Origin of the sequence: Thermorhabdus hydrogeniformans (genome assembly GCF_049310025.1) — a bacterium.
Taxonomy (GTDB): Bacteria; Bacillota; Thermosediminibacteria; order Thermosediminibacterales; family Tepidanaerobacteraceae; genus JBJYKD01.
In genome coordinates this window covers 1-57671 of sequence record NZ_JBJYKD010000005.1, presented here as the reverse complement: position 1 = coordinate 57671, position 57671 = coordinate 1, and the positions used below count along the sequence as shown (strand labels likewise).

The 57671-nt window shown below is 50.0% G+C and carries 55 protein-coding genes, 10 tRNA genes, 1 pseudogene and 1 riboswitch; of the genes and pseudogenes, 54 read left to right on the top strand and 12 right to left on the bottom strand.

From position 1 onward, the window contains the following. Nucleotides 1-64: 64 nt before the first annotated feature. The 14 genes from ACKX14_RS03720 (at nt 65) to ACKX14_RS03655 (ending at nt 14094) form a co-directional block, all read left to right on the top strand. Nucleotides 65-2074: an oxidoreductase gene (locus ACKX14_RS03720; RefSeq protein WP_422444780.1), complete on the top strand. Its 2010-nt coding sequence runs from the start codon at nt 65-67 to the stop codon at nt 2072-2074. A 287-nt stretch (nt 2075-2361) separates the two neighbouring features. Further along, nucleotides 2362-3888 (top strand): ABC transporter ATP-binding protein, encoded by a 1527-nt coding sequence (locus ACKX14_RS03715; RefSeq protein WP_422444778.1) that lies wholly within the window; start codon nt 2362-2364, stop codon nt 3886-3888. Beyond that, nucleotides 3885-4997 carry an ABC transporter permease gene (locus tag ACKX14_RS03710; RefSeq protein WP_422444776.1) on the top strand — a complete coding sequence of 371 codons (1113 nt, stop codon included), beginning with the start codon at nt 3885-3887 and terminating at the stop codon, nt 4995-4997. Before ACKX14_RS03715 ends, ACKX14_RS03710 begins: the two co-directional genes overlap by 4 nt. Further along, nucleotides 4998-5909 (top strand): ABC transporter permease, encoded by a 912-nt coding sequence (locus tag ACKX14_RS03705; RefSeq protein ID WP_422444774.1) that lies wholly within the window; start codon nt 4998-5000, stop codon nt 5907-5909. 57 nt (nt 5910-5966) lie between these two features. Beyond that, on the top strand, nt 5967-6662 hold the full coding sequence (locus ACKX14_RS03700; RefSeq protein ID WP_422444917.1) for a GntR family transcriptional regulator: 696 nt from the start codon (nt 5967-5969) through the stop codon (nt 6660-6662). Between the two features lie 199 nt (nt 6663-6861). Further along, nucleotides 6862-7251, top strand: a complete 390-nt coding sequence (locus tag ACKX14_RS03695) for a cytidine deaminase (protein ID WP_422444772.1) — start codon at nt 6862-6864, stop codon at nt 7249-7251. A 27-nt stretch (nt 7252-7278) separates the two neighbouring features. Continuing rightward, nucleotides 7279-8607 carry a pyrimidine-nucleoside phosphorylase gene (locus tag ACKX14_RS03690; protein WP_422444770.1) on the top strand — a complete coding sequence of 443 codons (1329 nt, stop codon included), beginning with the start codon at nt 7279-7281 and terminating at the stop codon, nt 8605-8607. Nucleotides 8608-8624: 17 nt separating this feature from the next. After that, nucleotides 8625-9797, top strand: coding sequence for a phosphopentomutase (locus tag ACKX14_RS03685; RefSeq protein ID WP_422444768.1), 1173 nt, complete (start codon nt 8625-8627; stop codon nt 9795-9797). Between the two features lie 19 nt (nt 9798-9816). Continuing rightward, nucleotides 9817-10632 (top strand): purine-nucleoside phosphorylase, encoded by an 816-nt coding sequence (locus ACKX14_RS03680; RefSeq protein WP_422444766.1) that lies wholly within the window; start codon nt 9817-9819, stop codon nt 10630-10632. A 421-nt stretch (nt 10633-11053) separates the two neighbouring features. Then, nucleotides 11054-11461 (top strand): methylglyoxal synthase, encoded by a 408-nt coding sequence (locus ACKX14_RS03675; RefSeq protein ID WP_422444764.1) that lies wholly within the window; start codon nt 11054-11056, stop codon nt 11459-11461. Nucleotides 11462-11556: 95 nt separating this feature from the next. Continuing rightward, entirely contained in the window at nt 11557-12492 is a 936-nt protein-coding gene (locus ACKX14_RS03670; RefSeq protein ID WP_422444762.1) for a Cof-type HAD-IIB family hydrolase, read from the top strand. Between the two features lie 129 nt (nt 12493-12621). Then, a riboswitch (Fluoride riboswitch) is annotated at nt 12622-12679 on the top strand. A 62-nt stretch (nt 12680-12741) separates the two neighbouring features. Further along, nucleotides 12742-13122, top strand: coding sequence for a fluoride efflux transporter CrcB (gene crcB, locus ACKX14_RS03665; RefSeq protein WP_422444760.1), 381 nt, complete (start codon nt 12742-12744; stop codon nt 13120-13122). Between the two features lie 12 nt (nt 13123-13134). Next, entirely contained in the window at nt 13135-13473 is a 339-nt protein-coding gene (locus ACKX14_RS03660) for a DUF190 domain-containing protein (RefSeq protein ID WP_422444758.1), read from the top strand. An 18-nt stretch (nt 13474-13491) separates the two neighbouring features. Beyond that, nucleotides 13492-14094 (top strand): tetratricopeptide repeat protein, encoded by a 603-nt coding sequence (locus ACKX14_RS03655; protein ID WP_422444756.1) that lies wholly within the window; start codon nt 13492-13494, stop codon nt 14092-14094. Between the two features lie 78 nt (nt 14095-14172). On the opposite strand, the gene ACKX14_RS03650 is transcribed toward ACKX14_RS03655, so the two are convergent. Together ACKX14_RS03650 and ACKX14_RS03645 are read right to left on the bottom strand one after the other, a co-directional pair. Further along, nucleotides 14173-14922, bottom strand: a complete 750-nt coding sequence (locus ACKX14_RS03650) for a 2-phosphosulfolactate phosphatase (RefSeq protein ID WP_422444754.1) — start codon at nt 14920-14922, stop codon at nt 14173-14175. Nucleotides 14923-14991: 69 nt separating this feature from the next. Further along, entirely contained in the window at nt 14992-15273 is a 282-nt protein-coding gene (locus ACKX14_RS03645; RefSeq protein ID WP_422444753.1) for a HEPN domain-containing protein, read from the bottom strand. Between the two features lie 718 nt (nt 15274-15991). Here ACKX14_RS03645 and ACKX14_RS03640 point away from each other — a divergent pair. Beyond that, a complete protein-coding gene (locus tag ACKX14_RS03640; RefSeq protein ID WP_422444752.1) occupies nt 15992-16288 on the top strand; it encodes a P-loop NTPase family protein in 297 nt (98 codons plus the stop codon). Nucleotides 16289-16518: 230 nt separating this feature from the next. Here the strand turns inward: ACKX14_RS03640 and ACKX14_RS03635 are convergent, their stop codons facing one another. Together ACKX14_RS03635 and ACKX14_RS03630 are read right to left on the bottom strand one after the other, a co-directional pair. Then, nucleotides 16519-16644: a hypothetical protein gene (locus ACKX14_RS03635; RefSeq protein WP_422444751.1), complete on the bottom strand. Its 126-nt coding sequence runs from the start codon at nt 16642-16644 to the stop codon at nt 16519-16521. Beyond that, the gene (locus tag ACKX14_RS03630; protein ID WP_422444749.1) at nt 16632-17198 is read right to left on the bottom strand and encodes a hypothetical protein; all 567 of its coding nucleotides are present in this window, start codon (nt 17196-17198) and stop codon (nt 16632-16634) included. Before ACKX14_RS03630 ends, ACKX14_RS03635 begins: the two co-directional genes overlap by 13 nt. A 300-nt stretch (nt 17199-17498) precedes the next feature. Between ACKX14_RS03630 and ACKX14_RS03625 the strand changes: the two genes are divergently transcribed. Then, on the top strand, nt 17499-17945 hold the full coding sequence (locus tag ACKX14_RS03625; protein WP_422444747.1) for an NUDIX hydrolase: 447 nt from the start codon (nt 17499-17501) through the stop codon (nt 17943-17945). Nucleotides 17946-18009: 64 nt separating this feature from the next. On the opposite strand, the gene ACKX14_RS03620 is transcribed toward ACKX14_RS03625, so the two are convergent. Next, complete coding sequence (locus tag ACKX14_RS03620; RefSeq protein WP_422444915.1) at nt 18010-19239, bottom strand: ammonium transporter; 1230 nt, start codon at nt 19237-19239, stop codon at nt 18010-18012. 346 nt (nt 19240-19585) lie between these two features. On the opposite strand from ACKX14_RS03620, the gene ACKX14_RS03615 reads away from it, so the two are divergent. The 5 genes from ACKX14_RS03615 to ACKX14_RS03595 all read left to right on the top strand — a co-directional run bounded on the left by ACKX14_RS03615 (nt 19586) and on the right by ACKX14_RS03595 (nt 21520). Further along, the gene (locus ACKX14_RS03615; protein WP_422444745.1) at nt 19586-20320 is read left to right on the top strand and encodes an N-acetylmuramoyl-L-alanine amidase family protein; all 735 of its coding nucleotides are present in this window, start codon (nt 19586-19588) and stop codon (nt 20318-20320) included. 99 nt (nt 20321-20419) lie between these two features. Beyond that, nucleotides 20420-20944 carry a signal peptidase I gene (lepB, locus tag ACKX14_RS03610; RefSeq protein WP_422444743.1) on the top strand — a complete coding sequence of 175 codons (525 nt, stop codon included), beginning with the start codon at nt 20420-20422 and terminating at the stop codon, nt 20942-20944. A 78-nt stretch (nt 20945-21022) separates the two neighbouring features. Next, nucleotides 21023-21098, top strand: a tRNA-Ala gene (locus ACKX14_RS03605). A gap of 5 nt (nt 21099-21103) precedes the next feature. After that, nucleotides 21104-21178: transfer RNA gene (locus ACKX14_RS03600), tRNA-Val, on the top strand. Nucleotides 21179-21444: 266 nt separating this feature from the next. After that, nucleotides 21445-21520: transfer RNA gene (locus ACKX14_RS03595), tRNA-Ala, on the top strand. Nucleotides 21521-21687: 167 nt separating this feature from the next. Here ACKX14_RS03595 and ACKX14_RS03590 read toward each other — a convergent pair. Continuing rightward, nucleotides 21688-22065 carry a hypothetical protein gene (locus tag ACKX14_RS03590; protein ID WP_422444741.1) on the bottom strand — a complete coding sequence of 126 codons (378 nt, stop codon included), beginning with the start codon at nt 22063-22065 and terminating at the stop codon, nt 21688-21690. Nucleotides 22066-22263: 198 nt separating this feature from the next. Here ACKX14_RS03590 and pepF point away from each other — a divergent pair, with 198 nt between their 5' ends. The 31 genes from pepF to ligA all read left to right on the top strand — a co-directional run bounded on the left by pepF (nt 22264) and on the right by ligA (nt 51303). Further along, complete coding sequence (gene pepF / locus ACKX14_RS03585) at nt 22264-24054, top strand: oligoendopeptidase F (RefSeq protein ID WP_422444739.1); 1791 nt, start codon at nt 22264-22266, stop codon at nt 24052-24054. A 303-nt stretch (nt 24055-24357) separates the two neighbouring features. Continuing rightward, nucleotides 24358-26028, top strand: a complete 1671-nt coding sequence (locus tag ACKX14_RS03580) for a Na+/H+ antiporter NhaC family protein (RefSeq protein ID WP_422444737.1) — start codon at nt 24358-24360, stop codon at nt 26026-26028. A gap of 239 nt (nt 26029-26267) precedes the next feature. Further along, nucleotides 26268-26954, top strand: coding sequence for a redox-sensing transcriptional repressor Rex (locus ACKX14_RS03575; RefSeq protein WP_422444735.1), 687 nt, complete (start codon nt 26268-26270; stop codon nt 26952-26954). A gap of 69 nt (nt 26955-27023) precedes the next feature. Further along, on the top strand, nt 27024-28049 hold the full coding sequence (locus ACKX14_RS03570; RefSeq protein ID WP_422444733.1) for a GerMN domain-containing protein: 1026 nt from the start codon (nt 27024-27026) through the stop codon (nt 28047-28049). 163 nt (nt 28050-28212) lie between these two features. After that, nucleotides 28213-30138 carry an N-acetylmuramoyl-L-alanine amidase family protein gene (locus ACKX14_RS03565; protein ID WP_422444731.1) on the top strand — a complete coding sequence of 642 codons (1926 nt, stop codon included), beginning with the start codon at nt 28213-28215 and terminating at the stop codon, nt 30136-30138. A 71-nt stretch (nt 30139-30209) separates the two neighbouring features. Continuing rightward, nucleotides 30210-30731, top strand: coding sequence for a DUF2179 domain-containing protein (locus ACKX14_RS03560; RefSeq protein WP_422444729.1), 522 nt, complete (start codon nt 30210-30212; stop codon nt 30729-30731). An 85-nt stretch (nt 30732-30816) separates the two neighbouring features. Further along, nucleotides 30817-31821: a GerMN domain-containing protein gene (locus ACKX14_RS03555; RefSeq protein ID WP_422444727.1), complete on the top strand. Its 1005-nt coding sequence runs from the start codon at nt 30817-30819 to the stop codon at nt 31819-31821. A gap of 54 nt (nt 31822-31875) precedes the next feature. Then, nucleotides 31876-32613 carry a ribonuclease PH gene (gene rph / locus ACKX14_RS03550; RefSeq protein ID WP_422444913.1) on the top strand — a complete coding sequence of 246 codons (738 nt, stop codon included), beginning with the start codon at nt 31876-31878 and terminating at the stop codon, nt 32611-32613. Further along, nucleotides 32610-33203 (top strand): XTP/dITP diphosphatase, encoded by a 594-nt coding sequence (locus ACKX14_RS03545; protein ID WP_422444725.1) that lies wholly within the window; start codon nt 32610-32612, stop codon nt 33201-33203. The genes rph and ACKX14_RS03545 overlap by 4 nt, the downstream gene beginning before the upstream one ends. Nucleotides 33204-33216: 13 nt before the next feature. Continuing rightward, nucleotides 33217-33696: a metallophosphoesterase gene (locus tag ACKX14_RS03540; protein ID WP_422444723.1), complete on the top strand. Its 480-nt coding sequence runs from the start codon at nt 33217-33219 to the stop codon at nt 33694-33696. A gap of 117 nt (nt 33697-33813) precedes the next feature. After that, nucleotides 33814-33890 (top strand) — tRNA-Pro (locus ACKX14_RS03535). Between the two features lies 1 nt (nt 33891). Beyond that, a tRNA-Gly gene (locus tag ACKX14_RS03530) sits at nt 33892-33968 on the top strand. Nucleotides 33969-34072: 104 nt separating this feature from the next. After that, nucleotides 34073-34149 (top strand) — tRNA-Arg (locus tag ACKX14_RS03525). Nucleotides 34150-34155: 6 nt separating this feature from the next. After that, a tRNA-His gene (locus ACKX14_RS03520) sits at nt 34156-34232 on the top strand. Between the two features lie 78 nt (nt 34233-34310). Beyond that, nucleotides 34311-34384 (top strand) — tRNA-Gln (locus ACKX14_RS03515). Nucleotide 34385: 1 nt separating this feature from the next. Next, nucleotides 34386-34461 (top strand) — tRNA-Lys (locus ACKX14_RS03510). A 1-nt stretch (nt 34462) separates the two neighbouring features. Further along, a tRNA-Leu gene (locus tag ACKX14_RS03505) sits at nt 34463-34546 on the top strand. Nucleotides 34547-34652: 106 nt separating this feature from the next. Beyond that, nucleotides 34653-36002 carry a trigger factor gene (gene tig / locus ACKX14_RS03500; protein ID WP_422444721.1) on the top strand — a complete coding sequence of 450 codons (1350 nt, stop codon included), beginning with the start codon at nt 34653-34655 and terminating at the stop codon, nt 36000-36002. Between the two features lie 47 nt (nt 36003-36049). Next, nucleotides 36050-36634 carry an ATP-dependent Clp endopeptidase proteolytic subunit ClpP gene (clpP, locus tag ACKX14_RS03495; protein ID WP_422444719.1) on the top strand — a complete coding sequence of 195 codons (585 nt, stop codon included), beginning with the start codon at nt 36050-36052 and terminating at the stop codon, nt 36632-36634. 22 nt (nt 36635-36656) lie between these two features. Further along, a complete protein-coding gene (gene clpX / locus ACKX14_RS03490; RefSeq protein WP_422444717.1) occupies nt 36657-37922 on the top strand; it encodes an ATP-dependent Clp protease ATP-binding subunit ClpX in 1266 nt (421 codons plus the stop codon). 101 nt (nt 37923-38023) lie between these two features. After that, entirely contained in the window at nt 38024-39682 is a 1659-nt protein-coding gene (lonB, locus tag ACKX14_RS03485; RefSeq protein ID WP_422444715.1) for an ATP-dependent protease LonB, read from the top strand. A 224-nt stretch (nt 39683-39906) separates the two neighbouring features. Further along, nucleotides 39907-42294, top strand: a complete 2388-nt coding sequence (gene lon, locus ACKX14_RS03480) for an endopeptidase La (RefSeq protein WP_422444713.1) — start codon at nt 39907-39909, stop codon at nt 42292-42294. A gap of 21 nt (nt 42295-42315) precedes the next feature. Continuing rightward, entirely contained in the window at nt 42316-42468 is a 153-nt protein-coding gene (locus ACKX14_RS03475) for a hypothetical protein (protein WP_422444711.1), read from the top strand. Beyond that, nucleotides 42455-42799, top strand: a complete 345-nt coding sequence (locus ACKX14_RS03470) for a hypothetical protein (RefSeq protein ID WP_422444709.1) — start codon at nt 42455-42457, stop codon at nt 42797-42799. The genes ACKX14_RS03475 and ACKX14_RS03470 overlap by 14 nt, the downstream gene beginning before the upstream one ends. A 334-nt stretch (nt 42800-43133) precedes the next feature. Continuing rightward, nucleotides 43134-43736, top strand: coding sequence for a BsuPI-related putative proteinase inhibitor (locus ACKX14_RS03465; RefSeq protein ID WP_422444707.1), 603 nt, complete (start codon nt 43134-43136; stop codon nt 43734-43736). A gap of 310 nt (nt 43737-44046) precedes the next feature. Beyond that, nucleotides 44047-45501 (top strand): aminotransferase class I/II-fold pyridoxal phosphate-dependent enzyme, encoded by a 1455-nt coding sequence (locus ACKX14_RS03460; protein WP_422444705.1) that lies wholly within the window; start codon nt 44047-44049, stop codon nt 45499-45501. 87 nt (nt 45502-45588) lie between these two features. Beyond that, nucleotides 45589-46002, top strand: a complete 414-nt coding sequence (locus ACKX14_RS03455; protein WP_422444703.1) for a universal stress protein — start codon at nt 45589-45591, stop codon at nt 46000-46002. Nucleotides 46003-46028: 26 nt separating this feature from the next. Next, a complete protein-coding gene (locus ACKX14_RS03450; protein ID WP_422444701.1) occupies nt 46029-46568 on the top strand; it encodes a phosphatase PAP2 family protein in 540 nt (179 codons plus the stop codon). 82 nt (nt 46569-46650) lie between these two features. Next, nucleotides 46651-46959 carry a YerC/YecD family TrpR-related protein gene (locus tag ACKX14_RS03445; protein ID WP_422444699.1) on the top strand — a complete coding sequence of 103 codons (309 nt, stop codon included), beginning with the start codon at nt 46651-46653 and terminating at the stop codon, nt 46957-46959. A 35-nt stretch (nt 46960-46994) separates the two neighbouring features. Further along, nucleotides 46995-49241, top strand: coding sequence for a DNA helicase PcrA (gene pcrA, locus ACKX14_RS03440; RefSeq protein WP_422444697.1), 2247 nt, complete (start codon nt 46995-46997; stop codon nt 49239-49241). A 37-nt stretch (nt 49242-49278) separates the two neighbouring features. Continuing rightward, nucleotides 49279-51303, top strand: a complete 2025-nt coding sequence (gene ligA, locus ACKX14_RS03435; protein ID WP_422444695.1) for an NAD-dependent DNA ligase LigA — start codon at nt 49279-49281, stop codon at nt 51301-51303. 73 nt (nt 51304-51376) lie between these two features. On the opposite strand, the gene ACKX14_RS03430 is transcribed toward ligA, so the two are convergent. Next, on the bottom strand, nt 51377-52558 hold the full coding sequence (locus tag ACKX14_RS03430; RefSeq protein WP_422444693.1) for a 6-phosphofructokinase: 1182 nt from the start codon (nt 52556-52558) through the stop codon (nt 51377-51379). Between the two features lie 233 nt (nt 52559-52791). Further along, nucleotides 52792-53604 (bottom strand): ATP-binding protein, encoded by an 813-nt coding sequence (locus tag ACKX14_RS03425; RefSeq protein WP_422444691.1) that lies wholly within the window; start codon nt 53602-53604, stop codon nt 52792-52794. 285 nt (nt 53605-53889) lie between these two features. Between ACKX14_RS03425 and ACKX14_RS03420 the strand changes: the two genes are divergently transcribed. Together ACKX14_RS03420 and ACKX14_RS03415 are read left to right on the top strand one after the other, a co-directional pair. Continuing rightward, nucleotides 53890-54483, top strand: coding sequence for a nucleoside recognition domain-containing protein (locus tag ACKX14_RS03420; RefSeq protein ID WP_422444689.1), 594 nt, complete (start codon nt 53890-53892; stop codon nt 54481-54483). 45 nt (nt 54484-54528) lie between these two features. Continuing rightward, nucleotides 54529-55065 carry a spore maturation protein gene (locus ACKX14_RS03415; RefSeq protein ID WP_422444687.1) on the top strand — a complete coding sequence of 179 codons (537 nt, stop codon included), beginning with the start codon at nt 54529-54531 and terminating at the stop codon, nt 55063-55065. Here ACKX14_RS03415 and ACKX14_RS03410 read toward each other — a convergent pair. The 4 genes and pseudogenes from ACKX14_RS03410 to ACKX14_RS03395 form a co-directional block, all read right to left on the bottom strand. Then, on the bottom strand, nt 55058-55798 hold the full coding sequence (locus tag ACKX14_RS03410; RefSeq protein ID WP_422444685.1) for a tRNA lysidine(34) synthetase: 741 nt from the start codon (nt 55796-55798) through the stop codon (nt 55058-55060). The two genes, ACKX14_RS03415 and ACKX14_RS03410, sit on opposite strands and share 8 nt — an antisense overlap. 4 nt (nt 55799-55802) lie before the next feature. Next, a complete protein-coding gene (gene ltaE, locus ACKX14_RS03405; RefSeq protein ID WP_422444683.1) occupies nt 55803-56837 on the bottom strand; it encodes a low-specificity L-threonine aldolase in 1035 nt (344 codons plus the stop codon). Between the two features lie 285 nt (nt 56838-57122). Continuing rightward, nucleotides 57123-57245 carry a hypothetical protein gene (locus ACKX14_RS03400; protein WP_422444681.1) on the bottom strand — a complete coding sequence of 41 codons (123 nt, stop codon included), beginning with the start codon at nt 57243-57245 and terminating at the stop codon, nt 57123-57125. Between the two features lie 96 nt (nt 57246-57341). Next, a pseudogene (locus ACKX14_RS03395) lies at nt 57342-57671 on the bottom strand (ISNCY family transposase); the annotation flags it as partial.

Sequence of the window (57671 nt, the reverse complement as noted above, 5' to 3'; positions counted from 1 at the left end):
TTCCAGGTACAATAAATAACAGCAATTAATGTAAAAGATAAAAAATGGGAACGGAGGTTTACCTGTGAAGAAGTCGTACGAAAGCCTTTTTCAACCTATTAAAATCGGCAAGGTGGAGATTAAAAACAAAATTGCCATGGCGCCAATGGGGATTCTTGGTTTGACCACACCGGAAGGCGGATTCACCGCGAGGGCCATCGACTACTATGTAGAAAGGGCCAAAGGTGGAGTGGGGCTTATCATCACAAGCATAGTTAAGGCCGAAAATGAAATCGAGCGGTTGAAAATGCCCAGCTTTCCCTGCGCCACATTAAATCCGCCGCATTTTATTCAGACCGCCACAGAACTGACGGAACGCGTACACGCGCACGGGGCGAAGATTTTTCTCCAGCTGACCATGGGACTGGGAAGGAGCGGGGCGCCGGGATTTATCGAGGGGCTGCCCGTTGCCCCATCCGCCATCCCGAACTACTGGGAACCGACGCAAACATGCAGGGAGCTTACTACGCAGGAAGTGGAGAGGATAGTGGAGAGGTTTGGCGAGGCGGCCCAGATAGCCGTTGAATCCGGATTTGACGGCATAGAAATACACGCGGTGCACGAAGGCTATCTGCTCGATCAATTCACGATTGCGTTCTTCAACAGGCGGATCGATAAGTATGGTGGAGATTTAAGGGGAAGGTTGACGCTGCCCATAGAGATATTGAACGTGATAAAGAAAAATGCTGGCAGAAACTTTCCAGTGGGCCTCAGGTACAGCATAAAAAGCTACATTAAGGACTGGGGTCAGGGAGGCCTTCCCGGAGAGGACTTCGTCGAGCGGGGCCGCGACGTTGAAGAAGGCCTGGAGGCGGCCAGAATACTGGAAGAAGCTGGCTATGATGAGCTCAATGCCGACTGCGGCTCATATGATGCATGGTACTGGGCTCACCCGCCGGTTTATCACGAGCACGGCTGCTACCTGCCGTTTACCGAAAAGCTGAAAAAGGTTGTAAAAATCCCGGTGATAGTTGCGGGCAGGCTGGAAATACCGGAACTTGCGGCGAGGGCCCTTGAAGAAGGCAAGGCCGATATGATAGGGATTGGCAGGGGCCTGCTGACCGACCCTCACTGGCCAAAGAAAGTTATGGAGGGCAAGACGGCGAGAATACGCCCCTGCATAGGATGCCACGACGGTTGCCTCGGACGGGTGTTCCAGTCCAAACCCCTGTCGTGTGCGGTAAACCCCGCCACGGGCCGTGAAAAGGAATACGCCATTGAACCGGCTCACAAAACAAAAAATGTCATGATTGTCGGGGGCGGGGTCGCAGGGCTTGAGGCGGCCAGGGTCGCCGCCATAAGAGGCCACAGGGTTACCCTCTACGAAAAGAGCGACAGGCTGGGCGGACACGTTGTCGAGGGCTCGGTCCCCGATTTCAAGGTGGATGACAGGAGGCTCCTGGACTGGTATATAAATGAGATAAATGAACTCAAAGTAAACGTCAAGCTCAATACGGAAGTTACCCCGGATATGGTGGAAAACGAAAAACCCGATGAGGTTGTTGTGGCCACCGGCTCGGTGCCCATAATGCTGGACATACCGGGAATAAATAGAGACAATGTGGTTACGGCCTCGGATGTGCTCCTGGGCAAAAAGAAGGCCGGGAATACGGTGGTGGTGCTGGGCGGGGGCCTTGTTGGGGCTGAGACGGCATTGTGGCTTGCAAAGCAGGGCAAGAAGGTGACCATAGTGGAGGCGCTGTCGGATATTATCCGGGCGGGCAAATATGTACCGCACATGAACAGGATTATGCTCATAGACCTCCTGAAATTTCACGGCGTGGATATAATGACATCCACATATCTCCTGGAAGTGGTAGAAGACGGCGCCGTGGTCATGAGAAAAGACTCAGGCACCAGGACCACCCTCCCGGCGGACACCGTTGTCGTCGCCGCGGGATACAGGCCGGATAATGCCCTTTACCGTTCGCTATCCGGGAAAATTGCAAATCTATATCTCATCGGCGATGCGAGAGACCCGCAAAATATCATGAACGCCATCTGGGATGCCTACGAGGTGGCGCGCAATATGTGATCGGGCCGATTTTACCGCCCCGGGCCAAAAGCCGGGGCGTTTTTTTCCGTTTTATAAAAAATAAGGTTTTTGCAGGATAAGACGACAAAAGCGAATTAATTTTTTAAATTTAATGAACAGCAATCCTTGACCGCTTGTAGAAATTATTTTAAAATTTAGATGTCAGATGTCAGACATTTAATCTAAAAGGGGGTAGAATTACATAAAACAGCGCCGGATGCTAAAAAGGATTGCCGTGGGGTGACACAGTTTCAGAAAAACGCTACGCTACGGGGGAGGAGAAAATTTTGGATTTCGCCGTAACTTTAAAACACATTACCAAGCGGTTTCCGGGAATTGTGGCCAACAGAGATGTAAACCTGGAGATACATAAGGGAGAAATCCATGCCATTGTGGGCGAAAATGGGGCGGGCAAGAGCACCCTCATGAAAATCCTGGCGGGGCTCTACCAGCCCGACGAGGGAGAGATTTACATCTTCGGGAAAAAGCAGAGGATAAATTCTCCCCACAGGGCCATAGAGCTGGGGATAGGCATGGTGCACCAGCATTTTATGCTGGTGGATCGCTTTACCGTGCTGGAGAACATCATCCTGGGAGCCGAAAAGAGGAAAAATTTTGCGGTGGACTATGACATGTGCCGCAAAACCATCCAGGAACTCATGGGCCTTTACAATTTTTCCGTGGACCTGGACGCCAGGGTGGAAGACATATCGGTGGGCCAGGCCCAGAGGGTGGAAATACTTAAGGTGCTCTACCGGGGAGCCGACATCCTGGTGCTGGACGAGCCTACGGCCGTGCTGGCGCCTCAGGAAGTGAAGGAGCTTTTTGTGAACTTGAGGCTGCTCAAAAAGGAAGGCAAGACCATAATATTTATAAGCCACAAGCTGGACGAGGTGCTGGAGATAGCCGACAGGATCACGGTACTGAGGCGGGGCCAGGTAATGGGTACCATGAAGCCCGGAGAGATGACAAAAGAGCAGCTGGCGCGGATGATGGTGGGGAAGCCGGTGTTGATGAAACTGGAAAAGAAAGCCGCCCGGCCGGGCAAACCCCTGCTTTCGGTGGAAAACCTGAAGGTGAAAGAAAAGGACGGCAAGGAAGTGGTATGCGGGGTTTCCTTCGAAGTGAGGGGCGGCGAGATATACGGCATCGCCGGAATCGAGGGCAACGGCCAGAAGGAACTGGCGGAGGCCATAATAGGGCTCAGGGAGATTTCCGGAGGGAAGGTAAGGGTTTGCGGCAGCGACACTGCGGGCCTTTCCCTAAGGCGCATAAAAGACCTGGGCATCGCTTATATCCCGGAAGACAGGCACCGGCACGGCCTGGTGCTGCCCATGAAAGTGTGGGAAAACGCCATACTGGGGTTCCAGCGGAAAGAGCGCTTTTACCGGCGCCTGTTTTTAAAGGTCAGGGATGCCATGAATTTCACCGACGAAAAGGTTAAAGAATATTCCATAAAAGTGAGTTCCATCAATCAGACTGTGGACGACCTTTCGGGGGGTAACCAGCAAAAGGTCATCCTTGGAAGAGAGCTGTCGCAGCAGCCTTCGGTCATCATAGCCTCACAGCCCACCCGGGGCCTTGACATAGGCGCCGCGGAGTTTGTCCATAAGGAACTCTTGAAAAAGAGGGATGAGGGCAGGGCGGTGCTGCTCATTTCAGCGGACCTGGAAGAGGTGATTTCCGTTTCGGACAGGGTGGGGGTCATGTACAACGGCAAAATAGTGGCGGAATTCAGACCCGAGGAGGTCACCCTCGAAGACGTGGGCGTTTACATGCTCGGAGGAGAAAAGAAAGCGGGTGAAAGCGCATGAAAAGGGATTACAGGATTCTGGCTTTAAAGATCCTGGCGCCGGTGCTGGCCATAATTCTTGCCAGCCTTTTGAGTTCGTTTGTCATCATCGCCATTAACAAAAGCCCCTGGCAGGTGTTTTACACCATGTTCAAATTCAGCTTCCGCCGGGCGGACAGCATAGCGATCATCCTCTACAACTCGACACCGCTGATATTTTCCGGGCTGGCAGTGTCCATCGGTTTTAAAATGGGGCTTTTCAACATAGGCATAGAGGGCCAGTACCTCATGGGCGCATTTCTGGCCGCCCTGACGGGATTTTCCATAAAGGGGCTGCCCGCATTTGTCCACCTGCCCCTGGTAATATTAATGGGCATCATCGGCGGGATGGCCTGGTCCTTTCTACCCATATACCTGAAGGTGAAGCGCGGTGTTCACGAGGTCATCAGCACCATAATGCTCAACTACATATCCTATTCTTTTATACACTACATGATATCCGATGTCTTCCTGGACAGAAGTCAGAAAATGATACAGGGCCTGGGGTCGTTTACCATGCGCACCCCGAAACTCGCCCCTACCGCTCTGATACCCAGGATGCACGATTTTCTGCGGATTTTCGGTATCGACCTGCCGAAGCACGTGTACCTCAACTGGTTTTTCCCCATAAGCATTGCCCTGGCGATGGCGGTGTATTACCTCATCCTCCGCACACCTTTCGGCTATGAGATAAGGGCCGTCGGCCACAATCCCGAGGCTGCCAGGGCGGCGGGCATAAACCCGGCGGGGGTTTATTTTGCGGGTTTTTTGCTGAGCGGAGCCATTGCGGGCATGGTGGGTCTTTCGGACCTTCTCGGTTATTTCAAGTACATGGATCTGGATTTTCCAAGAGGATATGGATTTGACGGCATAGCGGTGGCGCTGATAGGCCAGAACAACCCCTTCGGCATCATAGCTTCGGCCGTACTGTTCGGATTCTTGAAGCGAGGCGCGGAGGGCATCCAGACTCTGCTCAATGTGCCCATGGACACCGTGGTAATACTCCAGGCCGCCATGATTCTCACCATCGTCATCGTGGTGAAGGTGATGAACGACTTTATCAAGCGCCTGGAAAAAAAGGAGGTGGCTTAAATGTTTGCAGCCGAACTCATTGCTTCCAGCCTCAGGATGGCGATACCCATCCTGCTGGCGGCCCTGGGGGGCGTCTACACCGAGAGGGCTGGGGTTGTCAACATCGGCCTGGAAGGCATGATGATAGTGGGTTCCTTCTGGGGGGCCCTGGGATCTTATTTTTACGGGCCTTTAGGCGGTTTTGCGCTCGCCATGACAGCAGGCTTGTTTTTGGCCCTGATACACGCCGTCGCCACCGTGACCTTCAGGGTGGACCAGGTGGTGAGCGGCGTGGCCCTCAATATCCTGGCCTACGGCAGCTCGCGGTTTTTGAGTCAGGCCATATTCCAGAAGGCTTCCACCTCGCCGCATGTCCAGGGGCTTGCGCCCATTAATATTCCTCTTCCCGACGGTTCTTTCTTAAAGCCCCTTTTGACCGGTTTTTCGCCGGTTATAATTCTGGCCGTACTGCTGGTGCCGGTTTCCAACTACATCATTTACAGGACCGTCTTCGGGCTGAGGCTCAGGTCCGTGGGTGAAAAACCTCTGGCGGCGGACACCCTTGGCATTAACGTATTCAAAATGAAGTATGCAGGTGTGCTCATCAGCGGCCTCCTGGCGGGCCTTGCCGGTGCGTACCTGGCTCTGGAGCATACGGGCATGTACGTGGAAGGCATGACCCAGGGCAAGGGCTTTATAGCCCTGGCAGCCGTGATTTTCGGCAACTGGACGCCCGGCGGCGCCTTCTGGGCGTCACTGCTCTTCGGCTTTGCCGAATCCCTGAGCTTCAGGGTGGTGGAGGGGGGCGTCATACCCTATCAGTTCATTAAGATGATTCCCTACGTCCTCACACTGGTGGTGCTCACCGGAGTGGTGAGGAAATCCACCGCGCCGGCGGCCGACGGCGTGCCGTACGACAGGAGTTCCGGCTGATATGACTGTGAAAAATGCGAAGGAGTTGGGAACGTGAACCTGGCCCCCAGGTATGAAATGGTGGTAAACCAGATAAAAGACATGATTTCCAGCGGCAGGCTGAAGGAAGGAGAAAAACTGCCATCGGAAATCGCCCTGGCCGGGCAGCTCGGGGTAAGCCGCGCCACCCTGCGGGAGGCCTTCAGGATACTGGAGGATGAAGGCCTGATAAAGCGCTGCCACGGTGTGGGTACCTTTGTATCAAAACCGCCGGTGATAAAGAGCGGCATGGAGCAGCTGGCCAGCATCACAAGGCTCATCGAAAAACAGGGCATGAAACCGGGCACAAAGGATGTCTGCATCCAAAAAACCCTTCCATCGGAAAAAGAGGCCGCAATGCTCAAAATATCGAAAGATGATGAAATATACAGGATTGAGAGGGTGAGGACCGCCGACGGCGTGCCGGTGCTTTTCTGCATAGACAGGATACCGGCAAAATATATGGGGGAAGACTTTCTCCTGGAGCGTGAATCGCTTTTTGACTGTCTGCAGCAGGAACTGGGTATATACATCTCTTATGCAGTATCCGACATAATCCCGATAAAAGCAGAGACCGCCGGGGTTTACAAAAAGCTCCACATGAGTTCCAGGTCCGAAGTGTTGCTGCTACTGGACCAGCTTCACTACGATGACAGGGATGTGCCGGTGCTGTATTCTTCCAACTTTTTCTCTCCGCAGAAATTCAGGTTTTACATAGTGAGGAAGAGAGTCTAAGTCAAAAAAACACGGCAGGTCCAAATAAGCGTTGCAATATACTGTTTCAGGAGAGTGTTTACAATGCCCGCACCGGAAATCGCCGCAGCATCGTCGAACGGCGAAGCCGCAGATTCAAAGACGCATTTTGCGAAAACATTTTGGCGGAAAGAATATAGAAGGGTAACAATTTTTTGAAGGATAGATAGGGTGGTGTAAGATGAAAATTGATGAAAATAAGTTGATAGAAAAGGCCGTTTCGGCTAAGAAATTCGCCTATGCGCCCTATTCGCATTTCCCCGTGGGGGCGTGCGTTCTGTGCTCCGACGGATCGGAGATCACCGGGTGCAACATTGAAAACTCGTCTTACGGCCTTACCATGTGTGCCGAGAGAGTGACCCTCTTTAAGGCGCGTTCCGAGGGCAAAGAAGACATAGTGGCCATGGCCGTGGCGGCGGATGTGGATGAACCGGTGTCGCCCTGCGGGGCCTGCCGCCAGGTGATGCTGGAGCTCGCCCCCAAAGCCGTCATATACCTTTCCAACAGGGACGGCTCCAGGGTAAGGCGCATGACCGTGGAGGAGCTTTTGCCATACGGTTTCAGGCTGTGAAAAAACACTTACAGGCAGGTGAATTGTATGCTTTTCATGCCTGACATCATCGAAAAAAAGAAAAGGGGACATAAGCTGTCGCAAGAGGAAATACAATTCGTGGTAAGCGGGTATGTAAAGGGAGATATTCCGGATTACCAGGTATCGGCCCTGCTTATGGCCGTATATTTTCGGGGTTTGGATGAAGAGGAGACCACCCACCTTACCATGGCCATGGCAGGGTCCGGTGAGATGGTGGACCTTTCGGGTATTGATGGCATCAAGGTCGACAAGCACTCCAGCGGGGGCATAGCCGACACCACTACCCTGGTGCTTATACCCCTGGTGGCTTCGGCCGGGGTCAGGGTGGCCAAGATGTCCGGGAGAGGCCTGGGCCACACAGGGGGCACCATTGACAAGCTGGAGTCCATACCGGGATTCCGGACTGAGCTTTCGGCTGAGGAATTCACCCGCAGCGTAAACCGGGTGGGAGCCGCCATCACGGGCCAGTCCCGGAACCTGGTGCCGGCGGACAAAAAACTTTATGCTTTGAGGGACGTGACCGCCACGGTGGATTCCATACCCCTTATTGCCAGCTCCATAATGAGCAAGAAGATAGCGGGCGGCGCCGACAAAATCGTGCTGGATGTAAAATACGGCAGCGGCGCATTTATGAAAGAATATGAAGGCGCCCTGGAACTGGGCAAATTGATGGTAAAAATCGGCAATCTGGCCGGCAGGGAGACGGTGGCTTTCATCACCGACATGGACCAGCCCCTCGGCACAGCGGTGGGAAACGCCATAGAGGTGATGGAGGCGGCGGAAACTCTGAAAGGCCGGGGGCACAGAGACCTGGTTTGCCTTTGCCTTGAGCTGGGCTCGGAGATGATGTGCCTTGCGGGTGTGGAAAAGGACAGGCAGAGGGCGAAAAAGATGCTGGAAGACAACATTAAAAACGGGAAGGCCATGGAGAAATTCAGGCAAATCGTACTTAACCAGGGGGGAGACCCCGCGGCGCTGGACGACTATTCCCTGCTCCCCGGCGCTCGATTCCGGCAGGAAGTGGCGGCAGATAAAAGCGGATATGTAAAGAGAATTGATGCCATGAGGATAGGGCTTGCCGCCATGAAACTGGGCGCCGGCAGGCAGAAGAAAGACGATGTGATAAACCCGGGTGTGGGTGTATGGATATATGCCAAAGTGGGAGACAGGATTGAAAAGGGCGAACCTTTTGCCAGGGTGCTGGCCGATGATCAAGAGAGGTTGAAATGGGCTGTGGATGAAGTGGCACAGGCTTATGAGTTTTCAGAGCAGGAAGTGGAAAAAAGGAAAGTGATTCGGGCCAGGATAACCCGGGACGGCATCCGGGAGTTTTAGAAAGAAGGCTGGTGGACATGGTTAAGAGAGTAGTGTTAATCGTTCTCGACAGCGTCGGTGCAGGAGAACTGCCCGATGCCGCAAAATACGGGGATGAGGGGAGCAACACCCTGGCCAACACAGCAAGGGCGGTGGGAGGGCTGAAACTTCCTCACATGCAAAAGCTCGGCCTGGGGAACATAATCCCCATCGAAGGGGTGGCGCCGGAGGCGAATCCTCAAGCATCTTACGGCAAGGCCGCGGAAAAATCGGCGGGCAAGGACACCACCACGGGCCACTGGGAGCTGGCGGGCATTATATCCGAAAGACCGTTTCCCGTATACCCGCACGGCTTTCCGGAAGAAGTGATTCGGGAATTTGAAAAAAGGATCGGGACAAAAATCCTGGGGAACAGGGCGGCTTCAGGGACCGAGATAATAAAGGAACTGGGGGAACTTCACATGAACACCGGCTGCCCGATAGTCTACACCTCGGCCGACTCGGTGTTCCAGATTGCCGCCCACGAAGAGGTAATACCCCTGGAGCGCCTTTACGAGATGTGCCGGATTGCCCGGGAAATACTGCGGGGAGAACATGCGGTGGCCAGGGTGATTGCCAGGCCCTTCGTCGGGAAGCCGGGGAATTTTGTGAGGACGTACAACCGGGCCGATTTTTCCCTCAAGCCCCCGAAAAAGACGCTGCTGGATATGGTGCAGCAGGCAGGCATGAAGGTGCTGGCGGTGGGCAAGATATGGGATATATTTGCGGGCCAGGGCATTACAGAAGCATACCACACCGAGGGCAACATGGACGGCGTGGACAAGACCATCGCCGCCATGGGCAGGCTGGACCGGGGACTTATCTTTACCAATCTGGTGGACTACGACATGCTCTACGGCCACCGCAACGACCCTGCCGGATACGCCCGGGCCCTGGAAGACTTCGACGCGCGGCTCCCCGAGATTCTGTCAAACTTAAGGGAGGGCGACGTGCTGGTGATTACAGCCGACCACGGCTGTGACCCCACCACCGAGAGCACCGACCATTCCCGGGAATACGTGCCGGTGCTGGTAGCCGGTGAAAGTATAAAAAAGGGAGTTGACCTGGGCGTGCTTTCCTCGTTTTCCGACATCGGCCAGACTGTAGCCGACCTCCTGGGATGCGAAAGATTGGAATGCGGCGAAAGCTTCAAGCACAGGATTTTGCGGTGAATTTTGAGGAGGTGAAAGGGTGTCTTACCTTGATGATGTTTTAAAGGCCGTAGAATACATAAAAGAAAAAACAGAGACAAGGCCGTCTACAGGCATTGTCCTGGGCAGCGGCCTGGGGGAACTGGCCGAGCTGGTGGAGGACGGCATCGCCATACCCTTTTCCCGAATACCGGGTTTCCCGGTGTCCACGGTAAAGGGGCATAAGGGAAATCTCATTTTCGGAAGGCTGCGGGGCAGAGATGTGGTCGTGATGCAGGGGAGGATTCACCTTTATGAAGGCTATCCCGTATCCTCGGTGGTGTTCGGAGTGAGGGTTATGGGCCTGCTGGGCATCCGGGAACTCTTTGTCACCAACGCCGCCGGGGGCATTAACCCCGACTTAAAACCCGGCGACCTGATGGTGATAAAAGACCACATAAATCTTTCCGGTGAAAATCCGGCGGCAGGTGACGAAATCCCCGAGTTGGGCCCCCGGTTTTTCGATATGACCTTTGCCTATGACCGGGAACTAATAAACAGGGCAAGGCAGGTTTTTACAAAAAACAACACGGAGTATAAGGAAGGGGTATACGCCTATCTCAAGGGTCCGAGCTACGAGACCCCCGCCGAGATCAGGATGCTTAAGATCCTCGGAGCCGATGCCGTGGGCATGTCCACGGTTCCGGAAGTTATAGCCGCAAGACAGATGGGCATCCGGGTTTTCGGCCTTTCGTGCATCACCAACATGGCGGCGGGCATCTCCCAAAGCCCCCTGTCCCACCAGGAGGTGCTGGACATCTCCCGCCGGGCTGGCCAGAAATTCATTGAGATTATAACCGATATGGTGTCTTCATGAATATTTTTTAACTCCCGCTTTGGGGCGGGAGTATTTTAAAATCGGCTCAGATATACTTCCGGAGGTTTGCAGCAGATACCAACAGGTCGACAAATATTGACCAAACATAACAAAACAGTTACCATAAAGCTAAGGAACTATTAACCATCAGCAAAGCGGCAAAAAAATTAGGCGTGCTTTACGCCCGGCTATCCTCCAAGAAGCAGGCCGACGCGGACAACCAGGACCGGCAAATGGAACGTTTGCTAAAGTCAGCCCGGGAAAACAGATTTGCCATCTGGCGGAATTCACAGACGCAGCCAGCGGCTTGAACCATAAGCGCCGCGTGAGCTTTTTTGAACCAGGAAAACTAAAGTTGATTGTAGAATATATGTAATGGAAAATCATAATTAATTATAATTAATTGCGGGGGTCGGCAGGCATGAATATAGCCCTTATAGCACATGATGCCAAGAAAGAAAAAATGATAGAATTCGCCATTGCTTACAGGGATATCCTCAAGCAGCATAAACTATACGCGACGGGTACAACTGGAAAACTTATAATGGAGGCCACTGGGCTGGAAGTTCATCGGTGCCGGTCCGGACCGCTGGGGGGAGACCAGCAGATAGGGGGTATGGTGGCCGAAGAGGGAATAGACCTGGTCATATTTTTGAGAGATCCCCTGACGGCTCAGCCGCATGAACCGGACATAAATGCCCTTATGAGGGTTTGCGATGTTCACAATGTGCCTCTGGCGACCAACCTCGCTACAGCTGAAGTCCTTATAAAGGGATTAATGAGGGGAGACCTGGACTGGAGAAAGGCAGTCAACAAAACAATGGGATAATTAAGGAATTTTCAGCGGGAAGGATATTTTGCAATTCCCTTTTGTTGCCAGGGGGAAATTTACACCCGCGGTGACAAAAATTAAGGAGAATCTAAATGAGTCGCGATTTTAAATTGATAGCTCTTGACATTGACGGTACCCTCATCACAAGCAATTTTACCGTTACCGTCCGCACCCTGAAGGCGCTGGCGGCGGCTGTGGAGTCAGGGCTGAAGGTTACTATCGCCACCGGCAGGTTTTATCATAGTGCCAGGCGTATTGCGAGGGTTATAGGTATAAACGCACCTCTGATATGCAACGACGGGGCCCTGATAAAAGATGTATATACTGGAGAAACCACCTTTTTTAAACCTCTGCCCAAGGAGATAGCTCTGGATATTTTGTGGATTGCCTCAAAGTACAGGAGCTTGAGCGTGCAGATTTTTATGGAAGATTATAAGATATTTGCCGGAAAAGATTACCACCTGCTGCAAATTAAGCGGTTCATAAAGCTTTCCAGGAGATACTCCATCCGGGGATGTTATAATTATCTTCGGGATATGGTGTTTGTTCCCGTAAAAAATGGAGGCGACCTTTTCGGGGCCGCCAGATTGATGGACGGGCCTCCGGCCAAAATAGTCGTCTCGGCGGACCCGGAGGAACTGGATGTTTTTAAAAGGGAAATTTCCCAAAAATTTGGGGGCAGGATTTTCTTGACGACGGCCATCAAAAATACCGTGGATATATTAAACGGGGAAGTTTCAAAGGCCAGGGGCCTGGCGGTGCTGGCCGAAAGCCTGGGCATAGAGAGGGACGAGATCATAGCCATCGGCGACAATATAAACGACATACCCATGCTGGAATACGCCGGACTCGGGGTGGCCATGGGTAACGGGCCGGAGCTGGTGAAACAGAAGGCGGACCATGTTACCGCCAGCAACGATGAAGACGGTATAGCCGTTTTTATAGAAGACTTGCTGCATAGGCGGGCAGATAAAGGAAAGAGCTTATTTGCAGCAAAAAGCCTGTCTAGCAATGGGCCGTCAGTTTAAGCCATTTAAAAATTATAATAGAAAAAATAATATTTTCATGTTATAATATATTCATATATGTTTGTCGAAGCTGCAGCCGTATGTAACTTGCATTTATATTTATGCTGACAATCATTTTAAATTCAGCTTATAATTTACGGTGATGGGGCTCACCACATGGCGAAATGCTGATGGCTCCTACTTTAACTTAATTAAAAAAAGTAGGAGCTTTATTCATTTAAAAAATCACAAAAAATAAGGGTGGTGTGGTTGATAATACGAACACTGGCAGTGGGAATTGGCAGTTTCATAGGAGGAATTTTAAGATATGTTATATCGGGGTGGGCGGTGGAATCTTTTGGCCCGTTTTTCCCGTATGGAACACTTATAGTAAATGTAACAGGATGTTTTATTATGAGTTTTGTTATGACTTACGGCGCCGAAATGGGAACCCTCGACGTCAATATCAGGTTATTTGTAACCACAGGAATCATGGGTGCGCTTACAACATTTTCCACATTTTCTTATGAAACCTTTCAATTTTTGCGTGAGGGGAATCTATTCTTCGCGGGGCTTAATGTGATTTTAAATCTTTTTATCGGACTTTTTGCTGTATGGCTCGGAACAACCCTGGCCAAAATCCTTGTGTGAGGAGGTGGATTTGTGAGATCACAAAGTAAAGGGAAAATGCTCAAAATATTTATCGGCGAGTCTGACAAATGGCACGGGGAACCGCTTTTTCATGCAATTGTAAAGCTCATCAAAAAAGAAGGTATGATGGGTGTGACTGTTTACAGGGGTATTGAAGGATTTGGCGCAAACAGCCGCATCCATACCACTCAGATACTCAGGCTGTCCGAAGATTTGCCAGTAGTTCTGGAGATAGTAGATGTTCCTGAAAAAATTGAAGCCATAGTGGCCAAATTGAATGACATGATACAGGAAGGCCTTATGATAATTCTTCAGGACGTGGAAATAATAAAATATACCCATGCAAAATAAAATTAATTCAGAGAGGCGATGGGTCTCGCCATAAAATGCGAGGCTTTGCTCAACCTGGGAAAGAGCTATGAAGGGCTCAGACAATACGATAAAGCGGAGGATTCTTACCGCAAGTTCCTGGAAATAACAGAGAGCCTCTTTAAGGAAGACTCCAGCGAGAAGACCCTGGCGTTGATGCCGGCCGACAGGGCTCTCAGACGCCTGAAAGGCGTCAGGTTTTCCCCAACCTTCACCGTCATGAACGCCCGCCTTTCCACGGGCCGGAACGATGCGGCGGAGATGGGTGTAATATATGATTCCGCCACCGGCGGCAGCGGAAGTCCCGTTCCCGTATACAGGCTGCTGCGCCTGGAAGACGGCAGGTGGAAGGTCATATGGTCTTCATCCCGCCCCTCCGCCCGATGGCCTCATGTGCGCGCGGGGGTTTCCTTCGTTGGGCACAGGGCAAAAGAGCTCAAACTTATGCAAAAACCGCTGGGCCAACGGTGGCAGATAGATTTGAACGATCCGCTGGTGGAGCGCCGGGGACCCATAAAGATAATCTCGGGCCCTGCTGAAGGGGTGGAAATAAGCTTTGTGGAAAAGGACGGTCACTATCTTATTTCAAGTATATCCCGGTAGGATTTTAAACTTTTGCCTGCTTCAGATTTTATTGTTGCCGAAACTTACAACCTTCCATCAGCGAGAACCTATTCCGGTTTAGCCCGCCGATGGCTTTATAGCCAAACTTTTTTTGTCATACACCGGCACGCAGTCCAGAGCATCCTGCCGCAGACAGTAGTCTATATCCCTATCGAAGCCCAGGCTCATAAGCCTCCTGTAATGGCCTGCGTGGGATATGAAGGCTTTCAGGTCGTTCCGGTGTTGCAGATAAATGTCCCGGCAGGCGAAGGCCAGGTCCGAAAGCTCCGGGGTTTCATTTTTCTTTTCCATGTAACTGACCATCCTATCCACGATGAGACCGGCGCATGTGGCGTCATCCAGCGAAAATTCTCCCAGCGTGCCGGCGCACACCACCGCCACAGCGGGGGCTTTTAAGGAAAAAGCCAGTTCGAGGGCTTTTAGGGCCGCACCGGAGGCGTTTAAAAAACATCCTATCAGAATATGCTCCGCACTTTCGGAGGCCTTTACGGCTCTGGTGCCGTTGCTGGTGGTGAGGATAACCGTTTTTCCCGCCACCAGTTCTTTTTTGTATTCGAGCGGCGAATTTCCCAGGTCGAAACCGGGAATCTTTACCGCTTCTCTTTCTCCCCCCAGAACAGCGTTGTCCTTAAGGTTTCTCGCCAGATGAAAAGCCTCCTCCACCGAAGGCACGGGAATGACCCTTTCGGCACCGTTATTCAGAGCAGTGGTTATGACGCTGGTTGCCCTCAGCACATCTAGTACTATGGCGGTTTTACCTTTCAGATCTTTCACGCTCTGTGCGGTGGGATAAATTTCAATGCGCATTTTTTTCTCCTCACAATTTGAAATTTATTATAACCTATACACCCTTTTTAAATGCTTCCTCAACGGTTTTTAAAACAAACTCCGCATCTTCAATGGCCATTTCTGCATCTTCAGGGCCGTATTCTTCAGTGGGTACAAAATCTTCTGCACCGCAAAAACTAAGTTCTCTTTCCTTGCGCAGGCGTTTTGAAATCCTATAGCTCTCAACACAGCTTTCAATAACAGTTCTACCATTTCCCGAGCTTCCCTTACCACATCTGAATAAGCATGATTTTCTTTATAAAAGCCCAGTGCTTTAAAACGGATTCTAGCTTTTTCAAGATACGATAAAGTTAAGCCGTCAACCTTCACAGTTGAGTCCCCCCTAAAAATTCTCCTTTTTCCGTTTCCCACTCCCAGAAATTGCCGTTCGGAATTTTTCCGGTTTTCTAGACGGGCATAGGAACCGAAAATTGCCAGGCCCAAGAGTGAATTTCCATAATATTCATGTATACGCGTTAGTACACGATTAAGATATTGCCGATGGCGCGATGAGAAGGTCTTCAGTTGGGAAATGCATTCTTCAATATTTTCATTATATACCATGTAATCACCGTCATTTATATTAAATCTCGTTTTTATTATATCAATCAAAAAAATATAGGGCAACGACTTTTCCTTGAACTTGCGGAAATTTTGGGCGGAGCCGTCCGGGATGCAGATGATCCTACCCTGCAGCAATTCGTCTTATAATTCCTTCAATTGCTTGAAAGAATACAAGATATAAAAAAACTTGTATTATACAATATGTTTCATTTATAATAAAGGAAAACGATATTCGGTTGTAGCTGGACTGCATTATTTTATTTAGGCATTGCTCCGGAGATGTAAATGCAGCCGTTGCTGTGACCGTGGACGAGATGGCGGAGCTTTTTAATAATAACTGGGTGAACGTTACTTAAGGTGAAACTATGCCGGAACAAAAATCATCAGAATTTGAAAATTTAACAGACGAAAAGAGATCTTTCCGGAAAGCGGCAGGATTGTAGGCGAGGGAATTTCCGGAGGGGAAAGGGCGGCGGTTTCCCTGGTGTTTGCCCTGGCGCTGCTGAGCGATATAGAAGACAGGCCTCCCTTTTACGTGCTGGACGAGTTTGACAGCGCCCTGGACGAGGAGAGAAAACACGAGATCTTCGATTTATACCGGGAGGTGCTGGACCGCAAGCTCATCATCGTATCCCCCAACGTCCACGGCGACCAGTATCTCAACCGCTTTTCCAAATTCCTGTGCATCGTGGCCAATCCCGGCGTGCTGCCCAACCGGACCGTGAGCGAGGTGTATGAAGTCACGAGGGAAGGCTATAAAGAAGCGGAGCTTCAGGAATAACATGGTATTTAATAAATCCGAAAAACCCTGTCCCAGTCGTCGGGCCCGTCGAGAAGGCTTTCCTGCTCCCGGTTTAAGAGGTCGGGCCTTTCTTTTATTTTTTCCGTAAATTTTTCATAATCAAGACAGGAAAGGTTATGACCTTCCTAAACCATCCGGTCTTATACATCTTGATGAGCAGCGCCCGATTTTCGGTGGGGATTATCCTTCCGGCAGGGGGGATAAGCTTTTCAATTGTCCAGAAGTTTTTCCCTGTCTCTGTCAAACACCTTGGAACCGCCTATAGCCTGCTGCGCCTGTACACCCAGCTCCTTCCACTCAAAGCCTTCCGGCGACCTCCCGGCTACTTTCGGCACTGACAGCAGGAAATCCACCGCCAGGCGAAACTTGTCGTTGGTCCTGTCCCATCTAAAAGTCCAGGGCAGGGACTCGGTGAGCCGCACGCTGCTGAAGTCCTTATGGGCGGGTTTTCCTTTTCCCCGACGCTTTCATGAAGCTCTGCTATTTCAGTCAACTTGTTTTGCAAAAACCGCTTTACGGTCTTGAGCGCTTCGGCTTTTGCGTCGCCTGTCAGGGCAGGCCCCCCTCCGGCCATCCGCGCCGGCGAGCTTTCCACTGAAGGCCCGGATGATTCCGGGGTTTTGACCTCAATGTCTTTGAAGGCATTCATGATGGAGTCCAGCCATTTTCGATTTTCTCCGGCAAGTTTAAATGCGGCCTCACGCATAATCGTGCCGAGCGGCTCCATGGGGCCGTAGGAAATCGAATGAATGAATTTTTCGTCGCTTTTGAGACCGATGAACCTTCCCACCAGGCCGGAGTCCAGAGCCAGCCGGGACAGCAGGTCCGGGTCGCAGGAGAGCTTCTCCGACCATTTTTTGCAAAAATCATACCACACCTGTTCAGTCACGGCTTTTCCCTCATAGAAAAAATCGCTCAGGGCCTGGAGAAAATCGCATGGAAGGCTTTTTGCCTCCTGGAAGGAGGCTTCCCGGAACTCCAGAATGCCCGCCACGGTTATCTAAAAACATTATATCACAGCGCGGAAGAATTTTTTAAATCCGCTTATTGACAAAAAAATACTGGTTGTTATTCTTAATTACGAAAGCTTTGAATGTGTTGCGGAGAAGAAACTGTTCAAGCGCCCTTGAGTTGTTATTCTTATTACAAGAGGTTTGAATTATTATAGAAGAAAAAAGGACGATATGGTTTGAAAATAAATTTTTACAGCATCGGGACCGTTAAGACATCTGAACATGAGATTGCGGTAATATGCTGCGGCTATAAGGAAGGGTGGATTTTTGTAAAAAACAGAGACAGAAGGGCATGGGAAATGCCTGCGGGACACAGGGAAAAAGATGAAGATATAAATGAGACCGCATGCAGGGAGCTTGCGGAAGAAACGGGTGCATTGAGATTTAATATTATTCCCCTGTGCGATTATTCGGTTACAGAGAACGGCCGCACGGGTTACGGAAGGCTTTTTTATGCCCGGGCGGAGGAACTGGGACCGCTTCAGGATACTGAGGTGGAAGAGATAAAGGTATTTACGGATTTGCCGGAGCAACTTTCATATTCGGAAATTCAATCTGCTTTATTCAGAAGGGCGATGGAGTACATCCGGCGGGAGCCGAAAGTAAAAAATAATAAAAAATAGGTTTCAAGGCCGTGCAGCACTGCGGCTGTACGGCCTTTTTCTTTTACGCCGCCTGTTTTTACTTTCACGCCGCCTTTTTTACACCGTTGAGCACGAAATCGGCGTATGCCTGGGTTGCGTGTTCGCTGTGGTCAAGGCCCAAAATTTCGTCTTCTTTGCTGACCCTCAGGCCCACGGTGGCTTTAAGAGTCTTGAACAGTATAAAGGTGGTGGATAATGTCCATGCGGCAACGGCCAGGACACCTGCGGCCTGGACCAGAAGCAACCTTGTGCCGCCGCCGTAAAGAAGCCCGCCGTCCACGGCAAATATCCCTACAAGCAGAGTGCCTGTGGCACCGCAGAGAGCGTGTACAGCTATAGCCCCTACTGGATCGTCTATTTTTAATACCCTGTCTATAAACACAATCCCATACATAATTACTAAACCTGCAACTACGCCTATGGCAACAGCGCCCCATAAGCTGACCGCCGCCGTTCCCGCGGTAATTGCCACAAGCCCGCCCAAAGCGCCGTTTAGAGTCAAGCCTACATCCGGCTTGCCGTATTTGAACCAGCTTACAATCATGACGGTGGTGGCGGCTGCCGCGGCGGCTAGGTTGGTAGTAACTGCTATTCTGCCGATATCCGGAACCGCCGCGAGAGTACTGCCCGGATTAAAACCGAACCATCCGAACCACAGGATAAATACTCCAAGCGCCCCGAGAGTTATACTGTGACCGGCAATGCTGTTAACTGTGCCGTCTTCGCCGTATTTGCCTATGCGAGGCCCCACCATTGCGGCTCCCATTAATGCGGCCCATCCGCCTACGGAATGAACTACGGTAGAACCTGCAAAATCAATAAATCCCAGCCTGGAAAGCCAGCCGCCTCCCCAGGCCCAGTGACCTGCCACGGGGTATATTATTAGACTTATTACGGCGCTGTATATCACGTAAGAAATAAACTTTGTCCTCTCGGCCATTGCACCGGAAACTATTGTAGCGGCCGTTGCGGCAAACACCGTCTGGAAAATGAGGAAGGCTTCTGTCGGGATTTTTAATCCCAGGTGAGGCAAGTCTAAAGAACCGAAAAACCCTGAAGTTCCAATTAAACCTCCCCAATCTTTGCCGAACATTATTCCAAACCCGACTGCAAAAAACACAAGAGAACCGATGGCAAAATCCATGAGGTTTTTCATTATTATATTACTTGCGTTTTTTGCCCGGGTAAACCCGGTCTCCACCATAGCAAACCCTGCCTGCATAAAGAACACGAGAAAAGCTGAAATAAGTACCCAAACAGTATCGAGCAACATGTTCAAATCAGTCAATTTTATCCGCTCCTTTCAAGCATATAATTTTTTTACAACACCGCAAGAACTTTTAAACTTAACATACATTACCGCCTCCTTGTAAGGTTTTAATCAAAATATAGAAATGCATTGAGCTGCTGCTGTTGTTTTACCAAAAATAATACGCCTTTTGATTATGAATGTCAACAAAATGTAAGGTATAAAATTATAAACTTGACAAATATAGCAAAAACCTTACAAATAATTATGCGAACAGTATTTCTCATAAAATGATTTGGCGACTAAAGTAATATCTTCCCCCATAAAAAAATATTTTTAAATTATAAACTCGTTGTGGGGGGATGTTCCTGTGAACGCTTATGAAAGGCGCGGCATGTGGAAAAAACCGCCTGTCATTCTGATTTTATGCGGTATGATGATTTTGATCTTTGTGTGCAGGTTTTTAGTTTTTGGCCGTGCCGTCAATGTCTTCCGTATGATGGCGCCTTTAACCGGCAGGGTTATAGTAATAGACCCCGGCCACGGAGGAATCGACGGCGGCACATACGATGACGACGGCACCCTTGAAAAGGATATAAACCTCCAGATTTCGTTAAAGCTAAAGAGGTTGTGCGAAAAAAACGGCGCAAATGTGATAATGACCCGTACCAGCGATACCGCATTGGACCATCTCAACAGCAAGAGCGAATACCGCCATAAGCGGGATTTGATTGCAAGAGCGGATATCATTAATAAAGCGAGGCCGGACGTGTTTTTAAGCATTCACGTCAATGCCGAAAAGAGCTCCTCAAAAACCCGCGGACCTATGGTGCTTTATTTCAGGGGAAGCGAAGAAAGCAGGCGTCTGGCCTCTTTACTGCAAAAAAGGCTGGAAGAGGCGTATACGTCTTCGGGCGAGAAAATAAGGTCGAGGCTGCCTCTGCCCAATTCTTCCTTATTTTTGCTGATTAATACAAATGCCCCGGGCGTCATCTTGGAACTGGGATTTATTACAAATCCCGGGGATAAAGCCCTTCTTACTTCCCAGGATTTTCAGCACAAACTGTGCGCTTCCATTTTTGAAGGACTAAAGGATTATTTTTAATTTAATTATGAAAGCCTTTGTTATTTATTATTTTTGTTTTTATGTTATAATAGATTGTGGTATTTTTAATGCTTACAAAATTTTACTTCAGGTGATGACATGGAGAAAGACGTTAAAAAAGAGATACTGGAGTGGATCAAGGCTATCGCCTTTGCGCTTATCCTGGCTCTGGCCATAAGAGGGTATGTCTTCGAGCCGATGATAGTGCCCACAGGCTCCATGATCCACACCATCGAAATCGGCGACAGGATACTGGTGAACAAGTACGTATACAGGTTTAGAGAACCCCGGAGGGGCGACATAGTTGTATTTAAATTTCCCGACGACACGAGGCAGACATTTGTAAAGCGCCTTATAGGAGTCGGCGGCGACGTGATAGAAATCAGGAACGGCACCCTTTACAGGAACAACGTTCCGGTGAACGAACCGTATTTGAAGGAACCGATGCTGGGAAATTTCGGACCTTACAGGGTGCCCGAGGGACATTTTTTTATGATGGGCGACAACAGGAACAACTCTAAGGACAGTCGTTTCTGGGAGAACAAATTTGTCCCAAGAAGGCTTATTGTCGGGAAGGCCACGTATCGCATCTGGCCGTTAAACAGGATCGGACCGCTGAAATGATTCTGATTGATTTTATGTTCAGGGTTGCATTTTGGCGGACTTTGTATTATAATAATTTTACGTCAGAAGCAGATTTTTGGGCGTGTGGCTCAGCTGGGAGAGCATCTGGTTCGCAATCAGAGGGTCAGGGGTTCGAATCCCCTCACGTCCACCAGATACGGGCGCGTGGCTCAGTGGGAGAGCGCTTGACTCACATTCAAGAGGTCGCAGGTTCGATCCCTGCCGCGCCCACCATATCCAAAGCAAGGCACAGAGCGGTTTTGAGGCTCTGTGTTTTTTGTTTATGTTGCAATTTATGAGGGATTTACAAACGAAAATGCAAAAAAAGGCCGTTATACGGCCTGTCGTGAATACCTAAATGTTCTTTTAAAGCTGATTGAAGCAATTGAGAGAAATTAATAGAAAGCTGAAATAACCACACCCTGCTGAAATAACCACACCCCTGCTGAAATAACCACTTGACTTGCGGAGGAAAAGCAAGTATAATATATCTTGCGTGTGGGCGAGTAGCTCAGTTGGGAGAGTACCTGAATGGCATTCAGGGGGTCGTGGGTTCGAATCCCATCTCGTCCACCAATTTATTTTGTAATGCACCGTTCAGACAATAAAATCAGGTGAAATAAAAGCCACCTGTTTGATTTAATATCGGAACAGGTGGCTTTTATTATGTTTTTTATTACTTTGTGACAGGATCGATTGGAATATACACATACGGAAAGACCTTTTCAGAAAATTAAGTAAAGCTAGGATGATTTTCTAAAAATAAGACATGGTCTGTCCAGAAATGTCCCTTCCGTATAACCGAATCTTTTTAGATAACTAAACGCCCGGTGCCTCCTCTCGTCGGTCCAGTAGATGACGATAAAGTCGCCTCTTTTTATCTTCCGTTCCAGATCCTTCAACCATAGAAGGGCAAGCCTAACCCCCTCCAGACCGCAGCTGCAGTGTCTTTTTGTTACCACCTGCTCCTGATGCCTGAACCAGTATTCGCATTCCCTTTTGCTATCAAATATGCACAGGGAGACGATCCAGGCAAAATTGGGCTCGGAGCGACGCCTGATGATAAACATTGCCATGTAATGCCCGCCGGTTATCCTGGTATACCTCCTGAAAGTTTTCACTTAATCTATGCCCCCTTTATTCGGCCTACAATATTAATACATTTTTTCCTGCCGTAAGGATACAAGAAATCCTCATATTTTTTTATATTAAAACATAGAACTTATAGAAAAAGGTATTCAATTATGCCTTTGGCCTTTCTAATTCGGCGGACAAAGGGGTATAATAAAAAGCGAAATCTCGAGAAAGGATGATGTGCTTTGAGCGGGCTGCCGTCAAGAGATGAGATCGACGCCAAATACAAATGGAGACTGGAGGATATATACGAAAGCGATGAACTATGGGAAAGGGATTTCAATCGGGTAAAAAATCTGCTTTTAAAACTGGAAGGGTTCCGGGGCAGGATCAATTCACCCGGTAACCTCATGCGGGTTCTAAAGCTGAAAGACGAAATCGGGCGGTTAAACGACCGGCTTTTTACCTATGCAAGGATGCGAAGAGACGAAGACAACACACGCGCCAGGTACCAGGCGCTGGCCGACAGGGCTGTGAGACTTTCGGTGGAGGTGGCAGGCGGCCTATCCTTTATTGAACCGGAAATTCTGGCGCTGCCGGAGGAAAAACTGTTGAATTTTATCGATGGGAATATAGAGTTAAAATTGTACAGACATTACATAGAAGATCTGCTCAGGATGAAGAACCACATTCTGGATGCGAAAAGCGAAAAGATCCTGGCCGATGCCGGTGAAATGGCCCAGGCGCCCGGCGACATCTTCAGAATGCTGGACAACGCCGATATAAGGTTCCCTTCCATAAGGGATGAAAACGGCGACGAAGTAGAGTTGACCAAGGGCCGTTACATGAAGTTTATGGAAAGCCGGGACCGGGAAGTCAGAAAATCCGCCTTCAGGGCGCTCCACAACACCTACGCCGGATTTATAAACACCCTTGGCGCCGCCATGTCTGCCAATGTAAAAAGAGATATCTTTTATAAAAACCAGAGAAAGTTCGAGTCTTGTCTGGAGGCCTCGCTTTTTGCGGACAATATTCCAGTCCGGGTTTACGAAAACCTTATAAACGCCATCCATCAAAGGCTTGATCTCCTGCACAGGTACGTGAGGCTTAGAAAAAAGGTCCTCGGCCTCAGAGACCTGCACATGTACGACCTGTATGTGCCTCTGGTAAAAAACTACAATCGGGAAATATCTTATGAGGAAGCCCGGGATATGGTCATAGAGGGCCTTGCGCCCATGGGGGAAGAGTATATCGACATCTTAAAAGAGGGTTTTGCATCCGGCTGGATAGACGTCTATGAAAACCGCGGGAAAACCGGCGGCGCCTATTCCTGGGGAGCTTACGGTACACATCCCTACGTGCTTCTCAACTTTCAGGGCAGAATGGACGATGTCTTTACAATAGCCCATGAAATGGGTCACGCCATCCACACTTACTATTCCTTTAGCCGGCAACCGTACATATACGCCCAATACGCCATATTTGTGGCGGAAGTGGCGTCCACCTGCAATGAGGCGGTCCTCATAAACTCATTGCTTGAAAAAGCCGGAGAAAGAGAGGAAAAGATGTTTTTGCTGAACCATTTCATGGATCAGTTCAGAGGCACCGTATTCCGCCAGGTTATGTTTGCTGAGTTTGAAAAAATAATCCACGAACTGGCGGAAAAAGGGGAACCCCTGAACGGGGAATTGCTGAAAAAGATTTACCATGAATTAAATGCTAAATATTACGGCCCGGACATAGTCATAGACCCGGAAATAGATTACGAATGGGCGAGGATACCCCACTTTTATACAAGTTTTTACGTTTACAAATACGCCACCGGTTTTTCGGCAGCCATAGCCATATCCAGAAAGATATTGAACCAGGGTATGTCCGCCGTGGAAAAGTACAGGGAATTCCTGTCGGGCGGCAGTTCCGACTATCCCCTGGAATTGCTGAAAAAGGTCGGTGTAGATCTGACAGAACCGGAACCGGTAATGGAAGCCCTCGAGGTATTTGAGAAACTGCTGGATGAATACGAGTCCATGATATAAAATAAATTTTACCCCCGCTTCCGGCGGGGGTTTGCTGTTTTAAAAGTATATTGAAATATTTCCTGGATTTTGCTAAAATGTTTTTAACGCTAAAAAACGGGCATTATGCCAAAAAATCGGCATATTATTGTGCATGAGGGCGGCGCAATTTTGATTAAATACGCAATATTATAGTATTATCGAAACATACATAAATGGAATAATATTTGCAATATTATACTAACCAGGTGCACAAAACACCAAAGAGAGGGGGCATAGGTTAATAAAAATAATTAAAAACAATACTGTAAAGGGGGATTGACTTTGAGAATTGGAAAAGGACTGGTCTGGGGTATTATTATTTTATTAATCCTGTCATTTGCCATACCGGCATTTGGCGAAGGTGAAGCAAAAGAGGCAGAAAAACCGGCCCACTACGGTTTTCTGTCGCTGCTGCCTCCGGTTCTGGCCATCAGCCTGGCCATGATAACAAAAGAGGTCTTGAGCTCCCTTGTAATAGGCATAGGAGTTGGGGCGCTCACCCTTACCGGCGGCAACGTCCTGGAAGCCTTCAAAAAAGCTGTGGAGCTTTTGATAAACACCGCCGGAGATCCTTCGTGGAACTTCCGGGTGTTACTGTTCACGGTGCTGTTGGGGGCCATCATAGGAATGATATCCAGGGCCAACGGGCCCCAGGCTTTCGGACGCTGGGCTGAAAAACACATAAAGAGCAGAAGCCTTTCACTGTTTATAACATGGTGCCTTGGAGTTCTGATATTTATGGACGACTATTTCAACTGCATGACCGTGGGGACGGCTTTAAGGCCGGTGACCGACAGGTTCAAGGTTTCCAGGGCCAAGCTATCTTTCATAATAGATTCCACAGCCGCCCCGGTGTGCACGCTGGTTCCCGTTTCTACCTGGGTGGCTTATGTGGCCTCCCTTCTGGTACCTCTCTTTGAACAATATAAGTTGAATCTCAATCCATATACGGTTTACGTACAGATGATCCCGTACGACTTTTATCCCTGGCTGATTGTACTGATGGTGCTGATAACCTCGTTTACCAATCTGGAGTACGGCCCCATGGCGGTATCCGAGAGGAGAGCGCTGTCGGGGGAAGGCCTGTGGGATACGAATATAATGAAAAACCCTCCGGGGGATGAATTTGATAACCTCGAAAAGTCCGAAAAAGGTTCGGCCATAGATATGGTGGGCCCGCTGCTGGGGCTGATAGTTATTATGCTTCTGGCCATGGCATACAGCGGGGGATTTTTTGACGGCAAGGCCGGTTTCTTTACAGCCGTTATGAACAGCGACTCCGCCACATCGCTGGTGTGGGGCGCCACCATTACGGTCCTCCTTACCGCCATATTCTACTCCGTAAGGGGTGTAGTGAGGATTAAAGATTCTATGGAAGCGGTTATCCAGGGAGCCAAATCCATGATGGTGGCCCTGTTTATCCTGTCCCTGGCCTGGACCATAGGCAAAACCTGCCAAGAACTGGGTACCGGGGTATATGTATCCAGCATAATGTCCGGGACCTTCCCGGCCTGGGCGGTACCCTTCACAATATTTGTGCTTTCAGCGTTTATAGCCTTTTCTACCGGGACCTCATGGGGAACCTGGGCCATAATGATACCCATAGTGGTTCCGCTGGTGGTGGCCATGAAGATAAACATACTGCCGTGTATAGCCGCAGTCCTTTCCGGCGGGGTTTTCGGGGATCACTGTTCACCCATATCCGACACCACCATCATGTCATCCACCGGCGGCGCATGTCCGCACATAGAGCATGTAAACACCCAGCTGCCCTATGCCCTGACGGCCGCCGTCACTTCAGCGGTGGGATTTTTAATCCTGGGATTCTTCGACCACCCCTATGCGGTGTGGGTCATAACGATAGTGCTGTTTTTCGCCGTGGTTTACGTCATGCATAAAATCTGGACCGGAGAACCTCCTAAAAAGGCGCTTACTTCGGTTCAGGATAATTAAAAGGCGATGGCATGAAGAAATTTCAGACCGGACTGCGGTTTAAAAATTTTATTTAAGATTGAGCCGAAATGCGAATGAAGCGGCAGGTATTTTTACCTGCCTTTTTTATCCTTCCACCATCCCTTCCGCCGTCGACCTGGTTCAATATCATGAAGCGAAAAGGAGAAATGAAAAACTTTGACTGTATTGTAATGTTGTGATATATTTATGTTAAACTGGTAACAAGCCGGGTGATTTCGATGGAATCGGACGACATCAAAAAGGTCTCCATGGCGGTCATCAAGAGGTTGCCAAAATATCACCAGTGTCTCGGCAACCTGCTTAAGGACGGTGTAGAAAGGATATCATCCCAGGAATTGAGCCAGATTCTGGGGTTCACCGCTTCGCAGATAAGGCAGGACCTGAACAACTTTGGAGAATTTGGCCAGCAGGGCTACGGTTATAATGTAGAGCAGCTATACAATGAAATTGCAAAAATCCTAGGTTTGAACTACCCTCACAGGATGGTCATCATAGGGGCGGGCAATCTGGGCCAGGCGCTGGCCAATTATGAAGATTTCGAGGCCCACGGTTTTAAGATAATCGCCCTTTTTGATGTGAATCCAAGGCTTGTGGGGTTGAAGATTAGAGGTATACCCATTCTCGACGCCGCTGAAATGGACTATTACATAAATCGAAACGAAGTAGACATCGCCATTATAACCGTGCCCCAAGACAGGGCCCAGGAAGTTGCCGACATACTGGCCAGGACAGCGGTCAAAGGAATCTGGAATTTTTCCCCCGCTAAACTGGTGGTCCCCAAAAACATAGTGGTCGAAAATGTGCATTTGATAGAGAGCCTGTTCACCCTCAGTTACCGCATGAATGAAGAAAAGCTGCAGGAAAGAATTTTAAAACAAAAAATGAAAAAATTGCAAAACAGGTAGAAAAAATTCTTTTTTTATGGTAAAATTTAAATACCCAGGTATATTTTTCTTTAAAAGGAGGGCGGACCTGTGAATAGGGCAAGGCTTTTATTTGGGCTGACGCTGTGTGTGGCGGTCTTTGTACTGGCAGGCTGCGCCGAAAGCCCGGCGATAAACCAGGAGCCGCCCAAAGCCGGACCAGTCAGAAACAACTCCTCCATATATGAAGGCGAAGCCCGGGACAGGGTCCTGCTTTATTTTATTAAGGATAATTTTCTGGTTCCGGTGACCCTGGGTGTGGAACCCACAAGGGAACCGGGGAAAACGGCCTTATCGCTCCTTTTTTCGGAGGCGCCCGCAGGCTTCGAAAACAAGCTTTCCGGCGTAAAAATCAAAGGTTTCAGCATAGCCAACGATACCGCTACGATAGATGTGTCCGGGGAGTTTTTAAAGGGAGAGGAAGTCTCTTTTAGAAAAGCTCAACTGGTATTTACCTTGACTGAGTTTGACGACATCCACAAAGTCAGGATTTCGGTGGATGGGAAGCCGCTCGAGGATGTTCTGGAACGGCCGCAGTTTATAAATGTGGTGGAAAAAGATTCGGGCAAGCCGGTACCTATGGTGCCGGTGGATGAGAGCGGAGCCTATTCCTCCTATATTACCGTATATTACGCAGACAAGATGAAAGACTACATAGTCCCCGTGACGGTAAAATCTCAAAAAATTGTATCACAGGGCGGCGAAAACCACAGAGCGGCCGCACCGGCGCCCGAAGACAGGGCCAGAGCCGCTCTGGAGCTTTTAATCGAAGGGCCCGGAGGACTTACAAATCTGACCGGAATTTTTCCAAAGGATATCAAGATTAAAGATTTTTATATAAAAGACGGCATAGCGTATGTCGATGTGAGCAAGAATCTCATAACCAGGTTTGTGGATAAGGTGGACCAGGAAAAAATAGCGGTGGAATCGGTGGTACAGACTCTGACGAATATCGAAGACATAGAAAAAGTCCAGTTCCTCATCGACGGTAATGTGATGGGAACCATCACAGGACACACAAATATAAGTGCACCGATAAGCCGCATGAAGTTCTACAATTTCCAAAAAAAACAATGACAGGTGGTAAAGGATAATATGATTTTTAAGAAACCGGTTCTAAAGACCGGTTTTATTAATTTGTATTTTCAATTTCTTTACATTTATGTTACGTTTTCCAGTTTGGCAGGGATTTCACCTTTGCGGGTCGAAATAAATATTATTAATGCGGGAGGGTAATTATATGCTCAAGAGAATCGCACTCATATTTCTTGCAACATTTCTTTTCTTTATTCCGTCTCATGCAAAGGCGGCGCCAAAACCTGTTGAAATTTACATAAACGAGAAAAAAATCAATGCCGATGTGGCGCCCGTAATGGTGAACGGCCGCACTCTGGTGCCCCTGAGGGTGGTTTCCGAAAACCTTGGAGCCGAGGTTTTATGGGACAACGTCAAAAAAACGGTTACGGTAAAAGCCCCATCGAAAACGATTTTATTGAAGATAAACGATTCCAGAGCCCGCGTTGACGGGAGGGAAATAACCCTGGATGTACCTGCGAAAATAGTGAACAACAGAACCATGGTCCCCCTGAGATTTATAGGTGAAGCTCTGGGGGCGAAGGTATCCTGGGACAATGACGCCAAAAGGGTGATCATAACCAGGATAAGCGCCCGCATAGTGGATTTTTCCTATGAAGTTATCGGCGGCAGGAATTCTGTCGTAATAAGAGGGGATAGCCCCCTGGAATACGAAGCAAAGCAAGAAGAGTCGCAAAACCGCCTCGCGGTGGAGGTTAAAGCGCAACTGGCCACATCCGACGGCGCTCTTTACATATATGACGAGTTTATGGAAACGGCGGTTATTGAAAGTCTCCAGGAGGAACCGCCTCTTTCGCGGGTCGTTCTGGAAATCAAACCGGACGCGACCTTTCAAATAAGCCGGTCGGAAGATAAAAAGAGCATAATCATATCTTTTAATAATATGCTGCACAAAGTGGAGATTGACGACCGGGATGAAAAGGTGGCGGCCAAAATTTTCACCGTCAAACCTGCAGAGGTCAATTACTTTTTCCTGGCGGATCCGGACAGGTTGGTGCTCGATGTAAAAGGCGCGGTTCTCTCGGCAAAAACCCCGGAATTGCCCGAAAACGATTTTGTAAAAGATATCCGCCTCGGGCAGTTTTCGGTGAACCCTGATACGGTGAGGGTGGTCTTTGACCTGAAATCCGATGTAAACTACCAGGTATTCCAGGAAAAAAACGTTATATCTGTCGTTTTTTCCGGGCCTCAAACAGTGGAAGATCTGGACGTAAAAAGTGAAAACTACCGGACTGCTGTGGAAATTACCGCGAGCGGTGAAATCGGATATGAAATCAAAGAAGACGTGGCAAAAAAACAGCTTCGCATCGTTATACCGGGTGTGGCTGTCGACCAGAGCCTGCTGAAAAATGATAAAATAGATGTTTACGACGGTGTCATTGACTACATCGAACTTTCCAGGGTGAAGGACCTGAAAAATTACAACCTGCAGGTGGTAATAAACCTCAACCGCTTTACCGGCTACCAACTTTTGACAGCCCCCCCGTCTTCCAGGATCGAGCTTATCATCTATAAATCCCCCCTGCAAAATAAAATCATCGTCGTAGACCCGGGCCACGGGGGCAGCGATCCGGGTGCGGGAGCCGGCGGCGTTCAGGAAAAAGACCTGAACCTGGATATAGCCCTGAGGCTCAAAAAACTTCTGGAAGACGGCGGAGCAAAAGTCCTGATGACCAGGGATAAGGATATTTTTGTAAACCTCTATACCCGGGCCGGGATAGCCAACGAGGTGGGCGCCGACCTGTTCGTAAGCATCCACAATAATGCCAGTGAGAAACCGGACACTTCGGGGACTGAAACCCTTTATTATCCTGCACCGGAAAAGAAAGCCCTGGCCATGGCCATACAGAAAGCCGTTGTCCAGAGCCTGGGTCTCCCGGACAGAGGTATAGTGGAAAGGCCCGGACTGGTGGTAACGCGGGAAACCCGGATGCCGTCGGCCCTGGTGGAAGTCGCTTTTATGACCAACAAAAATGATCTTAAACTTTTAATGACAGAAGAATTCAGGCAAAAAGCCGCTGAAGGCATTGCCGGCGGGATAATAAACTATATAACCGGGCAGGGTCAATAGCCTCCGCACACATTGACACCAGTAAATGGTTTTGATATTATTACCTTGAGTCAACCGGAGGGGGGCAATATATGCTGTCACTTGTGGGGGGCTACCTGTTTATTTTTTTCGCCCGGGTTGTGGATGTCTCTCTGGCCACCATCAGGACTCTTATGATAGTAAGGGGGAACAGGCTCCAGGCGGCTCTTATAGGATTTTTCGAGGTTATAGTATACATAACCGCCTTGAACCAGGTGGTGGGAGGCTTGAACAAACCAGCCAACCTGCTGGCCTACGCCCTGGGGTTTGCCACGGGCAACTATGTGGGAAGCTATCTGGAGGAAAAACTTGCCATTGGCCTCACCACCGTGCAGATTATAACAAAGAATTCAAAATTATCCGAAGTATTACGTCAAAGAGGTTTCGGGGTTACCGTGCTGGAGGGCATGGGCAAGGAAGGTACGAGGCAGGTGCTGGTGATATCCCTTTCCAGGAAGCAACTGCCGGACCTTTTGGAACTGGTGGAGGTTCAGGACGAATCGGCTTTTATTACCATAATGGATACAAAGGCCACCAAAGGGGGATACTTTAAAGAGACCATGAAGGCCAAGTAACTTTTTTGAAGGGCTGAAAAATGGCATAAAAAACCTCTTCCTTAATATATATTTATTAGATTTATTATATAGAGGAGGTTTTTTTATGCCAAGAAGGGTAATCGTTCTGATAGCCATACTCGCCCTGATTTTAAGCATTTCGGGCTGCGGGCTTCTAAAGAGGGACCGCGGGGAAGAGGCCGTGCCACCTGCCGGGGAAGAGACTGCGGAGAAGGCTCAGGCCGGTATGAGAAAAACGGTGTTTTATTTCGCCAACGAGCATGACCTTCTGGTGCCCGTCACCAGAGAGATCCCGTGGGTGGAGGGCATCGGGAAAGCGGCCCTGGAGTGCCTGGTGAATACCCCCGAACTGGCGGCGCAGCTTCGGGATAAAGGTTTGAAACCGCCTTTGCCCGAAGGGACAAAGGTCCTGGGCATGACCATAAAGGACGGCCTGGCGAAGGTGGATTTTAGCCCTGAATTTTTAAACTCCCGGGATAAGACCGCCGAACAGAATGCCATAAACTCCGTGGTTTACACCCTTACCGAATTCCCCAGCGTGGAGAAGGTGCAGATTCTGATTGACGGCAAGCCTCTGAAAAAGTGCCCCAGGGGCACCGCCATAGCGGATGTACTTTATCGAGAAAAGATAAATCTTGAACCGGCCGGTGCCGCTGTAAAAGACGCCATGCCTGTTACGCTGTACTTTAAGGGCAGCAGCGCCGACGGCGCCTACGGTTATTTTGTACCGGTTACACGGATGGTAAAAAAAAGCGGCAATCCCATTCAAACGGCTCTGGAAGAACTCATAAAAGGACCTGCGGAAAACATGGGGCTGACGGGGCTCCTGCCGAAAGACACGAAGGTCCTAGAAGTAAGCCAGAACGGCGCCGAGGTAAACGTTAATTTTTCAAAAGAAATAGAGGGCTATGGCGGCGGCCAGGAAGTGGAACAGGATCTGGTAAATTCCATAGTGCTCACCGTATCCCAGTTCCCGGGGGTTGAGAAGGTGAGCCTGAAAGTGGAAGGCAGTGCGGGGGTTTTGCCCGAAGGTACAGTGCTTGACAACCCCATATTAAAGCCTCTTTATGTCAATCCCGAAAGTTTGTAGAAAGCCTTTACGTTCCTTGGGGAACCCCTTTTGATTCAAGAAAGGATGAGATTTTTGGCGAGAATTGACGGTAGAGCGAACGATGAAATAAGACCGGTAACCATTACCCGGAATTTTAACAAATATGCGGAGGGTTCGGTCCTCATTGAGACCGGAGATACAAAGGTGGTTTGCACCGCAACGGTGGATGAAAAAGTCCCGCCGTTTTTGAGAGGCAAGGGCCAGGGCTGGATTACCGCCGAGTATTCCATGCTGCCCAGGGCCACCGAAATCCGAAATGTGAGAGAGACTTTAAAACCCAGCGGCAGGACTATGGAAATCCAGAGGCTCATAGGCAGGGCGCTGCGGTCGGTGGTGGACCTTTCGGGCCTGGGGGAAAGGACCATATGGCTTGACTGCGACGTGCTCCAGGCCGACGGCGGCACCAGGACAGCCTCCATCACAGGGGCCTTCCTGGCCATGGTTGACGCCATGAAGTTTTTAAAAGACAACAAGGCTATAGAGACCATTCCCATAAACAGTTTTGTGGCGGCTGTAAGCGTCGGCATCGTGGACGGGGAAAAAATGCTAGACCTCAGGTTCCATGAAGACTCTAAGGCTCAGGTGGATATGAATGTGGTTATGACCGACAGGGGTCAGATAGTGGAGATACAGGGAACGGGCGAAGCGTTCCCCTTTACCCGTCAGGATCTGGACGAGATGCTGGACCTGGCCCAGAAGGGCATATACGAACTTATAGATATACAGAAAAAAATCATTCCCTACGCCGTGGGCGAGGTAGGTCAGAAATGAAAATCCTTGTCATTGCCACAAAAAACAGGGGAAAACTCGCTGAGTTTAAAGAATTGTTAGGCGAATGGCCTCTTGAAATAAAATCGCTTCTGGATTTTCCCAAAATCGAGATTTGCGAGAAAGGGTCAACCTTCGAAGAAAACGCCGCCTTGAAGGCAAGGATCGTCGCCGGGGAAACGGGTTTCGCCGCCGTGGGGGACGATTCGGGCCTTGAAGTTAAAGCCCTGGGCGGCAGGCCCGGCATTTATACCGCCCGCTATGCGGGCCCCGACGCCACCGATGAGGAAAACATACAAAAACTGCTTTTTGAAATGAAAGATCTCCCGCGGGAGCAAAGGCAGGCTCGCTTCGTGTGCAGCCTGGCTCTTGCTTTTCCGGACGGGAAAATTTTTATAGAAAGCGGCTTGCTGGAAGGGTTTATAGATTTTGAGCCCAAAGGCGCGAACGGATTCGGCTACGACCCCGTTTTTTACCTGCCCGGTTATGGCAAAACGCTCGCACAGATCCCGGAGGAGGAAAAAAACCGGATAAGCCACCGGGCGAAAGCGGTGGAAAAAATTAAAAAATACCTGTCTCTTTACACCGGTTAGGGGAGGCTTATTGTTGAAAATCGGAGTATTGAGCGACACTCACGGGCTTCTGTACATGGCGGAAAAGGCCGTTGAAAAATTGGGGGATGTGGACGCAATATTTCATGCGGGGGATCTCGCAGCCGACGCCAGGCGCCTGGAAGAAACCTATAAAATCAAGGTCTACAGCGTTTCAGGCAATTGCGACGCGAATTCACCGGAACCCGGAGAGAAGGTGCTTGAAGTTGGTGGGAAAAAGATCCTGCTCACCCACGGGCACCTTTACGGCGTGAAATTCGGATATGAAAGGCTTTATTCCAGGGCGAAAAACATTTCCGCCGACGTGGTGGTCTTCGGACACACTCACCGCCCGGAAAACGCCTGCTATCAAGACATTTTGTTTTTTAACCCCGGCAGCACCTCACTTCCCAGAGGGGGTGCTGGCACGTACGGCATTCTGGAGATTGAAAATGGGGTGGTAAGAGCGCGGATCAATGTGATTAATTCACCATAGGCTCACCTACTTGACTTTCGATTTAAACTACTTTAAAATTAAAGAGTAACGTGATATAAAAAACTCTCTTGACGCGATTTTCTATTTAATGTATACTATAGAATGTCTTTGTGGGGACGGGGCATAGCGCAGTTTGGTAGCGCACATGGTTTGGGACCATGGAGTCGGGGGTTCAAATCCCTCTGCCCCGACCATGCGGGAGTAGCTCAGCTGGCTAGAGCACCAGCCTTCCAAGCTGGGTGTCGCGGGTTCGAATCCCGTTTCCCGCTCCAATGCGATTGCGATGTGAGAAGTGTGGAGTGAGAATAGAAGGCTTTTGCGGGAGGCCGCTTCCCTACAGTCTCCCATCAAGCTTCACACCTCACACTTCCGGTGTGCGCCCGTAGCTCAGCAGGATAGAGCAACGGACTTCTAATCCGTGGGTCAGAGGTTCGAATCCCCTCGGGCGCGCCATACATGGTGGATATAGTTCAGTTGGTTAGAACGCCAGATTGTGGCTCTGGAGGTCGTGGGTTCGAGTCCCACTATCCACCCCATAATTTGATGCGTGAAATGAGATACAGTAAGTCCGATTTTTTGTTTGTTATCACGACAAAAACCTTACAGCACTCGATTGGGGCGTAGCCAAGCGGTAAGGCACGGGACTTTGGATCCTGTATCGTAGGTTCGAATCCTGCCGCCCCAGCCACGGGCCATTAGCTCAGGTGGCAGAGCACCTGACTTTTAATCAGGGTGTCGGAGGTTCGAGTCCTCCATGGCTCACCATGCGGGCATGGCGGAACTGGCAGACGCGCCAGACTTAGGATCTGGTGGTTATCCCGTGGAGGTTCAAATCCTCTTGCCCGCACCATACATAGGATTTCAGACCTCGGTGTATGCCGAGGTGTTGTTTTATAACGGCTGTTTAAACTTAGGCCTTAACCCGGATTTTATTTCGCTGTTTGAGGAGGAGCATAATGAAAGTCAATCTGGAAAAAATAGAAAATAACACTGCGGTATTAAAGCTCGAGGTGGATGAAGAACAATTTGAGAAGGCCCTGGAACAGGCTTACAGGAAAAACGTAAGGCGTTTCGCCATACCGGGCTTCAGAAGAGGCAAAGCCCCCCGGCGGCTGATAGAGCTGCACTACGGGCCGGAGGTCTTTTACGAAGACGCGGCGGAAATAGTCCTGCCCGAGGCTTATAAAAGGGCCGTTGAAGAACACCATCTCGAACCGGTGGACCAGCCCAGATTTGACATCCAGCAGATTGAAAAGGGCAAGCCCCTGATTGCAAAGGCGGAGGTCGTGGTAAAACCGGAAGTAAAATTAAAAGAATACATGGGATTAGAAGTGGAAAAAGTGGTGTATAATGTAACTGAGGAGGATGTGGAAAGGGAATTAAAAGCCATCCAGGAAAAAAACGCCAGGCTTGTGGCCGTTGAAGACAGGCCCGCCCGGAAAGGCGACATAGCGGTGATAGACTTTGAGGGCTTTATCGACGGCAAACCCTTTGAAGGGGGTAAAGCTGAAAATTACCAGCTTGAACTGGGTTCAGGGGTTTTTATCGACGGTTTTGAAGATCAGATAGAGGGCATGTCTTCAGGCGAAAAAAAGGAAATAAAGGTTGTGTTCCCCCAGGACTACAAGGTAACGGAACTGGCCGGCAAGGAAGCGGTATTTACGGTCACTTTAAAAGAAATAAAGAAAAAGGAACTTTCGCCCATAGATGATGAATTCGCCAAGGACGTAAGTGAGTTTGAGACGCTGCAGGAATTGAAGGACGATATAAAGAATAAATTAGAACAGAGGGCGAAATCCATTGAAGAAGGTTCTTTGAAAAGTTCCATTCTCGATAAATTGATGCAGGCCGCCGAGGTCGAGATACCCCACGTCATGATAGACAGGGAAGTGGAACGTCTCATCATGGATTTTGCTGTAAATCTGAAGATGAGGGGTATTGATCTAAAGACATATCTGGAGGCGGCCAGGATCACTCCCGAAGAATTCAGGGCCAGATTTCATGAAAGAGCCCACGCCAATGTAAAATCGTCCCTCATTCTGGAGGCTGTAGCCAAAAAAGAGAACATCACCGTCAGCGATGAAGAGGTGGACGCTGAGATCCAGAAATACGCCGGTCTTGTCAATAAGCCGGCGGAAGAGTACAAAAAAAATTTAAAACCGGAAGACATAGCCGGCATTAAAGATACGATCCTCACCAGGAAAATTTTCGATTTCCTTATTGCCAATGCAAAGATTACCGAGAAAAAAGCTGAAAATCTACAGCAAAACCCCGACGAATCAGATAAAGTCGAATCAAATAAATAGGGCATTTTCTGCCGGGGGTCGATAAAAAAACTAAGGAGGTTTTTAACGTGAGTCTTGTGCCTATTGTGGTGGAACAGACCAACAGGGGGGAAAGGGCTTACGATATATACTCGAGGCTTTTAAAAGAGCGCATCGTATTTATAGGCACTCCTATAGACGATACGGTGGCAAGCCTTGTAATTGCCCAGATGCTTTACCTTGAATCCGAGGACCCCGACAAAGACATATACTTATATATAAACAGCCCCGGCGGCTCGGTCACCGCAGGGCTCGCCATTTACGACACCATGCAGTACATCAAGCCGAAAGTTTCCACCATGTGCATGGGCCTTGCGGCGAGCATGGGCGCCGTACTCCTGGCGGCCGGAGCCGAGGGCAAGCGCTACGCCCTTCCGAATTCCCGAATAATGATACATCAGCCGTGGGGCGGCGTGCAGGGGAAGGCCGTGGACATAGAGACCCATGCCAGAGAAATCCTGCGTTTGCGGGAACTGCTTAACGAAATACTGGCGAAGCACACAAAACAACCTATAGAAAGGATTGAGAAGGATACGGACAGGGATTACTTCATGTCATCACAGGAGGCTCTGGAATACGGCCTTATTGACGAGGTGATCCACAAGAGGAAATAAGCCCGAAAGGAGAGTGACAGGGATGTTTAAGTTCAGTGACGAGAAGGGCCAGCTTAAGTGTTCCTTTTGCGGCAAAACCCAGGATCAGGTGCGAAAACTGGTGGCCGGTCCCGGCGTTTATATATGCGACGAGTGTATAGAGCTCTGCAATGAGATAATTGAGGAAGAATTCGGCGAAGACACAGAGATGGATTTCACCGACATCCCGAAACCTCATGAAATCAAGCAGATTCTCGACCAGTACGTCATAGGTCAGGAGCAGGCCAAGAAGATTCTTTCCGTAGCGGTGTACAACCACTACAAGCGCATCAATTCCGATGTGAAGATGGATGATGTGGAGCTCCAGAAAAGCAATATCATCATGCTCGGGCCCACGGGAAGCGGCAAAACTCTGCTTGCCCAAACCCTGGCGAAAATCCTGAATGTGCCCTTTGCCATAGCCGACGCTACATCCCTTACAGAAGCGGGCTATGTGGGGGAGGATGTGGAAAATATACTTTTAAAACTGATCCAGGCCGCCGATTACGACGTAGAGAAAGCCGAAAAAGGCATCGTATACATCGATGAAATAGATAAGATCGCCCGCAAGTCGGAAAACCCTTCCATTACCAGGGATGTGTCGGGCGAGGGAGTGCAGCAGGCCCTTTTAAAAATACTTGAAGGCACCATAGCCAGCGTTCCTCCGCAAGGCGGGCGCAAACACCCTCATCAGGAGTTTATCCAGATCGACACCACCAACATACTGTTCATATGCGGAGGGGCTTTTGAAGGTATCGACAAGATCATAAGAAACCGGATAGGCAAGAAATCAATAGGATTCGGAGCGGAGATTCACAGTCAGGAAGAAAAAAATGTTGGAGAAATACTGAAACACCTGATGCCTGAAGACCTGCTGAAATACGGCATGATACCTGAATTTGTGGGAAGAGTCCCGATAGTGGTTACTCTGGATGCCCTGGATGAAAAAGCCCTTATAAGGATTTTAAAAGAACCCAAGAACGCACTGGTAAAGCAGTATCAAAAGCTGTTTGAGATGGATAACGTGCAGCTGGAGTTTACCGACGAAGCGCTGGTGGTAATAGCTCAGGAGGCGATAAAGCGCAAAACCGGAGCCCGGGGGCTCAGGGCCATTCTGGAAGAAGTTATGCTTGAGGTCATGTATGAAATACCGCGCAGGAGCGATATAGCAAAGTGCGTGGTGACAAAAGAAGTGGTGTTAAACCGGGAGGAGCCCATCATCGTGACCGCGGAACGTAAGAAAGGAAAAAAGAAAGAAGTTACCGCATAAGTGCAGCACTGCTGCACTTTTTTTACTTCCCTTTCCAGGATAAATTGGTGCCTCACGGTTATAATAAAATATGCCTGAAGTTCGGGAAGGGAGGAAAACAAATGAACGTCACGATTAACATATTAAGCCTGATACAGATATTTTTTGCCATTGTCATAGGGCTTTATTTTTTAAATATGCTGAAAAACCAGCAGGGGAGCAGAGTGGCGGTGGACAGAGAATCGCGCAGGGAAATGGAAAAACTTCAGCGGATGAGGGAGATTTCCCTGACCCAGCCCCTGGCGGAAAAAACCCGCCCTTCGAATTTTGATGAAATAATCGGTCAGTCGGAAGGCCTGAAAGCACTCCGGGCTGCGCTGTGCGGCCCCAACCCCCAGCATGTGATAATCTACGGGCCGCCCGGCATAGGCAAAACCGCCGCCGCGAGACTGGTGCTGGAAGAAGCCAAGCGTACCCCCGGCTCTCCTTTTAAACCCGACGCCAGGTTCGTAGAGGTGGACGCCACCATCGCCAGATTTGACGAAAGGGGAATAGCGGATCCCCTGATAGGGTCGGTGCACGACCCCATCTACCAGGGGGCCGGGCCTCTGGGCATCGCCGGTATACCGCAGCCCAAGCCCGGCGCGGTTACCAAAGCTCACGGAGGGGTGCTCTTCATCGATGAAATAGGGGAACTGCATCCCATACAGATGAACAAGCTCCTGAAGGTGCTGGAAGACCGCAAGGTCTTCCTGGAAAGCGCCTACTACAGCAGCGAGGACACCAACATCCCCCGCCACATTCATGACATTTTTCAAAACGGCCTGCCGGCGGATTTCAGGCTGATTGGCGCCACCACAAGGACTCCCGAAGAAATCCCCCCGGCCATACGCTCAAGGTGTCTGGAAATATTTTTTCAGCCGCTTTCGGCGGAAGATATCGGCAGGATAGCCAAAAACGCCGTTAAAAAGATAGACTTTGATATGGACGATTATTCATTGAATATAATAAAAAAATACGCCACCAACGGCCGGGAAGCGGTGAACATCATCCAGATGGCCGCGGGCCTCGCCATGACCGAAAAGCGGAGGAAGATAGAGGCGAGAGATGTGGAATGGGTCATAAACAGCGGCCAGTACCCGCCGAGGCCCGAAAAGAAGATAAACCCGGCGCCCCAGGTGGGGCTTGCCAACGGCCTGGCGGTATACGGCCCCAACATGGGCATACTTCTCGAGATAGAGTCTACGGCCATTTTGACCGAAAAAGGCCGGGGGTCTTTATCGGTAACCGGTGTTGTGGAAGAAGAAGAAATGGGGGGCAATATCCACAGAATGCGGCGGCGGGGCACTGCCAGAGGCTCCGTGGACAATGTGATGACGGTCCTGAGAAAGTACCTCGGGGTGGACCCCAGGGATTACGATATCCATCTGAATTTCCCCGGAGGCATCCCTATCGACGGCCCGTCGGCGGGCATTACCATTGCCACAGCCGTGTATTCTTCCATTGTAAACATACCGGTAAACAATGAAGTGGCCATGACCGGGGAGCTTTCCATCAGGGGTTACGTAAAGCCCGTCGGCGGCGTTGTGCCCAAAATTGAAGCCGCCCGGAGGGCCGGCGTAAAAACTGTGATAATCCCCAAAGAAAACTGGCAGGAAACCTTTAAGACGCTGGACCTGAAGGTTATCGCCGTGGATAGGATAGAGGAAGTGATTGAGAATGCCCTGCTCTCCACCAGCTATACCACCGGCAAAAACATTTTATCGGCCCGGAGCTCATAATATTTTTTTTTAGGGGGAGGAATTGAAGGAGTTTTATCGAATCAATTATAGAAATAAAATTTTTAAAGCTGATTCAGATTCTGCAGTTCGGCTAATATATTTTCAGGCGTTCACCGCGTTTTGACGTCTAGTGGACCTGGCCCGATGACATAGACATGGCTGAATGCAGCCGGACGCCTTGGCGGTTGGGGAAGCAGTAGCGGATAAAGAATGGGGGGAACCAAGTGGAACAAACGGTTACTAGCCGCACGATACCTCTGCTACCTTTGAGGGGGTTAATCGTATTTCCAAACATGGTCCTGCACTTTGATGTCGGCAGGGACAAATCCATAGGGGCTCTTGAGGAAGCCATGGTAATGGACCAGAAAATCCTGCTGGTGACCCAGAAGGATGCTAAAGTTGAATTCCCGGAGACAGATGAGATTTATTCGGTGGGGACTGTGGCAAAAATCAAGCAGCTCCTAAAAATGCCACAGGATACCATCAGGGTATTGATAGAAGGGCTCAACCGCGGGATTGTAGAAGAATATGTCCAGACAGATCCGTTTTTCAAGGTCAGGATAAAAGAGGTGCATGAACAGCATGAAAAGGCCACTCCGGAGGAAGAAGCTCTGATGCGAAGCGTGATGAGCCTGTTCGAGCACTACCTGGACCTTACTCGAAAAATGCCCGCAGACGTGCTCCTTTCCCTGAGCAATGTCGCGCACCCGGGGCGATTTGCGGACATCGTCGCATCTTATCTGGCGATTAAGATCGAGGATAAACAGAAGATTCTGGAGATCCTCTCGTTTAAAAACCGTCTAGAAGCCCTGTTCAAGATTATTTCCCAGGAGATAGAAATCCTTGAGATTGAAAAGAAAATCAGCAGCCGGGTTAAGAAACAGATAGAAAAATCACAAAAAGAATACTATCTCCGCGAGCAGATGAAGGCCATACAAAAGGAACTGGGGCAGCAGGATGAGAGGACAGTGGAAGCCGACGAGTACAGGGAAAAGATAAAAGCGCTGGGAGTCTCCAGAGAGCTGGAAGAAAAGATGCTCAAAGAGGTCGACCGGCTGGAAAAAATGCCGCCGGCGGCCGCGGAGGTATCGGTAATAAGGACTTACCTGGACTGGCTGGTTTCTCTTCCGTGGAACACCTTTACCGAAGACAGGATTGACATAAAAATTGCCGAAGATGTCTTAAATGAGGATCATTACGGCCTCGAAAAAGTTAAAGAGCGCATTCTGGAATTTCTGGCGGTGAGGAAACTTTCCGGCAGGATAAAAGGCCCCATCCTCTGCCTGGTGGGGCCGCCGGGGGTTGGCAAGACGTCTCTCGCCAGGTCTATAGCCAGAGCCATGGACCGGAAGTTTGTGAGGATTTCGCTGGGCGGGGTGCGGGATGAAGCCGAGATACGGGGGCATCGCAGGACCTATGTGGGAGCCCTGCCCGGCAGGATTATCCAGGGCATGAAACAGGCGGGGTCCAGGAATCCCGTATTTCTTCTGGACGAGATTGACAAAATGAGCGCCGATTTCCGGGGAGATCCTTCGGCAGCACTGCTGGAGGTACTGGACCCCGAACAAAACAACAGCTTTTCGGACCATTATATAGAGCTGCCTTTTGATCTTTCCAGGGTGCTGTTCATAGCCACCGCCAACGCTGTTTACAACATTCCCAGGCCGCTCCTGGACCGCATGGAGACCGTGGTCATTCCGGGCTATACCGAGGTTGAAAAGCTGGAGATCGCAAAACGCCATCTTATCCCGAAACAGTTAAAAGAACACGGCCTGGCACCCGAGAGCATATCTTTTGCGGAGGATGCACTGCTGAAGATAATAAGAAATCACACCCGGGAGGCGGGGGTGCGAAACCTGGAACGGGAGATAGCAAATATCTGCAGGAAGATAGCCAGGGCGGTGGTCGAGGGCGAAAAGACGGATGTGGAAGTCGACGCCGGGCTGGTGGAAAAATTCCTCGGTGCACCCAGGTTCCATTACGGGGTCGTGGAAAAAGAGGACCTGGTGGGTGTGGCTACCGGCCTCGCCTGGACGGAAGCGGGCGGTGATATTTTAAACATAGAGGTTACCGTGATGAAAGGCAAGGGCAAGCTTATTCTGACAGGCAAGCTGGGCGATGTCATGCAGGAATCAGCCCACGCAGGTTACAGCTTTGTCAGATCCCGGGCTGAGGATCTAAACATTGACGAGGAATTTTACGAAAAGTATGATATTCACATACATGTGCCGGAAGGGGCCATACCAAAAGACGGGCCTTCAGCCGGAATCACTATGGCCTGCGCCATGATTTCGGCTTTAACGGGGAGGCCCGTAGACCGCACCGTAGCCATGACCGGAGAAATAACGCTCCGGGGCAGGGTGCTTCCCGTGGGAGGCATAAAGGAGAAAGTGCTGGCCGCCCACAGGGCCGGCATCAAGACGGTAATTCTGCCCGAGGAAAATACAAAAGACCTGGAGGAAGTCCCGAATAACATAAAAGACCACCTGTGCTTTGTTTTTGTCAGGACTATGGATGAGGTGATAGACAGGGCGTTAAAGCCGGCGCAGGAAGTGAATATGACTCATGTTGAAAAGAGCGAGGATAAGGGGATGAACATTTACCCCTCTTGAATAAAAGACTCGACAGGAGACATGCAGCTGGCCCGGGAGGTGTCAGACCTGAAGAATAAGCTGGCGCAGAAGGAAGCAGAACTGGGCCGGCTGCAACAGCAAAATACCGCCATGGCCTTCAAGATAAGCGACCTGGAGTCTCAAATTAAGAAACACCGGCATGGATTTCAATGACCTGGAGGATTACCTGAACGACGAATACGGGAGCAATCTTGACGATTACGACCCGGACTTCGGGGATATGGAAGCCGATATTGAAGTTGATGGAGACGAAGATTATGAAGATATTTATATTACCATAACGGTGGACACTTCGAAGTACGGCGAAGAATGGGATGATGTGTATGGCACGAGTGCTGCCGAAGACTGGATTTCCGACATAGTGCAAGATGTGCAGGATGAATACGAAGATTACGATATCAGCGGGGAAGTGGCAGATGAAGATGGAAGTACGCTTGCCACTTTTGAATTGACCTCGTCTGGAGTAGATATTACATGGAAATGAGTTACATATAGAATTCGTTTAAGTTAGTTACATATGGAATACATATAAGTTAAATATAAAATACATGGCAAAAAGGCATCTTTTGAACAGATATTTCCGCCGGCCGCATGGCTTGTTTACGCTGCCTCTGCCCGTTCCAGGAGGCGGCAATGGTCCCACTCACCTATGAAAAATCTTGGTGCCGATTGGTATCCGCCGGATACCGCGGCACCGCTTTTTTTATCACCAATACGAATAGTATTACATAGCATATATTAGGTTGGTTAAATTAAAAACCAGTCCATGGGGAAAAAGACGACGGCAGCCGGAAATTCATATGAAAGGAGGACTTTACTTGGTTGAATATGTGGTGCGTCCGGGAGACACGCTTACATCTATAGCCGAAAGGTTCGGGACAACGGTGGAAGCCATTGCAGCGGCCAATAACCTGGCAAATCCGGATATAATTTTTGTGGGCCAGGTATTGTTGATACCCGTTGAGGGGCCGGTTCCTGTCCCCCCCTGCCCGCCAACGCCGCCGCCCAGACCGCCGCGGCCCCCCTCCAGACCGACGGTTACCAGGACCTTTGACGGAGTACAGTACACCCTGAGCATTAACAAAGCGGTTTTCAGGCCGGGTGAGCCGATTGTAATAAGATTCAGAAAGAGGAATATACTAAATGTACCTCTGACGCTTACTTACAGGACCTCCCAGAGGGTGGATTTCAGAGTGACCCGGGATAATATGTTGATATGGCAGTGGTCCCAGAACCAGGCCTTTGCCCAGGTGGTGACCACGGATACATTCCGGCCAGGCGAGGAAAAGGTCTACCGTGTTACATGGGACCAGAGGACCGACAGCACCCTTGTGAGACCGGGAAGATACACACTTACCGGATGGAACCTGGCCACTCCCAGCATCAGGTTAAGCCTGGAGTTCCAGATAACCTCCCGCTAGAGTTTAATGGTGCAGCTGCTCAGGCGCCCTGATTACGATTCTATCAGCTTTAAGGTGCTGGGCCAGTTTGAATTTGCCGCAAGCAAGCTTTGGAGGGCGCCTCAGCAGCGGAACAAAAGCGGCCGGTGCAAATCTTATTATCGTTTTGGATTCGCACAAAGCGCGTCTGGAGCCTGTTGCTGGCGGAACTAAGGGTTAAAATGGGAAAAACTGCCACCGGTCTCGGGCAGTATACGGTGTGTTTGCGAAAAATTTGGACAGGCCGTTTGAAAACCGGATAAGTCCGGAGCTCGGAAGACGAGGAGGAAAAATGCTTTCCCAGGAAAATACCCCCCTTTTTGACGCATTGAAAAAATATATGGAACAAAAGACTATATCCTTTCACGTGCCGGGGCACAAGCACGGCGCCGGCAACCCCGAACTGCTCTTTTTTTTGGGCAAAAACGCTCTGAATATAGACCTCACCATAATGCCCGACCTGGACAGCATCATGCGGCCCACGGGAGTGATAAAACTGGCGGAGGAACTGGCTGCTGAGGCTTTCGGGGCGGACCGGGCCTTTTTCCTGGTCAACGGCACTTCATCGGGCATTCAGGCCATGATAATGGCCGCCTGCAGGGAAGGGGACAGGATACTACTGCCGCGGAACGTGCACAAATCAGTCATAAGCTCCCTCATCTTAAGCGGGGCGGAACCGGTGTATATCCGGCCTAAAATAGACGAAGAATTTGGAATCGCCATGGGCATAACGGCTGAAGATGCGGCCAACGCCATAAGGAAAAACCCCGAAGCCCGGGCGCTTTTTGTCATAAACACCACTTATTACGGAGTGGCGAGCCCCCTGCAAAAACTGGTGGAGCTTGCCCACGGTTCGGGTATGGCGGTGCTGGTGGACGAAGCCCACGGAGCCCATCTGAAATTTCACGAAAGCCTGCCGATCTGCGCTATGGAGGCGGGGGCCGATATGGCCGCTTCCAGCACCCACAAGCTGGCGGGCTCCCTTACCCAGAGTTCCATGCTGCTTTTGAAAGGGGAAAGGTTTTCCCCGTCTTATGTCAAATCTGTCCTGAACCTGTCCCAGACCACCAGCCCTTCATACATTCTGCTGGCCTCTCTGGACATTGCCAGGAAAAACATGGCTTTGAACGGCAAAAAACTCCTCTCAAAAGTCATAAGCCTGGCCCGGTGGGCGAGGTTAAAAATAAACTCCATACCTGGACTTTCTTGTATGGACACCGCCGTACTTGGGCTGGGAAGAGATTTTTCCCTGGATCCCACCAAGCTATGCATTAATGTAAAGCGGCTGGGGATTACCGGATATGAGGCATCAAGGATTCTCAGGAAAAAATTTCACATACAGGTGGAGCTTTCGGATTTTTACAACATTCTGGCGGTGGTCAGTATAGGAGATACGAAAAAAACCGTTTCCGCCCTGGTCGACGCCCTCGGGGCCATGGCACGGGAGTTTGGACGGGGATTAAAAAGCCGGAAACCGGCATTCATCCCCGACCCGCCCATCCCGGAACCGGCCCTTTTACCAAGGGAAGCCTTTTACAGCCCCAAACGCCCCCATCCCTTCAGGGAATCGGCGGGAAAAATTTCGGGGGAGATGATAATGGCCTATCCTCCGGGGATTCCCATCGTCTGTCCGGGTGAAATCATTACCCGCGATATAATAGACGAAGTTCTGCTTTTAAAAGATGCGGGCGGCCTCATTCAGGGTGCGGAAGATGAAAAACTCGAGTACATCAGAGTCATAAAATGAAATTCTTATTCATTGCACAACCTGTAGGTTTCATATATAATTAAAAATGAAGGTTCTTTAAAAAAGAACGAAAGGAGAATGGACCATATGATGGTCATATTTGACCCTGGAGTCGAGCACAGGATTATGGTGTGCGTGACACCGCAGAAAAGCTGTGAAAGACTGATTCAGCGCGGTGCGGCCAGGGCCAAAGAAAAGAACGGGGAGTTTTGCGTGGTTTATGTCAACAAGAGGCAGGACTTAAACAGGGATTTAAAGGAACACAAGATTTTGCTTGAACTTTTCGAGCTGGCAAAGGATCATGGAGGGACAGTTTCGATACTTTCCGGAGAAAAGGTGTACGACACCCTGGCGGAGTTCGCCAGGAATAACAGGATAACGCACATAATAGTCGGAAAATCGCTCAGATCGGCCTTCGAAATTCAAAAAAGCGGCGAAGTAATAAATCCGCTTATTAAAGCTGTGGAAAAGAACGGAATAGTTGTGGAAGTGGTGGATTGAGTTTAAGAGGCAGAGGGGGATTTTTTTTGAAGGGATTTTGGAATTTTCTTCACCACAAAGATACACGAATATTTATATATTTCAATCAAAGGTTGCGGTGCAGGTTCCTCGACTTTGTAATGCCGCGCATCACGCACCTGGGCGGAGCGACCTTTACCACGCTTCTTTGCCTTTTGATGTACGCTTTCGGCCAGAGGGAAACCAAACTGGCGGCTACAGAAGCCTTCATAACCATAACAGGCAGCCAGGGCATCGTCCAGCTTTTTAAAAAAATCATTTACCGCAAAAGGCCATATATGGTGCTGCCCGAAGTAAAGACCTTCTGGCGAAAACTGCTGAAGGATTATTCCTTCCCGTCGGGGCACACCACCGCGGGTTTCTCCCTGGCGGTGATTCTGTCCATATATTTTCCGTCTTACAGCTATGTCATTTATTCCCTGGCCGCGATGGTGGGGCTTTCCCGTATTTATACGGGGATGCATTATCCCTCGGACGTATTGAGCGGCGCCTTTCTGGGTACCACCTTCGCTTTTCTCACCCATGCCATTAGAAGAATACTAGTGTGATAATTTTATAGTTTAAAGCAGGAATAAAGGTTTTTTTGGCGAAGAAGTGTATTAGAAATAATTTTGAATTCGGGGTGGTGGCATGGAATTAGAAGGTCTGAGAGGGCCCGGCATTGACAGGCTCTTCGATGCCATTTTACTGCTGGAAACCAGGGAAGAATGTTACCGGTTTTTTGAAGACATCTGCACAATAGGAGAAATACAGGCCATGGCCCAGAGGCTGCAGGTAGCCGAGATGCTGAAGGCGGGGCGCACTTACACCGACATTGCCCAGATCACCGGCGCCAGCACCGCTACCATAAGCCGGGTCAAGCGTTTTTTAAATTACGGCGCCAACGGTTATAACATGATTTTGGAAAGGCTCGCGAAAAAGGATAGAGAAAACATGTAGCGTGGTCTCCACGCTTTTTTATTGGGAGGTTTTCGATGGATTTTCTGAAAGATTTAAACGCACAGCAAAAGAAGGCTGTCACGCACCCGGGAGGGCCCCTGCTCGTGCTGGCGGGGGCCGGCAGCGGCAAGACACGGGTGCTTACCTACAGGGTGGCCTACCTTATAGAGAGGATGGGAGTCGACCCTAAGAGCATCCTTGCCATCACCTTTACCAACAAGGCCGCCCGGGAGATGAAAGAGAGGATCGAGGCGCTGCTGCCGGGAGTGCGAGGCCTCCTGGTCAGCACCTTTCACTCGGCCTGCGTCAGGTTTTTGCGGTCCGATATAGACAAGCTGGGTTACAGCAGGAATTTTATCATATTTGACACGCAGGACCAGCAGGCGTTGATGAAGGACTGCCTCAAAGAGCTGAATATCGATGAGAAAAAATATGCTCCGTCAGGGGTGCTGAATTATATAAGCAGGGCCAAGGACAGGCTGCTCACCCCGGAAGATTGCATGGATGAGGCCAAAAATATCAGGGAAAAAACCATGGCGCAAATATACGGGCACTACCAGAAACGGCTTCGAGAAAACAACGCCCTGGACTTTGACGATATAATCATGAACACGGTGGAACTTTTTCGGGAGAGGCCCGAGGTGCTCTCGTTCTATCAGGACAGGTTCCGGCATATCCTGGTGGACGAGTACCAGGACACCAACCGCGCGCAGTACGAACTCCTGAGACTTCTGGCCGGGAAGCACAGGAACCTTTGCGTGGTGGGAGACGACGACCAGAGCATCTACGGTTTCAGGGGGGCGGACATCCGGAACATCCTGGACTTCGAGGAAGACTTCCCGGACGCCACGGTAATCCGCCTGGAGCAAAACTACCGCTCCACACGGAATATTCTGGATGCCGCCAACAGCGTCATAGACCACAACTTCGGCCGCAAGAAAAAAACGCTCTGGACCAAAAATGAGAAGGGTGAAAAGGTGCGGTGCATCACCCTGGACAATGAACACGAGGAGGCCTTCTTCATTGTCCGGGAAATAGAAAACCTGGTTTTGCGGGAGCGCATGAGATACGGAGATTTTGCGGTGCTTTACAGGACCAACGCCCAGTCCAGGGTGCTGGAAGAAGTCATGGTCAAGATGGGCCTCCCATACAGGATGGTGGGAGGCGTCAGGTTTTACCAGAGAAAAGAAATCAAGGATTTGCTGGCCTACCTGAGGGTGGTGGCGAACCCTTCGGACAATGTCAGCCTTGTGAGAATCATTAACGTCCCGCGGCGGGGGATAGGCGACGCCACCGTGAGCGGCCTGAAAGCCCTGGCCGCCGAAAAAAACTCCAGCATTTTTGGAATAATAAAGGATGTGGACGACACTCCCTTTTCACCAGCCGTCAAAGGCAAGCTCCGCAGGTTTGGCGACCTCATAGAAGACTTCATTAAGACTTCGGCCGGTATGACCGTTTCGGAACTGATGGATTATATCCTTGACAGGACCGGCTATGTGGATGAGCTTATCGCCGAAAACACCCCCGATGCTCAGAGCCGCCTGGAAAATCTGAAAGAAATGATATCCGCCGCCCTGGAATTTGAAAAGAGGTCCCCGGGGGCGAGCCTGGAAGATTTCCTGGCGGAGCTGGCACTGATTTCCGATGTGGATGAGCTGGACGAAAGGGAAGAGGCTGTGGTGCTTATGACCCTTCACAGCGCAAAGGGTTTGGAGTTTCCGGTGGTGTTCCTGGCGGGCATGGACGAGGGAATTTTTCCGCATTCCAGGTCCATTCTGGATGAGGAGGAGATTGAAGAGGAACGGCGCCTTTGCTACGTGGGCATAACCAGGGCCAGGAAAATGCTTTATCTTACCCGGGCATGGCAGCGGAACATCTACGGAAATACGTCCTATTACCCTGCTTCCAGGTTCCTGAACGAAATACCGCCGGAACTGCTGGAGGAACTTACCCCCGATGGAGAAAACGGCGTCGCGAGCGCCACGGAAAGATCAAATGCCGGCATTGCCGCGGGAGGAAGATATGGCGCGGCATCCCGTCCAGGAGGCGGTGCAAACTTCAAAGAGCGGGTTACTTCCGGCGGAAGCTGCGGCAATTTCGGGGATGGCGGTTTCCTGCCGGGCGATCTGAAGCCCGGAGACCGCGTAAGACATTCCAAATGGGGTGAGGGCACCGTGGTGGACCTGGAGGGTATGGACGAGGACGCGGAGATAACCATAAATTTTCCCTCGGTAGGAGTAAAACACTTGATATTGAAATATGCGCCGATTATAAAGGTATGATCGGTATGGGAAACTTAAATGTAAATAGACGGAGAGGATGAGTTTTTTGGACAGGGAGCAGGCCGAAAAGCGCATCAAAGAATTGAGAGAAATCATAAATTATCATAACAGGCAGTATTACGTGTATGACAATCCGGTCATATCCGATGCCGAATACGACAAACTGATGAGGGAACTGGAAGAGCTGGAGAGAAAATTCCCGGAATTAATCACCCCCGACTCGCCCACCCAGAGGGTGGGAGGAGAGCCCCTGCCCGCCTTCCGGCAGGTAACGCACCGGATGCCGATGATGAGCCTTGCCGACGCCTTTGACGAAGGAGAGCTCAGGGATTTTCACCGGCGGGTGACAGAAATTGTGGGCAATGATGTGGAATACGTGGTGGAGTTAAAAATCGACGGCCTGGCCGTTTCCCTCACCTACGAAGACGGCATCCTCACCACCGCCGCCACTCGGGGCGACGGCGTGGTGGGAGAGGATGTTACGCAGAATGTAAAGACGATAAAGAGCGTACCGTTACGGCTCGATTTTCCAGAGGGTAAAAGACCCTCCGTTATAGAGGTGCGGGGGGAGGTATATCTTCCCAAAGAAGGATTCAAAAAATTAAACGAAGAAAGGGAGGACATGGAACTTCCCCTTTTTGCAAACCCCAGAAACGCAGCGGCCGGATCATTAAGACAACTGGACCCGAAGGTGACCGCTTCAAGGCCTCTTTCCACATTTATGTACGGCGTGGGATATGCGGAAGGCGTTGAATTCAAGACCCATTATGAAATTCTGGAGTTTTACAGGGAAATAGGACTCCGGGTAAACCCTCACATAGTCCTGCTAAAAAATTTTCAGGATGTCATAGACTACTGCCTGGGCTGGGCGGATAAAAGAGACACCCTTCCCTACGAAATCGACGGCCTTGTTATCAAAGTGAATTCCCTGGAGCAGCAGCGCATGCTGGGGGCCACCGCCAAAAGCCCCCGCTGGGCCGTTGCCTACAAATTCCCCGCCGAAAAGAAGACCACCGTGATAGAGGACATAATAGTCCGTGTGGGCAGAACAGGGATCCTCACCCCCACGGCGGTGCTTACGCCGGTCAGGATAGCCGGGTCTACCGTGAGCCGGGCGACCCTTCACAATGAGGATTATATTAAAGACAAGGATATACGCATAGGAGATACCGTGGTGGTGCAGAAAGCCGGCGACATAATCCCGGAAGTGGTGGAAGTGATTAAAGAAAAGCGGACGGGGAAGGAACTGGAATTCAGGATGCCTCACCGCTGTCCCGAGTGCGGCGCCGATGCCATAAGGCTTCCGGGGGAGGCAGCCTATCGCTGCACCGGGGTTTCATGCCCCGCACAGATAAGAAGGAGTATCATTCACTTTGCCTCGAGAGACGCCATGGACATCCGGGGCCTCGGGCCGGCAATAGTTTCACTGCTGCTTGAAAGAGGGCTGATAAAGGATGCGGCGGATCTTTATTATCTCAAGCGGGAAGATATTGTCCCGCTGGAGCGCATGGGCGAAAAGTCCGCGGCCAACCTGCTTTCGGCCATAGAAAAGAGCAAGGAGCAGCCGCTGGACCGCCTCATATACGCCCTGGGCATTCCATTCATAGGTTCTAAAGCCGCATCCATCCTGGCCGACGCCTTTGGCTCAATGACCAATTTGGAAAATGCCGCTTATGAAGAATTAATAAATATTCCGGAAATCGGAGATAAAATGGCCGAAAGCATCGTCACTTTCTTTAAGCAGGATCAGACGAGAAAACTTCTTTCCCGCCTGAAGGAAGCAGGGGTAAACATGGAGGCGGAAAAGAAACAGGAAGGGCCCCGGCCTCTGGAAGGCCTGACCTTCGTTTTGACCGGCACCCTTGAGCGTTACACCCGCCAGCAGGCCACGGAACTTATAGAGAAGCTGGGCGGCCGTGTGGCGGGCAGTGTCAGCAAGAAGACCGACTATGTGGTGGTGGGACAGGATCCGGGTTCCAAATACGACAAAGCAGTTAAACTCGGGATTAAGATTTTGAATGAAGGGCAATTCGAAGAAATGATAAAGAGTTATAATCGATAAAAAACAGGGTGAAAGGGAAAATCCCCCTTCACCTTTTTTTAAACTCAAAAATTAATTCGGGAAGGAAGTGCTCTTAGATAAACCTGATGTACTTTGGAAGACCTTTTTCAAACGGCACTTTCACCTCGCCCTGGATTAAAGGCAGCATGTATTCGATAGCCTCGGGGGTTACCCACTGGTTTTCGGTGTCAATCCACTCCCGGGGGAAGGTCTTGATTTTGCCCGCCACATCCTGAAGCGGCACGGTGGATGTGACAAAACCGCTGTCGCACCTCACAATGGACACCATAACGCCTGTCCGCCCTTCCATGGCGTATTTTACGCCGTCGCGACCCACCATGACGGCCGCTTCATTGTCCGCCGCCGAAGCCATGTGTGCCGCACATCTCTGGAGGATGTTCAGTTCTATGGATTTTACCCGCTTTTCGATATTGTTTTTGACCAGGTGCTCCAGGTATTTCCCCACTCCGCCCATCTGTGCGTTATTGAAGGCGTCGGTGGAGTTTTCCCGCAGGTATGCGTATTTCCCGCCGCTGTCTTTAATGCCCTCAGAAACTACTATAAAAACCTTGCCTTTTTTCCTGCAGGCCTTCTCCACCTGCCGCAAGAATTCGCTTTCTTCGAAAGGCACTTCAGGAAGGTAAATGAGATGCGGGGAATCCACCACCTCGTTCCGGGCCAGCGCCCCCGCAGCAGCCAGAAACCCGCTGTCCCTGCCCATCACCTCGACTATGGTTATGATGTTTTTGTCGTATACGTCCGAATCCAGGGCCATTTCCCTTATGGAAGCCGCTATGAACTTTGCGGCGCTGCCGTAGCCGGGACAAAAGTGGGTGTTTACCAGATCGTTGTCGATGGTCTTGGGTATACCGATAATTTTTATGTCATATCCTTTTTCCCGGGCATAACCTGCAAGCTTATGGGCGGTATCCATGGAGTCGTTGCCGCCGATGTAAAAGAAATACCCTATGCCGTACTTTTCAAAAGTCCTGAAGGCAGCGTCAAACTCTTCCTCTTTCAACTTGTGGCGGCATGAGCCGAAAGCAGACGAAGGGGAGAACCTCAAGGTTTCAAGGCTACTATCCGAGATGTCGCCAACTTCAATGAGGTTGTCCTTGAGTATTCCCTCAACTCCAAATCTCGCAGCGTAAATCCTTCTGCCGTATTTTTTTGCCTCTTTGATTATACCGTAGCAACTGGCGTTTATTACCGACGTGGGTCCCCCCGATTGGGCGAATAGCACATTTTTCTGCATATGACCCTCTCCCTTCTAAAATTTTATGAGCTAATGAAAATGAAGCACAGGCGGCGATACGGATGTAATAAATATATCACAAATTCATTTCTTTTAGAATGAGCTTCCTTTTTTCAGAAAAAGCCGGGTTATAAATTTAATGCGTACCGGTGAATAAATAAAAAGCCTGATCCTGATTCGGCCAAGATACAGGCTTTTTGTTTTTTGATTTATATAGTTAAACTATAGTTAAACTACCACCTGGCGTCTCCTTCGATTCCAATTTCAACGGCCCTTAGCGGGATGTTTTTCCCCGAGCGGGCCAGGGCTTCCTCCACTATCCCGACCATCCCGAAGCAGCAGGGGACCTCCATGTGAGCTACCGTGATGCTTTTTATATCGTTTCTGCGCAGGATTTCCGCCAGTTTTTCCACATAATAACCGCCGTCGTCCAGCTTGGGGCATCCCACCACCACGCTCCTGCCCTTAAGCAGCCCCAGGTGGTAGTCGGGATATGCCACTGCCGCGCAGTCGGCGGTTACAAGCAGCTCCGCCCCATCAAAGTAAGGGGCGTCCACGGGGACGAGCATAAGCTGGACCGGCCACTGCCGGAGCTGGGATTTTATGCTTACGGTCACGTCGCTGCCGGAGGATTCAAGTCGGTCTGGTGATTCAGTCTTGACCTGAATGTTTTCCGGTTTTTCGGGATGAGCCCCTCGGGAGCCAGGGTACACGGTTCCGCCCGCAGGGTCTTTCCGCCTCAAATCCATCATTCGGCTTCCCGGGCAGGAAAATCCGTGAGCCGGGGCGTTTTTATCCCCCTTTATTGTCACCAGGTGCTGCCGGACGGCCTCCTCATCAAATTCCTCGGCCTCCCGCTCGATTATGGTGATGGCGCCGCGGGGGCACTCACCCAGACAGGCCCCCAGCCCGTCGCAGTATTTGTCCGAAACCAGCCTTGCCTTGCCGTCGATGATTTTAATGGCGCCTTCGGCGCACGCCGGAATGCACAACCCGCATCCGTTGCATTTATCTTCGTCGATGTGAACAATCTTTCTCTTTGGCATTTAGTTTCCTCCTTTTCGATATTCAGGCGCTTACCTTTGCTGTTGCCGGGCCGTATATATGAAGCTTTGGGTTTTAAGGCCCGGATGTAAAACGAATTTATAGATTTATATATGCTGATTTCGTCTTGCAGAGCCCCTTCAACAATAATGTTAGCATTATTTATTCGGCCCGGCTGTGATTTTACTCACAGTTTTTATTTAAAAACCAGGCAAGTTCCGGATTTTTTTTCATAAAAATAGTTAAAGAGAGAAGTTGACAATACATTCATGGGAGGAAGCCGGATTATGAACTGGATATTTTCTTTTTTTATTCTAGGAGGAATACTGGTGGCGGCATTTAACGGTAAGATTGACGTGATAACCCAGGCTGCCATGACATCGGCCAACAGCGCCGTCCAGAGGGCCGTAAGCCTCATCGGGGTTGTCAGCCTCTGGCTGGGCGTAGCCAGGGTTGCGGAAAGGTCTGGACTCATCGACGGCATGAGCCGCGCCATTGCGCCGTTTTTTCGCTGGCTGTTCCCCTCGATACCGAAGGGTCACCCGGCACTGGCGTGCATATTGATGAACCTCAGCGCCAATATGCTCGGGTTCGGCAATGCAGCGACGCCTTTCGGGCTAAAGGCCATGAAAGAACTGCAGAAATTAAACAAAAAGCCCGACACCGCCACCGAAGCCATGTGCACCTTTCTCGCGATAAACACTTCCAGCGTCACACTGGTGCCGGCCACCATAGTGGCTCTGAGGGCTTCGGCGGGATCCAAAAACCCCTCGGAGGTGGTGGGGGCCATATTATTTGCCACCACATGTTCCACACTGGCGGCCATAACGGCGGATTTTTTCATAAGGATGATTAATCGCAAAAGGCCGGGGGGAAATTGAATAAGGCGGATGAAATTTTTGATAAATTCCGGGTGGGTGATGTAAATGACCGCAGAAGCGCTGGGTATGAGTTTTTCCTGGATCATACCTTTGATGATTCTTGTGGTATTTTCTCACGCTTACATGAAAGGGGTCAGGATATTCGAGGTCTTTGTGGAGGGCGCCAGGGAAGGGTTTATGATGGCTGTAAGGCTTGTTCCGTACCTCATAGCCATTTATGTGGCGGTGGGCATATTCAGGGAATCCGGGGCCATTTATATTCTGGTGGAACTTCTTTCGCCGGTGCTGAACTTTTTTAGAGTACCCACCGAGGCCTTCTTTTTATCAATAGTTAGAACCCTTTCGGGGCCCGCGGCCCTGGGGATGATGCTGGAGATTTTTGACGCCCACGGGCCCGATTCGTTCATGGGGAGACTCGCCTCCACGCTGGTGGGTTCCACCGACACCACCTTTTACATCGTGGCTGTGTACTTTGGCTCCGTGGGCATACGAAACACACGATATGCGATACCCCTGGGAATTATAGCAGATATTGGCGGCTTTGTGGCGTCGGTTTATATCGTAAGGAGATTGTTCAGTTGATAAAATTATCCGGAAATTCCGGCCGGAAGAAATTCTTTCGCTTTATGGCCGCCAGAATGTTGGCGGCGGCTTTGGGATAGATCTCCTCCATACGGCGTAGCAGGGCTTTCATTTCACCGCGCATGGTCTTTCCAGACGCCGGGCATGGGTTTTCGACAACGGGGAGTCCCCTGGCGTTGACAATGCTTTTTATTGTCCTTTCGTCGAGGTAAATCAGCGGCCTTATAAGGGTAAGATTTTTGCGGGAAAGATACGTTGTTGGTTCAAAGGTGTAAAACCTCCCCGTGAAAATGAGGTTCAAAAAGAGCGTCTCTATGGCGTCGTCGGCGTGGTGGGCCAGGGCCACCTTGTTGCAGCCCAGCATGAGAGCGGCGTTGTCCAGGGCGCCCCTGCGCATTTTGGAACATAATGAACATGGATTTGGTTCCTTGCGGATATCGAACACCAGAGGGCCTATCTGGGTCTTAATGATTTCCAGAGTTACTCCAAGCTCATCGCAGAATTTCCGGATCGATCCAAAATCCATACCCCATCCGAGGTCAATGGATACAGCCACCATGTCGAATTTGAGCGGCGAGTATTTTCTCACCGCATCCAGGATAAAAAGCAGCGCGCTGGAATCTTTGCCGCCCGACACTCCCACGGCGATTTTATCGCCGTTTTTTATCATATCGTAGTCGATGATTGCCTTTTTAACTCTGGTCAAAAACCACTTGCCGTAATTTTTGTCCATGTTTTTACTCCTTTGCGATCTTATTCACCGCGCTTATGGCATATTCCACATCCTCTTTCTCAATGCCGTAATGTGTCACAAATCGGACGGAGGTGCCGCGACCCCCGTTTATTTTTACCCCGTGCCCGTAAAGCCGGCGGGCAAACTCCTCACCGTCCATACCAAGGCCGGCGATATCGCAGATGACTATGTTGGTCTGGACGGTGTCCATATCTATCCGGATACCCGATATGGAATTCAGACCTTCGGCGAGTAACCGGGCATTGGCGTGGTCTTCTTCCAGCCTTCCGGTCATCTTTTCCAGGGCCACTATGCCGGCGGCCGCCAGGAATCCCGCCTGCCGGAGCCCTCCGCCCAGCATCTTGCGGAACTTTCGGGCGCGGGCGATGAATTCTTTTGTTCCGGCCACAATAGAGCCCACCGGCGCGCAGAGGCCTTTTGAAAGGCAGAACATTACCGAATCGGCGTACCGGGCAATTTCCTTTACCGGAACATTAAGATATGTGGCGGCGTTGAAAATACGGGCTCCGTCCATATGGACCGGAATGCCGTGCTTTCCAGCCGTCTCATAAGTCTTTTTCAAGGTCTCCATCGGGATTACTGTACCGCCGGCCCTGTTGTGGGTGTTCTCGACGCAGATAAGGCCGGTCCGGGGCTGGTGGATATCATCCGGCCTTATGGCGGCTTCAATGTCTGCCGGATCCATGACGCCCCTGTTCCCGCGAAGGAGCCTGGCCTGGACACCGGCAAGATAGCCTATACCCCCCACCTCGTAGGTTATTATGTGACACTTTTCCTCGAGGATGATTTCATCGCCGGGCCGGGTATGTGTCATGACGCAGACCTGATTCCCCTGGGTGCCGCTGGTGACGAACATGGCGGCTTCCTTTCCCGTGATTTCGGCGGCCATTTGCTCCAGGCGATTGACGGTGGGGTCTTCTCCATATACATCGTCGCCCACTTCGGCGCGGTACATGGCCTCCCGCATCTCCGGAGTGGGAAGGGTAACGGTATCGCTCCTCAGATCTATGAATTTCATGCGATTTGCCTCCTCTGAAGTGTAGTATAATATACAATTCTCTTCCGGCGCGCGAAATCCTGCTGGCTGCTCACTAAAAAAGAGATTGCAAAAGAACGCCTGCAATTCTGTATAAAAGAGAAACAAACATGAAAAAGATGTGCAGAAAAATCTATGCTTCCAAAAATTTACTATAAAATGACTGCAATTATGGTCTAAAACTTATGTCAATATCTTTTAAAAATGTCACCTAAAAATAGGCCAAAACGCGGTTAATTATCGCATGAAAATGTCACCTTAAAAGAATCAAAATATGAGGGGGTTTGCCCCCACACCCTCATCCTCGCCGGAGGGCAGAGGGGCAACTTTAAACTGCCACCTGAAGACAAAAGGATACTGTTCACATGCTGTCAAGACCTTTCGCGGCATAAACGGGAACCCTCCCTCAAAGCGGGCCCCTCCCATTTATTCCACGGTGCCTTGACAGCATTCAGATAAATGAAGATAAAACAGACTTTGTAAAAATCAGGCAAATTTTTTGTATTTACCAAGGAAAATTTCTTGAAGCATTTCAAGAATCTCGCGATCACTTTCCTCGAAAGTAACAGGTTTAAAGAGGCTCTGGCCATATTTGTAGTAGTGAGAATCAGGCGGCCTGTAAGTCGATTTCGGTTCTTTAGGGCTACCGGCAGCAGACTTTTTTGGCTTAACAAACGGCACAGTTTCATAAATTCTCCCATTGTATTCCACCCATACACCTGTTATACTACTAATAAACACATTAACAGTTGTATGGGCCGGAATGGAAGGCTGGTTTTCTTTTTGAATGACCTTGAACTGCTTACCGTAGAAAGA

Bases quoted from the DNA above. Each gene is read 5' to 3' on its own strand.
- ACKX14_RS03710 (WP_422444776.1), top strand. From the start codon at position 3,885: ATGAAAAGGGATTACAGGATTCTGGCTTTAAAGATCCTGGCGCCGGTG.
- ACKX14_RS03705 (WP_422444774.1), top strand. From the start codon at position 4,998: ATGTTTGCAGCCGAACTCATTGCTTCCAGCCTCAGGATGGCGATACCC.
- ACKX14_RS03700 (WP_422444917.1), top strand. From the start codon at position 5,967: ATGGTGGTAAACCAGATAAAAGACATGATTTCCAGCGGCAGGCTGAAG.
- ACKX14_RS03695 (WP_422444772.1), top strand. From the start codon at position 6,862: ATGAAAATTGATGAAAATAAGTTGATAGAAAAGGCCGTTTCGGCTAAG.
- ACKX14_RS03690 (WP_422444770.1), top strand. From the start codon at position 7,279: ATGCTTTTCATGCCTGACATCATCGAAAAAAAGAAAAGGGGACATAAG.
- ACKX14_RS03685 (WP_422444768.1), top strand. From the start codon at position 8,625: ATGGTTAAGAGAGTAGTGTTAATCGTTCTCGACAGCGTCGGTGCAGGA.
- ACKX14_RS03675 (WP_422444764.1), top strand. From the start codon at position 11,054: ATGAATATAGCCCTTATAGCACATGATGCCAAGAAAGAAAAAATGATA.
- ACKX14_RS03670 (WP_422444762.1), top strand. From the start codon at position 11,557: ATGAGTCGCGATTTTAAATTGATAGCTCTTGACATTGACGGTACCCTC.
- ACKX14_RS03655 (WP_422444756.1), top strand. From the start codon at position 13,492: ATGGGTCTCGCCATAAAATGCGAGGCTTTGCTCAACCTGGGAAAGAGC.
- ACKX14_RS03650 (WP_422444754.1), bottom strand. From the start codon at position 14,922: ATGCGCATTGAAATTTATCCCACCGCACAGAGCGTGAAAGATCTGAAA.
- ACKX14_RS03620 (WP_422444915.1), bottom strand. From the start codon at position 19,239: ATGTTGCTCGATACTGTTTGGGTACTTATTTCAGCTTTTCTCGTGTTC.
- lepB (WP_422444743.1), top strand. From the start codon at position 20,420: ATGGAGAAAGACGTTAAAAAAGAGATACTGGAGTGGATCAAGGCTATC.
- ACKX14_RS03575 (WP_422444735.1), top strand. From the start codon at position 26,268: ATGGAATCGGACGACATCAAAAAGGTCTCCATGGCGGTCATCAAGAGG.
- ACKX14_RS03565 (WP_422444731.1), top strand. From the start codon at position 28,213: ATGCTCAAGAGAATCGCACTCATATTTCTTGCAACATTTCTTTTCTTT.
- ACKX14_RS03560 (WP_422444729.1), top strand. From the start codon at position 30,210: ATGCTGTCACTTGTGGGGGGCTACCTGTTTATTTTTTTCGCCCGGGTT.
- ACKX14_RS03555 (WP_422444727.1), top strand. From the start codon at position 30,817: ATGCCAAGAAGGGTAATCGTTCTGATAGCCATACTCGCCCTGATTTTA.
- ACKX14_RS03545 (WP_422444725.1), top strand. From the start codon at position 32,610: ATGAAAATCCTTGTCATTGCCACAAAAAACAGGGGAAAACTCGCTGAG.
- tig (WP_422444721.1), top strand. From the start codon at position 34,653: ATGAAAGTCAATCTGGAAAAAATAGAAAATAACACTGCGGTATTAAAG.
- clpX (WP_422444717.1), top strand. From the start codon at position 36,657: ATGTTTAAGTTCAGTGACGAGAAGGGCCAGCTTAAGTGTTCCTTTTGC.
- lonB (WP_422444715.1), top strand. From the start codon at position 38,024: ATGAACGTCACGATTAACATATTAAGCCTGATACAGATATTTTTTGCC.
- ACKX14_RS03475 (WP_422444711.1), top strand. From the start codon at position 42,316: ATGCAGCTGGCCCGGGAGGTGTCAGACCTGAAGAATAAGCTGGCGCAG.
- ACKX14_RS03470 (WP_422444709.1), top strand. From the start codon at position 42,455: ATGGATTTCAATGACCTGGAGGATTACCTGAACGACGAATACGGGAGC.
- ACKX14_RS03460 (WP_422444705.1), top strand. From the start codon at position 44,047: ATGCTTTCCCAGGAAAATACCCCCCTTTTTGACGCATTGAAAAAATAT.
- ACKX14_RS03455 (WP_422444703.1), top strand. From the start codon at position 45,589: ATGATGGTCATATTTGACCCTGGAGTCGAGCACAGGATTATGGTGTGC.
- ACKX14_RS03445 (WP_422444699.1), top strand. From the start codon at position 46,651: ATGGAATTAGAAGGTCTGAGAGGGCCCGGCATTGACAGGCTCTTCGAT.
- pcrA (WP_422444697.1), top strand. From the start codon at position 46,995: ATGGATTTTCTGAAAGATTTAAACGCACAGCAAAAGAAGGCTGTCACG.
- ligA (WP_422444695.1), top strand. From the start codon at position 49,279: ATGAGTTTTTTGGACAGGGAGCAGGCCGAAAAGCGCATCAAAGAATTG.
- ACKX14_RS03430 (WP_422444693.1), bottom strand. From the start codon at position 52,558: ATGCAGAAAAATGTGCTATTCGCCCAATCGGGGGGACCCACGTCGGTA.
- ACKX14_RS03425 (WP_422444691.1), bottom strand. From the start codon at position 53,604: ATGCCAAAGAGAAAGATTGTTCACATCGACGAAGATAAATGCAACGGA.
- ACKX14_RS03420 (WP_422444689.1), top strand. From the start codon at position 53,890: ATGAACTGGATATTTTCTTTTTTTATTCTAGGAGGAATACTGGTGGCG.
- ACKX14_RS03415 (WP_422444687.1), top strand. From the start codon at position 54,529: ATGACCGCAGAAGCGCTGGGTATGAGTTTTTCCTGGATCATACCTTTG.
- ACKX14_RS03410 (WP_422444685.1), bottom strand. From the start codon at position 55,798: ATGGACAAAAATTACGGCAAGTGGTTTTTGACCAGAGTTAAAAAGGCA.
- ltaE (WP_422444683.1), bottom strand. From the start codon at position 56,837: ATGAAATTCATAGATCTGAGGAGCGATACCGTTACCCTTCCCACTCCG.
- ACKX14_RS03400 (WP_422444681.1), bottom strand. From the start codon at position 57,245: ATGCCGCGAAAGGTCTTGACAGCATGTGAACAGTATCCTTTTGTCTTC.